The following is a 41,847-nucleotide window of genomic DNA, read 5'->3' as shown; positions in this document are numbered from 1 at the left end:
CGCAAAGGCACGCTCGCCTTCAACCCCGCCATGATGGACGTCCTCTTCGAAGCCTTCGACCTGATGAAACAACTCCTCCAACAGGTCGTCGACCGCAAGCTGCAACCGCTGCCGCTCTCCACTATTATTGAGAAACTGCAAGCCGTTGCCGAAGGCAAATCAACCGCTGCCGCAGAAACGGCTCAGCCTGCACCCCCTGCTGCCCAACCGGCTCCCGCTGCCGCGTCGCCCACCACTTCCTCACCAGCCTCTACAGCAGCGCGCCCGGCCGGCAATGGGCAAACCGCTCGCCGAGATAAAGGCACCGAAACGATCCGCGTCGAAGTTCGCCGCCTTGACAACCTCATGGATCTGGTAGGCGAACTGGTTCTGGGACGCAACCGGCTGCTACAGCTTCTCAGCGAGCTCGGGGAAGGGGACAACGCCGAGCTGCTCCGAGAACTTGCCGACACCACAACGCAGATCGACTTCATTACCACCGAGTTGCAGTCGGCCGTTATGCACACCCGCATGGTGCAGATCGGCCGCGTTTTCAACAAGTTCCCACGCCTGGTCCGAGATCTGGCCCGTGAATTCAACAAGCAGATCGAACTGATCATCGAAGGCGAAGACACCGAACTGGACAAATCGCTTATCGAAGAGATCAGCGATCCGCTGGTTCACCTGGTTCGCAACGCTGCCGACCACGGCATCGAAGACCCGGAAACGCGTCGCGCACGCGGCAAGCCCCCAACCGGTCGCATTCGCCTGGCCGCCGCCCAGGAAGGCAACCACATTGTCATCGAAGTTGAAGACGACGGCGCCGGAATCGATCCGAAGAAACTCAAAGCAAAAGCCGTAGAGAAAGGGATGATCACTGAAAAGGAGGCGGCGGAAATGAGCGACCGGGAAGCGTTGGAGCTGATCTTTCGAGCGGGCTTTAGCACAGCGCAACGCGTCAGCAAGGTATCGGGTCGCGGCGTAGGCATGGACGTAGTCAAGACCAACATCACGAAGCTGAACGGAACCATCAGCGTACATTCTGTTCCCGGGCAAGGAACCCGCTTCACGCTCAAACTACCCCTCACGCTCGCGATCATTCAGAGCTTGCTCGTCCGCGTAAGCGACGAAGCCTTCGCCATTCCGCTGCACACGGTGATCGAAGTGGTCGGACTTGAGCCAGACACCGTTTCCACCATTAACGGTCGCGAAGTTATCCGCCTGCGCGACGCCGTTATTCCCCTGCTACGCGTAGGTGAAATGCTCCAGGTTCCCCACTGGGAATACCATCCAGAACGCGCCTATGCGGTTATCGTCGGCATCGCCCATCATCGGCTAGGCCTGATCGTGGACGACCTGATCGGTCAGAAAGAAATTGTGATCAAACCGCTGGGCAACTACCTCAAGAAAGTGCCTGGCGTAGCCGGCTCCACGATCCTTGGCGATGGCCGGGTAGTCATGATTCTGGACGTGGGCGAGCTCGTGCGCATGGAAGCGCAGCGCCTCCGTGGCAATGATACCTTCCATTCGGCGGTAGTTACAGCGTAACCTTTCGCCTGCCAGGAACTTCCATGATCCGCGTACTCATCGTCGACGACTCGGCCTTTATGCGTAAGGCGCTCTCCATCATGCTGGAGGGCGATCCAGAAATCCAGGTAGTGGGCACAGCCCGCGATGGAATAGAAGCTATTGAAAAAGTACACGCTCTCAATCCCGATATCGTTACGCTTGACATAGAAATGCCCCGCATGGATGGTCTGACGGCGCTGCGCCGCATCATGCGGGAGCATCCTGTGCCCGTCATCATGGTCAGTTCGCTGACCCAGGAAGGCGCACAGGCCACCATCGAAGCACTGGAAGCCGGGGCCGTCGATTTCATTCCCAAACAGCACTCGTACGTATCCATTGAGATCTCCCGAATTCGGGCTGAACTGCTGGAAAAAATCAAAACCATCGCTCGGACACGCCCCCTGCTAACGCGACGGCGTGCCGCCGCTGCGCCTCCAGAAGCATTGCCTACCCTGCGTTTTCGAGAGGCTCGGGCTATTGCGATTGGCGTCTCCACCGGCGGCCCGCGTGCCCTCCAGCAGGTCATTCCGACCCTACCCGCCGACCTGCCTGTACCGGTACTCATTGTCCAACATATGCCGCCCCATTTTACCCGTTCGCTTGCCGAACGGCTGAACAGCCTCAGCGCCCTGACCGTCGTCGAAGCAGAAGAAGGGATGCCCCTTCAGGCCGGCCACGTTTTCCTGGCCCCGGGCGGACGTCACCTGGTGCTGACAGGCCGCAACGGCCAGACGCCACTGATCCGAACGCCCGTCGAACCCGTAACGCTACACCGTCCATCTGTCGATGTCATGTTTCAGAGCGTCTGCCAGACCTTCGACGGGAAAGTACTGGCTGTCGTAATGACCGGCATGGGACGAGATGGGCTGGAAGGCGCCCGCCTGATCAAACAACGCGGCGGTAAAGTCATTACGCAGGACGAGGCAAGTTGCGTCGTGTATGGCATGCCCCGTGCCGTGAACGAAGCCGGTCTGAGCGACGCTGTGTTACCTCTGGAGCAGATCGGTCCAATGCTGGCGCGTAGCCTGGGCTGCACACCCGTTGCCCAGCCCGTTACGTCTTAAGCCCCATCCCAAACAGCCGATACTCGTTTCGGGCGTCTGCACTTTCTAAAGCAGCCAGACGCCCCAGATTCCCGGCCACCGGAAGTACGGGACCGTTGTCGTCATGGAAAAATCCACGCCCATCGGCTTAGTACTGGGCTTTGCACTGATCTTTGCCGCCATCTTTCTGGGGGGAGACTGGCTGACCTTTGTAGATATTCCCTCCATCCTGATCGTTGTTGGCGGCACGCTCGCCGCATTGCTGGTGGCCTACTCGATCGACGAACTCAAGGTCATCGTTCCCGGCCTGCAGGAGTTGCTGCGGTTTAATCCTCCGGATCTGAGCGAATATGTCAACCTGTTTACCGACCTGTCCCGCACCGCCCGCCGGGAAGGGCTGCTGGCACTGGATCGTCGCCTCGGCGAACTGGAGGACGAATTCATCCGCTTCGGCCTGGAAATGGCCGTGGACGGCATCGAAGAACAGGAAATTGCCGAGATGCTTCAGGTGCGCATCACCGAGGAGCTACGTCCCAAGCAACTCTTTGCCAAAATCATGAACTCCGCAGGTACGTTTGCGCCTTCCTTTGGCATGATCGGGACGCTCATCGGACTGGTGCAGATGATGCAAAACCTCACCGACCCCACGCAAATCGGGGCCGGAATGGCCGTAGCCATGCTCACCACCCTCTACGGGGCTATCCTGGCGAACCTGGTTTTCCTCCCGCTCGCCAACAAGACCAAGGTACAATTAGCCCAGTTGCAAAAAGCCCGCGAAATGACGCGTGTTGGCATTCTGTCGATTGTCCGGGGCGACAGCCCCAGCATGATCGAAAAGCGCTTGCAAATGCTGGCAGGCGACCAGAGCGCCAGCACCCAAGAAGAAGAACCGCACCTGGCGAAGGCTGCCTGACCGCTAACCTGACCTCCTTACGCCATGCCGGAAGAAGTACAACAACCCCAGGAAGAAGACGACGAGGAGCCTTCCGCTCCTTTCTGGATGACTACGTTCAGCGATATGGCCACCCTGCTGCTGACCTTCTTCGTGATGATCGTGGCCATGTCGGAAGTTGAAGTCAAAAAGTTCAAAGAAGCGCTCAGCTTCTTCCAAGGACGAACAGGCATGTTGCAGAGCGAAACTATCGTTCCTTCCGTCAAAACCCAGGTAGTGACCCGACGCCTTAGCCGAGAGCAGTTGCAGAAATATGAAGAGCTGATTCAGTACCTGCAGGAGCACAATCTCCAGGGCAAGGTGCAGGTAAACCTGACCGATCGAGGCCTGCACTTGATTATCACCGACTCAATCATGTTTCGTTCAGGCGAAGCCGAAATTATCGAACCTTCCCGCACCATCCTGCGCATTCTGGCCGGCATTATTGACGACCGCATCGAGTCGGTCGTGGTCGAGGGCCATACCGACAACCGCCCCATCCACACAGCCCGCTTCCCCTCAAACTGGGAGCTGTCGGCAGCACGGGCCGCGGCCGTTGTGCGCTTTTTGCTGGAACATACCGACGCCCTTCCCCCCTCCCGCTACGTGGCGGTGGGGTACGGCGAATTCCATCCGCGAGATACCAACGAGACGCCAGAAGGACGGGCCCGTAACCGCCGTGTTGAAATTCTATTCAACTGGGAGCCATGGCAGAACGAGCACAACAATCCGTACCTGAAACGCCTGATACCCCCGACGAAGAAGTAACCCAGGAAGAACAGGAAGCCCAGAACACTGGAGGCCGTCGCCTCCTGGGCCGCCTGCTGCTGGTGGCATTGACGCTCGGTCCTACCGCCGCCGGCGCATGGCTGGCCTATTTCTACTATCCTACGCTGGTGCAAGCTGCTGAGCAATTTTCTGGCACGGATGATGATACAGAAGAGGAAGCGCGCCCCGTCGAATACGGCCAGTTTATGGAGCTGCAAGGCTTCATCATCAACCCGGCCGGCACAGACGGAACGCGCTACCTGATGGTTAACCTCGGTTTAGAAAGCGCCGAAGGGAGCGTCCTGGAGGAACTGAAAGAAAAAGAAGTGGTGGTGCGCGATACGGTGCTCAAACTGCTGAGCCAGCGCACCGTCGAAGAACTGGCCGACATTAGCCTGCGCGCGCAGCTCAAACAGGAGCTGCGCGATGCGGTCAACGGTGTCCTCCGCAAAGGAAAAATTGACCGCGTCTACTTTACCCAGTACGTCCTGCAGTAACGAGGGCCATGGCAAAGCCCCTTAGCCAGGAAGAAATCGACATACTCCTTGAGGTCCGTAGTCAGATCGGCGAACAGGGCGACTACGACCTTGAGGCCCTCGAGTCGATGATGACGGCCGAGGCGGAGAAGAAAATTCTCCCCTACAACTTTAAGCGGCCTCGGCTGTTTTCGCAGGACCAGATGCGCGTCCTGCACTACGTGCATGAAGCCTTTGCACGTGACCTTTCTGTCTACCTCTCGGCCCAGCTCCGCACCCTGGTTGACATCACTCTGTCGGCTATCGACCAGGTCCTGTACTCCGAATTTGTGATGTCCAGCGCTCCTCCATCGGCGCTGTATGTCGTCGATGTGCAGCCACTGCACCAGAAAATTGTCTTTGAAATGGACCCCCGCCTGGCTATCTACACCGTCGAAAAGCTTTTCGGGGGGCCGGGGGTCTTTCTGCGAAAGCCACGCGAGCTCTCTCAGATTGAGCGCCGCATCATGGACAAAGTCATGATGCGGGCCTTTCGGGAATTAGAAAAAGCCTGGCTGCAAATTCACGAAATTCACCTGAAAGAATCCGGTTTTGAATCAAACGCTGAGTTTGTGCAAATCTTGCCCGGCGTCGAACCAGCCCTGGTAGCCACCTTCGAAGTCGCGATCTACGAGCAACGTTCCTTCATCAACATCTGCTATCCTTACATCCTGCTGGAGCGGATGCTGGGGCATAGCGCCATGAAACAATGGCGCTCCAGCTCTACCACCGAAGTTCCTCCAGCTATCCGCCAGCGCTACGAAGAGCAGCTAAAGAAAATTGAAGTCGAGCTGCGCGCTGAAATTGGACGCACCCGCATTCCGCTCAGCGAGCTGATGACCCTGGAAGTGGGCGATGTCATTGTGCTGGAGCGCCGGGTGAACCAGCCCATCCAGGTGTATATCGGGCAGCACGAAAAGTTCAAGGCTATTCCCGGTCGATCCGGAAAACACCGCGCCCTGCGTATTCTGGAAGTCGTCCCTCCGGAATTACCCGTTGACGAAGATGAGCTCGAATCCAACGCTTCCGCAGCTTGAAGCCTCGCAGGAGGCGCTGCAACAGTTTCTGCAGACGCTGCTGAACCAGGAAGTCTCCCTTCAACCGGGAACGCTCGCCTCGGTCCAGCGCGACCAACTGAACGAACTGGCCAGCGATCGGGTGCTGATCTGGGCCAGCAGCGAACCGTTTGCCATCGGGCTGGCTCCAGACTGGATCCCGATGCTCTCCCAGGCCATGCTGGGCGAAACGCTCAATCCCGGAGATGAAGGGACAACCGACTTGCTGAGCGAGGTAGCTGCTCAGGGCTATGGGGCGCTGCGCAACGCACTGGCCGCCCAGGGCTTACGGCTTCCCGAAGTAACGTTCGTAGTACAGCAGCCTGACGCAGGCGCCGCGCAGCCACCAGTCGAGCTGCCTGCCTCGCTGCTGCACCTTCCTTTTACCCTTCAGGTGGGCGACACGCAACACGAGGGCTTTATCCTGCTACCCCCAGAGGCTGCGCAACAGCAGGACAGCCCGGCCGATCCTTCTGCCTCGTCTTCCACAGAAGCCGCAGCGCAGTCGCCGGTCGAAGTGCGCCCTGCTGCCTTCAGTGAGCTTGGACCAGAGCGCATCGGGGATGGAGGTGTTAAAGGCAATCTGGAACTGCTGGCTGACGTCGAGCTGGAAGTGGTTGTAGAACTGGGACGACGTCGTCTTCCGCTGGCCGATGTGCTTCGCCTGACGACGGGCAGTATTATCGAGCTGGAAAAACTGGTCGGTGAACCCCTGGAAATTTATGCCAACGGCCGGCTGATTGCTGAAGGTGAAGCCGTTGTAATCGACGAGCAATTTGGCGTGCGGATCACCAGTCTGGTAACCGGTAATCGACAACGGGAGAAAACGCTGTTCTGAGCACTGGCACGGTGTTCGCTGGCCGCCAGGGGTAGTGCAACACGCCCCCATCCACACCGTGCCATGGCCTTCCGACTGCGTGCCGTTTGCTACGGGTCTGTAGCCCGCCGCCTGCTTCTGCTGGGCGGGGGACTTCTATTGCTCTGGCTGGCCCTCCAATGGGCTGCCGCTCCTTCCTCCATATCACCAGCCTCCTCAGCCCCTGCCGCCGATTCTGCGCGCGTGCCGCTCGCTCGGTCGGATCCTGCTCCTTCTCTGCTGAGCCTGCGCTACCTGCTGGTCCTGCTCGTACTGGCTGCCGGTGCCCTTGTGGCGCTGTATCTGCATCGGCGCACCCGCACGTTGCCCGGCCCTGCCTTGCTGCGCCCCCTCGGCCAGCTATCACTGGGGCCCGGTCAGCAAATTCGCCTGGTCGCCTGCGGCGACGAACTGCTGATCCTGGGAGTCACCACCCACCAGATCACGCTGCTCAAAAGCCTGCCCCTACCACCAGAACTACAGGTTGAGTCTGCCGAAATGTCCCCGGCGGCTACCTTCACCCAATTACTCACCACCCTTTCCGCGCGACCTTCACCCACTGACCATGCGTCGTAAGCTGTCGTTCTGGGGCCTGGTGCTGTGTATCACGTTGCTGGGGATGGGTCCGGCTGCTGACGCTGCACGCGCTCAGCAAACCCCAACCCAGCAGACCACCCCCCCGGCTTCCTCCAACTCAGGCGGGAATACCCTGCTGGGTCCCCTGCCCCGCATCCAACTGGGCGAAAACGAAGACTTTGCGCTTCCCCTGCAGCTTCTGCTGCTGCTTACCATTCTGTCGCTGGCTCCCGCCATTATTATCCTGACCACCAGCTTCACCCGACTGGTCGTCATTTTTAGCATTCTGCGCACCGCACTCGGACTCCAGCAGTCTCCCCCCACACAGGTACTGATCGGACTGGCCCTCTTTTTAACGCTGTTCATCATGTACCCCGTCTTTGATCAGATTCATGACGAAGCATTGCGCCCTTATCTGGACGGCGAAATCACCCAGCAAGTAGCATTGGAACGCGCTGCCGCACCGCTGCGCACTTTTATGCTCCGTCAGACGCGCGAAAAGGACTTAATGCTGTTCATGGACCTGGCGCGCGTCGAAGTCTTTGATCGGCCCGAAGACGTCCCCTTCTACATTCTGGTCCCGGCCTTTGTCATCAGTGAACTGCGCATTGCTTTCCAGATTGGCTTCATGATCTTTTTGCCCTTCCTGCTGGTCGACTTGATCGTTGCCAGCGTGCTAATGAGCATGGGAATGATGATGCTGCCGCCTGTCATGATCTCGCTCCCCCTCAAGCTGCTCCTGTTTGTGCTGGCCGACGGCTGGTATCTCGTTGTCGAATCGGTCGTTCGCGGTTATCTCGGAACCTGAACCCTCTGAGCCTATGACCAGCGAAGTTGCCCTCTACTGGATCCAGGAAGCCCTCAAGACTGCCCTCCTGCTGGTAGGCCCCCTCCTAGGCATCGCCCTGATTGTGGGCCTGATCGTCAGCCTGCTGCAGGCCATTACGTCGGTGCAAGAAATGACGCTCAGCTATATTCCCAAAATTCTGGCTGTAGGACTCGTGCTGCTGCTACTGGCTCCATGGATGCTTCAGATGCTGACCGACTTTGCCGTGCAGGTGTTGCAGTTCATCCCGAACGTATCGCACTGAGGGTATGCCCCTGCTGAATCCGGAGTACCTGCTGCGCGTGTTGCTGGTGTTTGTGCGGATCAGTGGGGTGCTGCTGGCAGCCCCGTTCTTCGGCCAGCTTTCCATTCCAGTACGCGTGCGCGTGCTGCTGGCCGTACTCCTGGCCTACAGTCTTTCGGGACTGGTACCCGGACCGCTGCCTCCCCATGCAGAACATGCCCTTGGATTCATCGTGGCCGTTGCACTGGAAGCGCTGACCGGTCTTCTGCTGGGATTTGCAGCCCATATGGTTTTCTGGGCTGTCGAAATGGCCGGCGACCTCATCGGTTTCCAGGTTGGCCTTCATATGGCCCAGGTTTTCAATCCCCTGGAAGGACAGGCTACCAATCCAATGGGGCGCCTCCTCTCGCTGGCCGCGCTGATGGTTTTTGTGTTGCTCGACGGCCATCACGTAGTGCTTCGCGCCCTGGTCGAGTCGTTCCGCGTTGTTCCGCTTGCAGGCGCCCATTTAGCTGCCAGCCACCCCCTCCTGGTGCAATGGGTCTGGGATTTCTTAATCCTCGCTCTTCGGCTGGCAGCCCCCTTCATGGTTACTATCTTACTCATTGACGTGGCCCTCGGTATCTTCGCCCGCATTGTACCTCAGGCCGACCTGTTCTCTATTGCCCTGCCGCTCAAGCTGCTTGTCGGACTGGCTCTGGCGCTGTTCTACATGCGGGCCTTTTTCCCGCTAATGGCCACGCTGATCAGCAATATCGACGATGAGTTGCTGCGGCTGCTGGGCGCGCTCCTACCTCCCTGACGGAAAGGATTTCCGCTCACCCCGCTTTGAGCTTTGCCTGTCTTCTCATTTAGCTATCCGGCACGCTTTTTCGGCAAACACGAACAGCACTCTGCAAAAGCCGTATGCCGGATCGCGATCAGAAGCAGTTCGATCCCACGCCCCGCCGCATTCAGAAGGCGCGGGAAGAAGGAAATGTCTTTCGCTCGCAGGAGACGAGCGCTGTCCTGCTCCTGCTGGGCGCCCTCCTTACGCTGGCGCTGAGCCTGCCGTATGCCTTCGGCCTCATGCGTCAGTTTACAGCCCGTCATCTGATGAGCGCTCCTTTCTACGCCCTGAATGCCGCCTCCATCATCAGCGCTCTGCAGGAAGCGCTCATGGTGACGGGCCGTCTGCTGCTTCCCTTCTTCGCCCTGCTCCTGGTGCTCGCCTTCGGCGTCAACGTGTGGCAGACCGGATGGCATCCCACCCTCAAACCGCTGATTCCCAAACCCGAACGCATCAGTCCGCTGCGCGGCCTGCGCCGCCTGTTTTCGTCACGCGGACTGTTCAACGTGCTTAAAGCCCTGCTGAAAATTGTTATTGTCGGTCCCATAGCCTTTCTGGTTATCTATCGGCACCTGTCAGAAATCCTTGAACTGCATACCCACTCGCTCGAAACCATTCTGCAGACAACCGGGCTATGGATGCTTCAGCTAGCAGCCTATACGCTCGGCGCCCTCTTGCTGCTGTCTATTGCCGACTTTGCCTATGAAAAATGGAAGTACAGGCAGGATCTGAAGATGACCGCGCAGGAGGTAAAGGATGAGCATCGAGAGACCGAAGGAGATCCCATGGTTAAGAGCCGCCGGCTGAAAAAGGCCCGGGAGCTTCTCCGCCGGCGGCGGCTTGACCATGCCGTGCTGCGCTCCGATGTGGTGGTCACCAACCCAACGCATTATGCGGTCGCGCTGCGCTATGATCCCTCTGAAGCTCCTGCCCCCCGCGTGATGGCCAAAGGCATCCGCAAGCGCGCCCTGCGCATTCGAGCGCTTGCGCTAGAGCATGGCATTCCGGTCGTTGAAGACCCGCCTCTGGCAAGGGCACTGTACCACAACGTACCCGAAGAGCACGAAATCCCGGAAGAGCTCTACCTGGCCGTTGCGACCATCCTGGCTGAAATTTATCGCCAGCGCGGCCAGCAGCCTCCAGGTGCCACTCCGCGCTAAAACTGCCTGAAGTACCCCGATGGCCGAAGCTGTCCCGGCAACCGCTACGTCAAAAGCCCCTGGCAACCTGCTGCGGCGCTTCAACACAGAAGCGCTGCTGGCCAGCAGTATTGTGCTCATTCTGTTTGTTATGCTGGTGCCCCTCCCTCCCTTTCTACTGGACGTGCTGCTGGCCACCAACATTACCATCAGCCTGGCTGTGCTGCTGACCGCCTTCTACGCTTCCCGACCCCTCGAATTTGCCATCTTTCCCGGGCTGCTCCTGCTCACCACGTTGTTTCGTCTCTCGCTCAACGTAGCCTCTACCCGACTGATTCTGAGCGAGGGCAAAGCAGGGGCTCTTATCAGCGCCTTTGGCCAGTTCGTAGTAGCCGGCAACTACGTGGTAGGCGCAATCATTTTCATCGTGCTGGTGATCATCAACTTTGTCGTGATTACCAAGGGCTCGGGCCGCATCGCTGAAGTTGCCGCCCGCTTCACGCTGGACGCCCTGCCTGGCAAGCAAATGGCCATCGACGCCGACCTGAATGCAGGGCTAATCGACGAGGATGAAGCACGCAGGCGACGCGAAGAAATTGCCCGCGAAGCCGACTTCTACGGCGCTATGGACGGCGCCAGCAAGTTCGTGCGCGGGGATGCTATTGCCGGTCTGGTCATCACAGCCGTTAACATCATCGGCGGGTTTCTTATCGGCGTGTTTCAACATGGGATGTCGGCCGCCGAAGCCGCCCAGAATTTCGTGCTTCTCTCGATCGGCGATGGCCTGGTCTCGCAGATTCCCGCTCTGCTCATTTCAACGGCTGCCGGTATTATCGTCTCGCGCGCCAGCGGCGAGGCCAACCTGGCTGAAGAGTTTAAAGGCCAGCTTTTTGGCCGCTCCTATCCGCTCCTGATTACTGGCAGCTTTCTGGCGCTGCTGGGGCTGGTGCCGGGTCTTCCCCTGGTCCCGTTCTGGCTGCTGGCCGGCACGACGCTGCTGCTGGGCTACCAGCGACGTCAGTTTGAACGCCGCGCCCAGGAAAAACCTGCCCAGCCCGAACCCTCCGAACCTTCCCCACAGCCAAGCGAAGACCCCAGTCAGCTCCTCATGGTGGATCCGCTGGAGTTGGAAATTGGCTACGGCTTGATCCCGCTGGTCGACCCAAACCAGCACGGCGATCTGCTCGACCGCATCAAGGTGCTCCGCCAGCAACTCGCGCTGGAACTGGGCATTGTGATTCCGCCCGTGCGCATCCGCGACAACATGGCCCTGGGCGCTAACCGGTACGTCATCAAGATTCGAGGCAATCCCGTCGCCGAAGGAGAGGTGCTTCCCGGCTACTACCTGGCGCTGCTACCCGAAGGACTGGAAGAGACCCCGCCAGGCCTGCGCACCAAAGACCCCACCTTTGGCCTACCCGCCCTCTGGGTTGCCGAGCGCAACCTGCCCGATGCCGAACGAATGGGGCTGACCGTGGTCGAAGCCCCGGCTGTTATCACGACCCACCTGCTCGAAGTGCTGCGCAAGCACGCGCACCAGCTCCTCGACCGCCAGGAAGTCAAAAAACTGCTGGACAAAGTCAAAGAAACCCATCCGGCACTGATCGAGGAGCTTACGCCCAATTTGCTCAGCATCGGTGCTATTCAGAAGGTTCTCAAGCGGCTGCTGCGTGAGCGTATTCCGATCCGAGACCTGGTCTCTATTCTGGAAGCGCTGGCCGACCACGCCCCGAACACCAAAAACATCGACGTGCTGACCGAATACGTGCGTCACGCGCTGGCTCCAACGATCACCCGTCAGTTTATGTCGTCTGACGGCGCCATCTATGCCTTTGTACTGGATCCTGTATTGGAACGCCACTTGCTGCAACAAGCAGAGGCCGGGGAGTTGCATCCCAGCACGCTGGGACTGGAGCCGCAGCAAAGCGAACGCTTTCTGAAGGAAGCAGAGCGGCTCACCAAACGGCTACTGAGCGAAGGACATCCACCGGTGCTGCTTACTTCGCCGGTGCTTCGTCCGGTGCTCTACAACTTCCTGGCACCTTCTATACCGGACTTGAACGTGCTTTCCTACAACGACCTCCTTCCAGACGCCCGAGTGGAGGTTGTCGATCAGTTGCGGCTTCCGTGAGCCTAGCTCACCTGTGTCATGAAACTACACACGCTTACCGCTCCCAGTATTCAGGCAGCCCTCCTGGAAGCGCGACGCCGCTTCGGCGATGACGTCGTGCTGCTGGAGTCCGTGCCAGCGCAAGGCGACCAGCCGGCACGCATCACCATCATGGTCGATGAGCCGCAGCAGCCCGAACGACTACCCTTTGGCTATGCTGGAGCCCAACAGCTCGCTCGCAAGACGGCCCATGCCGCAGTCCACTCCTCTGCAACAGCAGCGTCCGATACGACGGTGCTTACCACCGAGCAGGGCAACGGCAGCACACCTCCTGTCCGCACAGGCCCGACCTCCGCGAGCCGACGCGGGCAACTCTTTCCGACCGCCCCCGCCAAATCTTCCCCTGCACCGCCAACCATTCCCGCCCACCTGACTGACCAAATTGAACGTCTACACCGTCGCCTGGCGCGGCTGGAGCAGCAATTAGGCGGCGCGCTGGTAGGCGCCTCCCACCGCTGGCTGGGTCATCCACTGGCAAGCGAACTGCTACGCCAGGGGCTGCGCCCTTCCACCGTTATCCGGTTGTTCGACCGCCTGGTCGCCCAGGGTTTTGATCCAGAACAACCGGACGAACAGTTGCGCTGGGCACTGGCTCGCGAAATGCGCCGGCAGCTAGCCCCCACCGCCCCGCGCCCCCTGCAGGGCACCCAGGTTGTTATCGGTCCGGCGGGTGCGGGAAAAACCACCCTGCTGCTCAAGCTGGCCCGACATGCCAGCTTTTTCGGGCGGCGCACCACAGCGGTGCTTGTGCTCCTGCCTGAAGAGGCTGATTCCCAACCCTACTTGAGCCCGGTCGAGCTGTACCGGCGCTTTGAGCTACCGGTGCAAACGGTCGCGACCCCCCGGGAGATGACAGCAGCGCTTCGCCGCGTGCAGAGCTTCGATCAGATTCTCATCGATACGCCTCCGCTTCCCCTTCAGGAAGCTCCTGCCCGCCGGTTGCTCCTGCACCTGCGCCAGTTGCTTGGGGCAGTCCTTCCGCTCCAGGTGCTGTTCTGCCTGAATGCCACGTGCAACCTGGAAGACATTCCCCCCCAATGGGTTCGGCGGTTGCCCTTAGCACCCGACGCCCTGGTGCTAACCCATCTGGATGAGGTGCGCCGACCTGGACGGCTCTACGACTGGCTGGTCGCCCTTGCCTGTCCAGTCGTCTGCGTGTCACGCGGCGTTCGCGTACCTGACAGCCTTGAGGGATTCTCTCCGGCTGCGTTTATCGAATACTTGCTCCGGCTTTGACGTAAAGACCTATGAAACGTCGTTCCACCGTTGTTGCCATCGTCAGCGGCAAAGGCGGCGTGGGAAAAAGCATTACAGCCGTCAACCTGGCCGAAACATTAGCCGTTCTAGGCGAGCGCGTCGCCCTGATTGACGCCGACTTTGGCCAGGGTGCCTGTGGCATTCTGCTGAACGAAACGCCGCCCGCCAGCGCACTCGACCTGGCACGGGGACGGGTCGAACTGGACGAAGTGCTGCATCCAACCCGATCAGGCTTTACGCTTGTTCAGGCCGTCGCCGAACCCGGCCAGGCCGACGGCCACCACGAAGCCCTGTATCAAACGCTCGACTGGCTGCTCAAAGAGCTGCAACACTCGCATACGTTTGTGCTCATCGACGCACCGGCCGGCACCGAAGGCCCGGTACGCTGGGCGCTCGACCGCGCCCACCTGGGCCTGCTGATCATTGTGGGTGAACCCACTGCTATCGCCGACGCCTATCGCCTCTGCAAACTGCTCTGGCAACGAGCCCCGCACTATCCACTGGGCTGCCTGGTGAACTTCGCGGACACTGAGGCCGAAGCGCGAAGCGTAGCGGGTCGTTTTGCTCAGCTTACGCAGCATTTTCTACACCACCAACCCATGTACCTGGGATGGGTACCTTTTTCCGCACAGGTGCGGCAAAGCGTGCATCGACAGCAACCGGCCGTCCAGACCCCCGGACCGGTACGCAACGCCTTTCAACGCCTGGCAGAAGCACTTGTGCGTGGCGCTATCGCCCAGCCAGCCTCTTGCCACGCCTCGTAGCTCCCATCATGGCATGCATCTTGTTTAACAGGGCAGGGAGTCGCTGAAAGAAGAGCTTCAATCGTTAAGGGCCATGCAGAGCCTGCTTACCTACATTAGCGGTCTTCTGAGCGTGTTTGTGCTTTTCCTCCAACTCTGGCAATTTGCACCCCTGGATCGCGCCCTGCTGACGGCCGTGCTAACGGGACTGGGCGCTTTCTTTGTGCTGCACCTCGGATATGTAGCCATCCGATGGATCCTGACGCTGGCCCCGCCCCGGCAAAAGTCCGATGCCTCCGAGCCGCCCCAGGAAACCACTGCCCATAAATCGGACACCGACCAGCGCGAACACTCCCCCCAGATGACCGCACCGGCTGCGGCCTGAAGTCTGTCCCGCCTTCTGATCGGGGCTGAGCCATGGGTTACGACCTGCAACGACTTGTCGAGCAGTATGCAGCCGACCCCTCACCGGCCAACCGAGAGGCCGTGGTGCTAGCGGCCGTCCCACTGGTCCGCTCGCTGGTCGGACGCCTGAGCGTACCCGACCATCCGCTGGTCACCCGGGAGGATCTGGAAAATGTGGGCCTTATGGGCCTACTCCAGGCGCTCGACAGCTATGATCCCCAGCGTGGCACCCCCTTCGTTTCGTACGCCTACGGCCGCATCCGAGGCGCGCTGGTCGATTACCTCCGCTCTATCGATGCCCTGCCCCGCGAGCGTCGGCGTAAACTTGCCGAACTGCAACAGGCCATCGACACGCTCCGCCAGACGCTCGGCGGAGAACCCGACGACCAGGACGTAGCCGACTACCTGGGCATCTCACTACAAGAATATCATACCCTGCTTACCGACGCCCAGCGACGCTTTGCCCTCTCCCTCCAAGACACCATCGGCGAGGATGGCGACCAGAGCGTCCTCGAAACCATCCCCAACGAAGACGCCGAAAAACAATTCGAGGCTATCGACCGGGCCTCTCTCATTGAGTACATCTCCAAACTGATCCAACGACTCCCGGAACGCGAGCAAAACATTCTGGCGCTCTACTACTACGAAAATCTGACGCTTCGCGAAATCGCCCAACTACTGGGCCTTACCGAAGCCCGCATCTCTCAAATCCTGGGGAAAACGCTGCTGACGCTGCGCACCGAACTGCAACGCGCTCGCTCCCGCGTAGCCTGAAAGGCCGAACAAATCTGCACAGGGACCGTTTTACACAACACCGGCGTAGCCACATTTTTATACTTGGGCTGCGCCCTTATTTTTGTTAATTTCCACTTGTTTTTTGTGTGGAAGCCAACCAAACAGCGTTGCGCGCATGGGTGTCATGAATAAACTCCGGGAGAACACCGGAGTCATTCTGTGGATTCTGGTGATCTCCTTTGGCATTATCTGGGTGCTGCAGGATTCGGGCGCCTTCGATGTCGTCGGACGCACCGGCGACACCATCGCCGAAGTGAACGGGGACCCCATTTCGTACCAGGAATACGTCCGGGCAATCGAAGCCCAGATGCAGGCTTATCAGCAACAGACGGGCGAATCGCCTACCCCGCAGATGAGCGACCTGATTCGCGAACAGGTCTTCAATGCGCTCGTCGAAGACCGCCTGCGCCAGCAGGCTATGGAACGTCTGGGCATTACGGTGACCGATGACGAAGTCGTACAGATGGTCCTGGGCGATAACCCCCATCCCATTATTAAAGCCTACTTCGGCGACGAAAACGGTAACGTCAACCGGGCGCTCCTGCAAAACTTTATCGACAACCCGGCAGCCCGTGAAGACTGGATTCGACTCGAAGAATTCCTGCGCGCCGAGCGCGCTCGGCAGAAACTGGAGCAGCTCCTGCTCGCTACCGTACGCGTCTCTGATCAGGAAGTGGAAGAAACGTACCGCCGACGCACGCTGCGGGCGGACGCACGCTACGTCGCACTCCGCTACGCAGAAGTGCCAGACGATTCCGTCTCGGTTACCGAAAGCGACCTGCGCCGCTACTACAACCAGCATCGGGAGGACTTCAAACGCAACCGCACCTATCGGGTCGCCTACGTTACCCTGCCCAAGAATCCCACCGCTGAAGACACCCTGCAGGTGCTCGAAGAACTAACTCACCTCAAAGAACGCTTTGCCCAGGCCGAAAACGACTCGCTCTTCCTGGCCCGCTATGCTTCAGAACGGCCCTTCACCGATGCTTTCTTCCGCCGGGACGAACTAGACCCAGCGCTGGGCGACGTAATCTTTGACGACCCCCAACCGGGCAAGGTTGTAGGACCGGTGATCGCCGGCGGCCTGGCGCACCTGATTAAAATTCGGGCCGTACGCCCCGCCTCGGAAACCGTCATCCGCGCCCGGCACATCCTGATCCGCGCCCCCGAAGATGACCCGGAAGCTCGCCGCCAGGCCCGCCAGGAAGCCCTGGCACTGAAACGCCAACTCGAACAAGGAGCCGACTTTGCCACCCTGGCCCGTGAGCACTCCGACGACCCTGGAAGCGCTCGCCGCGGAGGCGATCTCGGCTGGTTCGGACGCGGCCGCATGGTCGAACCCTTCGAAAAAGCGGCTTTCTCAGCGCCGATCGGCCGCGTCGTCGGACCTGTTGCCACGCGCTTCGGCTACCACCTGATTGAAGTAACCGGCCGCTCTAACCTGGAGGTGCAGATCGCTGACCTGGCCATGCGCCTGACCCCCTCCCTGGCTACGCTGAACCGTATCCAGGAACGCATGGAAGACCTGGCATACTTTGCAGAAGACTCCGGCGACTTTGAGGGCGAAGCCCAACGCATGGGATTGCAGGTGCAGGAAATGCGCATTGAGGAAGGACAGCAATTTCTGCCCGGAATTGGTCAGAGCCGAGCCATCCTGAACTTCCTCGCCGACGCAGACGAAGGCGACATCAGCCAGGTCATCGAACTGGACGACCGGTTTATCGTCCTGCAGCTCGTCGAAGTAACGCCCGAAGGATACCGCTCTTTTGAAGAAGTCCGCAATGAAATCCGCCCCCGTGTGCTGCTGGAAAAGAAAAAAGAAGTGCAGGTAGCCCGCCTGCGGCAAGCGCTGCAGCAACACGGCTTTGAGGGCCTGGCCGAAGCGCTGGGCACCACCGTGCAAACTGTCACTCAGCTTAGCTATAATCAAACGCTGATTCCTGGACTGGGCCGTGAGCCGCGCTTCATCGGCACCGTGTTCGGGCTGCAGGAAGGCGAGACGTCCGATGTCGTTGCAGGGGAAAACGCTGCCTTCGTGGTGCAGCTAACCAGGCTGTATGAACCGCCTCCCCTGAGCGCACAGATGCGCGAACAGATTCGGCAGCAATTGCTCAGTCAGCGACGCCAACAAGTCCTGGCTCAGTGGCTGGCTGCGCTGCGTGAGCAAGCGGACATCAAAGATTACCGCCGTCGATTTGAGCTGTAACACCACCCGCTGAACCACCTCCCGAAACGAAAGGCGCCTCATTGAGCAAAGGCGCCTTTCGTTTCGGACTTCAGCCCTGCTACCTCGCTCTGCTTACGGACACATTACCTCTGCAGCACAAGACGTAGCTGAACGTTTCGTCCTGGCTCCAACACGCCATAAGGACGCAGCCGACTTAAATGGCTAACATAAGCCCGATTTAGGAGATTCTGAACGGTCAGATCGGTCACCAATCGCCAGGCGCCCAGTGGCCAAGAAGCCGAAAACGCCAGGTGCCAGACCACATAGCCATCGGTAGGGGCCTCGTCTGGAGCAACCCGCTGCTGGGAGGCGACAACAGTAGGCCCCAGACGCAGCATCACCTCATCGGCAGCCCCCCAGCGCTCCCGATGCACTTCAATTCCAGCAAGCAACCGGGGCGGTGGCGAAAATGGAAGCGGCGTGCGCGTTGCTCGGTTCTCGGTATAGGTAACGTCGCCTCCCAGGTGCAAATGCAGCCAATCGGTTATGCTCAGATTTAAAAGCAACTCTCCACCCCAGAGTAACGCCTGCGCTTGATCGAAACGATAAATAAAAAAGCCAGAATCCCTATCCCGCTGGCCGGTAGGCCGGGGAAAGATAAAGTGGGTAATCCAATGCACAAAGGCATTAACCTCCAGATGCAGGCGGCGTTGCAACCAGCGAAGCGTGCCGTCAACACTGAAGCTCTGCTCGGGGCGCAGCGTTGGGGTGCCAACTTCGAACCGGCTGGCTCCTTCATGCACCCCACGGGAAAAAAGCTCATTGAGCGTCGGCGCACGCCAGGCGCGTCCAATATGGAACGCCAGCGCCAGATTCGGCCGCACGCGCCAGGACAGACCTACAGCGCCGCTCAAGGCGCTATAGGTGCGCCGCTGTGCACTTACCCCCAGTGCTTCGTTCTCCTCCACGAAAAGCCACCGGCCGTCCCACCGCACTCCCCCGCTAAGGGTCAACCGGGGTAGCATTAGTTCTTCAAATACGTATACAGCTCCATTCCAGACACGTGCCCCGGGAATTAACGCTTCCGCGGCCAGCGTCTCATTACGCTGAAAAAGACCGCTGAAACCGATTGTGCCAAATAGAGGCCCGATTGGCCGATGGTGAATGCGCAGATCGGTCGTTACCGTACGCAGCCGCAAATAAAGCGAAGGACCTTCCCGAGCAGCTGCAAGCGCTTCCGACTCCTCATGCTCAAATTCCTGCCGTCGGTTTTGCTGCCAGGCCACGTGCAGCTCCAGACGGTCAGCCCCTGGCCGCCATTGGATCCGAAGCTGGGCTAGATCATGATGCACCCGCTGGTATGGCTCCCCAATATGGTAGCGCCTGTCCGGCCCAGAGGTCGCTTCCTCTGCTTCCGGTTCGAAAAATCCCAGGCGAGCGCGGTATCCCTTATAAGCCAGGTGCACCTGCGCCGTATGATCTTGATAGCCCACCTGAAGCATACCATTGCGCTCGGCGAGACCGGTGTTGGGGACCAGTCCTCGGGGCGTGTCGTAAGCGCCGGCCCGACGAAGCGTCAGCTTGGTACCATAGAACCATCTGCCCTGACGCCCTCCTATCTCCAGATGCGCGCTGCCCATTCGGGTATTACTAGCTCCTTCCAGCGTAAGGGACCCGGTAACCGGCTGCCTGTACGCGAAAGGCCCTGCTGTAGCCAGTTGCACCACACCGCCCAGTGCATCCGATCCGTAAAGCAAACTGGCAGGCCCCTTGACGACCTCAATACGCTCGGGAGCGTACGCATCCACTTCCACCCCGTGCTCTTCTCCCCATTGCTGGCCTTCCTGTCGAACTCCATCCTGCACCACCAGCACGCGCTGCGCCGTGAGCCCTCGAATCATCGGTTTGGCTATGCCGGTGCCTGTGTGCAGTAGATGTACCCCGGGCGTCTGGGCCAGCGCATCCACAGCCGTCATCCCACGAGCCAGACGCAGCCCCCTGCCTTCCAGCACCGTTACCGCCTGCGGAGTCGAAAGCAGATCAGTAGCCTGTGCCTTGGCAGTAATCGTTACGCCCGGAGCTTCAATAGCCGTAGGAGTTAAGCTCACCGCTAAATACGTGGTGTCCGTGAGCGTTACCTCACGCGCCTCAGGCTGGTAACCTACGTAGCTAAAAAGCACGCGGTAGCGACCCGTCCGAGTAAACCTCAGGCAATAACGCCCTTCGGCATCGGTTGTTGTTCCAATCTGAAGGGCAGGCACAAAGACCGTAGCGCCAATCAGGGGAGTCCCTGTAGCGGCATCAGTAACTCGTCCTTTTAGAATCTGTCCATATCCTTCGAGCCCTCGGCTAACGAGAAAACTCAGCAATAAAAGCCCTACCTGTACAGGATGCTTCATGGCTTGCCATCCGGTTTTGTGCTGAGCTATTGGTGAGCAGCGATGATGCGTGGTCTGCTTCAGCACAAAACCGGTGGGGCCCGCGTAAAGGGCGCCCACGGTAAGAAGGGGACAACTGCCTGAATGGTCAAGAAAGGAATCGTCTCTTCAGGGCCTTTAAAGGCGGATAAGGCTACTCCGGCTGCCGGAAGGGAACGCAGACTGGCAAACAAACGGCAAGGATCGGGCAGGTGTTTGCAGTTTGTCGCCTGCTGGAGCCCTTTGCCCACCACGCACCCGAAAGCCCCCGCCTCTAGCACATGTACCAGTTGGTGGCCGGCCGGTAGGCCAACGGCACTGACCAGAAAAAGCAGGAGCAGCCCTGCTGCCCGTTTACGCCACATCGCCTGCATGCCCGGGTGCATTTACGCTCCTGGGAAGATAGCAGCGACGCGTTCCTCAGAGCAAGCAGTGCCAATTAGCCCGTTTGTTATACCCGGCTGAGCGCTAACGGATACTCGGCCGACACGTGCCCCCGCGCAATCTCCCGAAGACGTCGCTTCAACAACTGTCGTCGAAAGGCACTGATGCGGTCGATAAAGAGAATGCCTTCCAGATGGTCATATTCGTGTTGAATGACCCGGGCCAACATGCCATGGGCTTCCAATTCTTGCGGCCTGAACTGACGGTCCAGATAGCGAACCCGAACGGCCTCAGGCCGCTCCACCACTTCCCGCACCTCCGGAATAGAGAGACAGCCCTCTTCAAGGCTGCATTGCGCCGCACTCGTCCAGATAATTTCTGGATTGATAAAAAACATCGGCATGGAGGGAAGCGACTCCCCTTCAGCTTCCAGCTCTTCTTTCAGCGGCGTCAGATCGACCACAAAAACACGCTCCCGACGCCCTACCTGAGGCGCCGCCAGTCCAATGCCCGAAGCCGCATGCATGGTTTCGACCATGTCGTCAAGCAACTGCTGCAGCTCGGGCGAATTGGCCTGCACGGGCTGCGCTCGCTCCCGCAAAATGGGATCCCCGTATACATGAATAGGCAGTACCATCCGCGTCCGATCGTAACGTTTGGACCTGTGCTTTATTGGGGAAAGCTTTGCTTCGGTTCCTGATATTCCAGATACTCCTGCAGGATTATCGCGGCAGCCATCTGATCTACACGTCCCCGCTCCCTTCGCTTTTTGCGCGATCCTCCTACTTCGCGCAAACGTTCTCGGGCAAGCTCCGACGTGTAGCGTTCGTCCCAGCGCACAATTTTTACGCCAGGCAGCAGCCGTTCTAATCGACGGATAAAGCGCGCTACCTGACGTGTAGCTGCGCCCTCCGTTCCTGCTTCCGTCAGCGGCCAGCCCACCACCAGCGTTTCAATTCCTTCCTCGGCATGCAGTCGCTGAAGCACGCGCAGCGCTTCCTCTGGCGGGTAGGTACCATAGGGCTGAGCAATTATGCGCAGCGGGTCAGCCAGCGCCAGCCCAACCCGTCGCCTTCCGTAATCTATGCCCACTACACGCGGCCGCGTAGCCCCAGACAACAACATTGCTTCAGCAGCACCATGAAAAAAGCGGACGGGTTCGGGATTAACCCGTCCGCCACCTCATGGTTCATCTCCGCAGGGTATTTTCAGCGAGCGCCGTTCTTCCCGGAAGCTTGCGCTTCCAGATACTTGTCGGCGCTCCCTTCAGGAATTTCATAGTTCAATTCAATGAGCGGACGCTGCAACACCTGCTTCAGCCGCTTGCTGGGCTTAAAGTGCGTCTTTCGGCGACTGGGAATAAAAACGGTCTCGTTTGTCTTCGGATTGCGTGCTTTGGGCTTTGCACGCGTGCGCTTGACCTCAAAGACCCCGAAATCGCGCAGCTCAATGCGCACTTCAGGATCCGCCTCTTCAAGGAGCTGCGCCAATGCTTCAATCACCGCACTTACCCAGGGCTCGCTTTTGTAAATGGGTTCACCCATAAGCTGGGCAACCCGACGCGCCACGTCCTTCTTCGTCAAAGTGGGTATGCGTTGCGCCATGATCAGCCACTCCGTTTAAATTTGCACATGCAACCAACGCGATTGCCTGCCCGCATGGATGGGGCGCTACCTCCCACATTGCAACGATGCGGCAGGACGCAGCATTTTATTAAATTACGTGAGCTTTTGCAAAACAAAACGACAGCTCATCATTGAATTTTTAAGGACTTGTCGTTACTCCTCAAAACGGTATACCCCGTAGATGCCGTCAATGCGTTTGATTCGCTCAATGACGCGGCGCAAGTGCTCCAGGTCGCTCACGTAAAGCACAATGGTCCCTTCAAACACGCCATCTTCTGAATCGACCGTTATGGAGCGAATATTTGTCTTGAGGCTCTTAGAAATGACCGTTGTAATATCACTGACAATTCCTACCCGATCTTCGCCAATTACCCGCAGTGCAGCCAGAAACTGCACGTCCTTTTGCCGGCTCCATTCAACCGGCACAATGCGATCTGGATGATTGATCAGCAGATAGGGAGCATTTTTACAGTTAACCCGATGGATCTTTATGGCTCCACTTCGACTCACATAGCCAAACACCTCATCCCCGGGAATAGGATTGCAGCAGGACGCATAGGTGGTAACAATATCCGTATGAAGCTCTCCATCTATTTTCAGCGCAGGCTGCCCGGTCTCCTTAGCCGTATCCAGAAAGCTTTCGTACTTCAGACGCAACGCCTGCGATTGCGACTCCTGTTGCCCATCTCCGGCCTGCAGCGCCTTAATCAACTCATCTACTTCAAACAACCCGCTCCCCAGTTCATAAAACATCTGCTGGAGGTTAGGGAATTTCAACCGGTGGGCCACGCGCTGCAACTGACGCTCATCCACTTCCAACCCCAGACGCTGCGCCCGCTTTTCCCAGAGCTCTTTTCCTAGCTCAATGGTTTTCCGACGCTGCTCGTTGATCCAGTGCCGGATATGACTTCTTGCCTTTTGGGTAACGACAAATTTCATCCAATCAGGATTGGGCGTCTGCTTCTTGGAGGTGATAATCTCTACCTGGTCCCCACTTTTCAGCTTGTAGGAAAGCGGCACCAGCCTACCATTGACTTTGGCCCCGATGCAGTGCAAGCCCACTTCTGTATGTACCCGAAAGGCAAAATCAACTGGCGTCGCACCTTGCGGCAGACTGATGACGTCGCCCTTAGGGGTAAAGACGTAAATCTCGTCATCATAAAGATTCAGCCGAAATTCCTTGACAAACTCCGTGGCCTGGTCGGGCTTCGGATTTTCCAGAATCTCATGAACCCACCGCAGCCACTGGTCCATTTTGGGATCAGGCTTCTCTATGCCCTCCTTATAACGCCAGTGCGCCGCTACGCCCCGTTCGGCCACTTCATGCATTTCCTGCGTGCGAATCTGCACTTCTACCTTGCGGCCGCCCGGCCCCAGCACAGTGGTGTGAAGACTCTGGTAGCCGTTGGATTTAGGCACGGAGATGAAATCCCGAAACCGCTCCGGCAAAGGCCGATACAGATCGGTTACAATGGAATAGGCCCGCCAGCAGTCCTCCTTTCCCTTTCGACCTGAACTTTTGAGCACAATGCGGATGGCAAACAGGTCATAGATTTCTTCAAGCGGCTTGTTTTGCCGCTTCATTTTTCGATAGATTGAGTAAATGTTCTTGGGACGGCCGTAGATATCAAATTCGAGTCCTGCCTCCTCCAACCGCTGCTTCAGGGGTTCGATAAAGCGCTGGATATAAGCCTCCCGCTCCTTTTTTGATTCGTTCAGTCCCCGCACAATTGCGTAGTACTCATCGGGTTGCAGCACTTTGAGCGACAGGTCCTCCAGCTCACTTTTGATCTTGAACAGACCAAAGCGGTGCGCCAGCGGCGCAAACAGCTCAAGCGTCTCGGTTGCAATTTTCAGTCGCTTCTGCGGGGACAGCGCCTCAATGGTGCGCATATTGTGCAGCCGGTCTGCAAACTTAACCAGAATAACGCGAATGTCTTCGGCCATAGAGAGCATCAGCTTGCGCACGTTTTCGGCCTGTCCCAGCTCACGCGATGCGAAGACGCCTTGAATTTTCGTCAGCCCGTCGATAATAATGCCCATGGTCTCGCCGAACTCCTCCCGAATAAAGTCCAGCGAGATGTCGGAGTCTTCCACCACGTCGTGAAGCAGCGCAGCCGCTACGCTGACATCATCAAAACTGATATCCTGGGCCACAATAAAGGCCACTTCCAGAGGATGCAGGATGTAGGGCTCACCTGTCACGCGCCGGTGATCTCGATGGGCCCAGTAGCTTACCCGAAATGCTCGGCGTATAAGGTCTTCATCAACGCGAGGCAGGTGCTTATGACACACCCGCAGCAGCTCCTCCAGACGTTGCTGGTATTCTTCTGGAATATTCAGACTCCCCGCTTTCAGGAGCGTGGATACCTGGACCATGGGCCTCCGGGCTTCGCTTCCCCTTTGCAGCTTTTCCTCTCAGGGTTAAAGTGTCGGGGCTTTCACCTGTTCCGCCAACAAAAAAAGCGCCATCTCCAGAAGATGGCGCTTGGGCGTCCGGTTCGGATACGTCAGCGGAAAGTTTGGTTCAGGCGTCGTCCGTTTTCTTTTTATCCTGCGCCGTCTCTTCCTCTGTAGAGGGCGACGCATGGGATGTTGTCTCGGCAGATGCAGCCGTTTCGGTGGCACTTTCGGCCGCAGCAGGCGCCGTCGCTTCTGCTGGTTCAGCGTCGGCAGTTTCGCTTGCTCCTGCTTCTTCTGGGGACGGCGGCTGCTCTGCCGCAGTAGGCGCTGTTGCCGCTGGCGCAGCCTGGCGCCGTCCCCGCCCGCGGCCTCGCCGCGTCCGTTTCCTTGTCTTTCGGCTATCGACCGGCTTGATATCGTTGTAATCGACCAGTTCAATAATGGCCATCTCGGCCCCATCACCGGGACGCCGGCCGATGCGCACCACCCGCGTGTAGCCGCCGGGCCGTCCGTTTACCTTTTCAGCGATCTCGCCAAAAAGCTCTTTGACCGCCTCTTTACTTTGCAGGTAGCGGAAGACCTGACGGCGATTATGGGTAGTGTCTTCCTTGGCCCGCGTAATCAGCGGCTCGATGAACATGCGCAGTGCCTTGGCCTTAGCCAGCGTCGTGCGAATACGCTTATGACGAATAAGCGCGCACGAAAGCGCCGCCAGCGTAGCCCGGCGATGTCCATAGGTGCGGCCTAATTTAAATCCTTTCTTTCGATGTCTCATGGCTCCTTTCAGCTTACTCCGGCAACGCCGGCTCAGCTCTCGGCTCCCTCAAGATACTTGTCGACGTCCATGCCAAAATGCAGCCCGCGTTCCTCCAGCACAGCAATCAGTTCCTGCAGCGACTTGCGGCCGAAGTTACGGAACTTGAGCATTTCCGACTCCTGCCGCCGCACCAGATCACCAATTGTGCGAATGTTGGCTGCCTTGAGGCAGTTTTGCGCGCGCACCGACAGGTCGAGCTCATCGACCGGTTGCGAAAGCAATTCGCGGATGCGCTGCACTTCGGCGTCGACTTCCTTCTTCTGCACCTCGGGCTGCGGCTCGCTCTCCATCGTAATGAACAGGTTAATATGGTCGCGCAGGATGGTAGCGGCCTGCACGAGCGCATCTTCTGGAGAGACAGAGCCGTCGGTAGTGATCTCCAGCTCCAGGCGTTCGTACTCAATTTTCTGCCCCACGCGCGTGGGTTTGATCGTGTACCGCACGTTCTTGATGGGCGTAAAGATCGCGTCGATAGCGATCACGCCAATGGGGTCATCCGGCAGTTTGTTTTCTTCGGCGGGCACGTAGCCGCGGCCACGCCCCATGCGCAGCTCCAGGTTAACTTCCGCGCCTTCGGCCAGCGTGGCAATGTAATGGTCCGGGTTCAGCACCTCATAGTGGCTGGTGGCCTCCCCGATATCCCGGGCTGTCCACACATGGGGCCCTTTCAGCGAAAGCCGGATGTTTGCGTCCGTCGTATCCTTGGCCTTGAAGCGCACGCCTTTCAGATTCAGAATAATCTCGGCGACGTCTTCAGTAACGCCTGGAATCGTTGAGAATTCGTGCTGCACGCCATCAATCTTCACAGCCGTGATGGCAACGCCCGGCAGCGAAGAGAGCAGCACGCGCCGCAACGCGTTGCCAATCGTAACCCCATAGCCACGTTCCAGCGGCTGAATCACAAAACGCCCGAACGTTTCCGTCGCCTCTTCCACACGAACGCCTTCGGGCAGTTGTACCATGTAGTTGCTCATGGTCAGTCTTGGGTTTTATCGATCGCAAAACCCGGAAAGTCGTTCTCCGGCCTTTCCATCCGCGCTGCCTGCCGCCGGACTACTTGGAGTAAAGCTCGACGATCAGGTGCTCACGGATGTTTTCGGGAATGTCTTCCCGGTTCGGATAGTCCAGGAACTTCCCCTGCATCTCCTTACGATCGACTTCCAGCCAGGGAAAGTTCCGGCGTAGCCGTTTGATGTTCTCCTGGATAACAGTCAACTGGCGACTCTTTGGACGCACCGCCACCACGTCGCCAGGCCGAAGCTGGTAGGAGGGAATGTTGACGATCTGGCCGTTCACCATGATGTGACGATGGACGACCAACTGGCGAGCCTGCCGGCGCGTGCGGGCAAACCCCATGCGATAGACCGTATTGTCCAGCCGCGCCTCCAGCATCTTCAGCAGATTCTCGCCGGTGATGCCTTTCTTGCGCGACGCCTTTTCGAACAGGTTGCGAAATTGCCGCTCCAGCAGCCCGTAAATGTACTTGACCTTCTGCTTCTCTTTTAGCTGAATAGCGTATTCGCTCTCCTTAGCCCGGCGGGTCCGTCCATGCTGGCCAGGAGGATACGGCTTGCGCTCCAGCGCCTTACTCGGACCAAAAATGGGCTCCCCAAAGCGCCGGGCAATCTTCTGTTTGGGGCCTCGATAGCGGGCCATAGTCGTTCTGGTCTCGTTTGTCAGATGAAAGTTTGCAACGTATAAGACAAACGCACGACAGCACCACCCCTTGCTGCCGTGACCGGGCTTATACCGAACGGCGGTTCAGACGCGACGCCGTTTCGGCGGCCGGCAGCCGTTATGCGGCACCGGGGTAACGTCCCGAATGGTCAGCAGCTCCAGTCCCGCTGCTGCCAGCGCCCGGATGGCCGACTCGCGGCCCGATCCAGGCCCTTTCACAAAGACGTCCACCCGGCGCAATCCCAGTTCATAGGCCTCCTTCGCAGCCGACGTAGCAGCCATCTGTGCCGCATAGGGCGTCCCCTTACGGCTGCCCCGAAAGCCTTCTTTACCGCCACTGGACCAGGCAATCGTATTGCCGTACTGGTCCGTGATGGTGACAATCGTATTGTTGAAAGTGGACTGAATATGCGCCTGCCCGTTCTGTTCGACAATAACGTTCTTCTTGCGCGTTGTCCGCTGCTTCCTTGCCATGGCTGCAATGCAGAATTACTTCTTCGGAGCCTTCTTCTTCCCGGCCACCGTCTTGCGGGGCCCCTTACGCGTACGGGCATTGGTGCGCGTGCGCTGACCTCGCACAGGCAACCCCAACCGATGCCGAATGCCCCGATAGCAGCCGATGTCCATCAACCGCTTGATGTTCATCTGGACCTCGGCCCGGAGCTGCCCTTCGACAACGTATTCCTGCTCAATAATCCGCCGAATCTCCCGCGTCTGCTCGTCGGTCCAGTCTTTGGGACGCGTATTGGGATCAACACCAACCCGGTTGAGGATCTCCTTTGCCCGCGACCTTCCAATTCCATAAATCGCGGTCAGCGCAATCTCTCCACGCTTATGCTGCGGAATGTCAACACCTGCAATTCGTGGCATAGCCTCTACCGGTTTAACCCGCCATTAGCCCTGACGCTGCTTATGGCGGGGGTTCTTCTTATTGATTACATAAATCCGCCCTTTGCGCCGCACAATCTTGTCATCGGCGCTCCGCTTTTTTACACTGGCACGTACCTTCATGACCCTGCTTACTTTAGGTGAATCCCCAGCGTTATCAGGCAAGGGTGCGTAAACGCTTTAGACGCCGCCGGGTTCGTGAACGTTTATTTATAACGATACACTATGCGCCCCCGCGTCAGATCGTAGGGCGACAGCTCTACTTTGACGCGGTCGCCCGGTAGAATTTTAATGTAGTGCATGCGCATCTTGCCCGACAGAATGCCCAGAATTTCATGCCCATTATCCAGGCGCACGCGAAACTGGGCATTGGGCAGCGCCTCGATCACTTCACCGTCCTGCGTAATGGGTTTCTGTTTCGCCATGGGGGGATGGTACCGTCTGGTTGTAAGGCGCTTCGACCACGTCTTCAATGTAGGCAAACGTCGTCAGCACTTCCGGCCGTCCGGCTCGCACCACGACCATATGTTCGTAGTGGGCCGAGGGCAATCCGTCGGCTGTATAGACGGTCCACCCGTCCTCGCCGACGCGCACCTCATACGTTCCCCGATTAACCATAGGTTCCACGCAGAACGTCATCCCCACCCGAAGCCGCCGTCCCGTTCCGGGCCGCCCCACATTAGGCACCTGGGGCTCTTCATGAAGCCGGCGACCGATTCCGTGTCCTACCAGCGCACGCACTACCCCGTATCCTGCGGCCTCACAATGCCGCTGAATCGCATGGCTGATGTCGCCAATGCGCTTGCCGGCAACTGCCTGCGCAATCCCCTTTTGCAAGGCTTCGTAGGTTACCCGGCAGAGCCGCACGTTTTCCGGATCTAGCTCCCCTACGCCAAATGTGTACGCACTATCCCCATAAAAGCCGCGATAGCGCACCCCACAGTCCACCGACACCAGATCCCCTTCCTGCAGCCGGTAATCCCCCGGAATGCCATGCACGACCTGATCGTTTACGGAAACGCACAGCGTCGCCGGATACACCAACCGTCCTACGCGATACCCTTTAAAAGCCGGCTCGCCCCCATGCGTCCGAATAAAATCCTCCGCGATAGCATCCAGTTCGGCTGTGGCCACGCCCGGCCGGATATAGCGCGCCACCTCGCCCAGCGTGCGGCCTACTAGATCGGCGCACCGTCGTAAGATATCGATTTCTTTTTCCGTTTTGATGTGAATCATACACAGACCGCTAAAAACGTCGTCCCCGCACCCGCGTCCCTTTCATAAAGCCCTCATAATGCCGCATAAGCAGATGGCTTTCGATCTGCTGCAGCGTATCCAGCATCACGCCCACAATGATGAGGAGACTGGTCCCGCCAAAAAAGTGCGCAAAACCGGCCGTTACCCCTGCCCGCATGGCAAACGCCGGAATTATCGCCACAATTCCCAGAAAGATAGCTCCTGGCAGCGTGATCCGAGTCAGGATCGTATCAATGAAATCACTGGTCTGTTTGCCCGGCCGCACGCCCGGTATAAAGCCGCCCTGTCGCTTGAGCGTATCAGCCATTTCGCGGGGATTCACGGCAATAGCCGTGTAGAAGTAGGTAAAGAAGACTACCAGCACAAAAAACAGCGACGAATAGCCCCAGCCCGAAATATCCGAGAAAAAGGTGCCAAACTGCTGCATGAAGTCGCTGCCCGGAAAGAACGTCGCTATGGTGGCAGGGACAAACATGATGGACTGCGCAAAGATGATCGGCATTACCCCGGCCGCATTAACGCGCAGTGGCAAGTACTGGGTTACTCCCCCGTACACCCGGCGTCCGACAACCCGCTTGGCATACTGCACAGGGATGCGGCGCGTCCCCTGGGTTACCAGCACCACCCCGGCCGTAATGACCACAAAAACAGCCAGCTCCAACAGCACAATAAACAGGTTGTCTTTCAGCGTAAACTCGTTATAGACAGCCTGGGGCAGGAAGGCAATAATGCTCACCATAATAATGAGCGAAATGCCATTGCCGATGCCGTTCTCCGTAATGCGCTCGCCTAACCACATTACGAAAACGGTACCGGCTGTCAGCACAATGACGGCAATCAACATGAAAAAGCCCGGACTGACCACAATGGCCTGTCCGGTAGCGCCATAGCGCAGGTTAATGGCATACCCAATGGCTTGCAGCGCGGTAATGCCAACCGTCAAATAACGCGTAAGCTGGGTAATTTTGCGCCGTCCCTCTTCTCCTTCACGCTGCAGCTTCTGAAAGTACGGGACCACCGCCCCCATTAACTGAATGATAATGGAGGCAGTGATGTAGGGCATGATCCCCAGCGCAAAAATGCCCGCTTGCGAAAAGGCACCTCCCACAAACAGGTCGATAAGGCCAAACAGGTTGTTGGTACCGGCCTGGCGGTTCACTTCGGCCAGAATGTGGGCGTCTACGCCTGGCAGCGTCACGTAGGTGCCAATCCGGTAAACGACCAGCAACCCGAGCGTATACAGCACGCGCTGCCGAAGCTCTTCAATCTTCCAGATATTGCGAATGCTTTCTGTAAAACCCGCCATGGTCTGCTATCGGCTTGGCATCCCCTGAGGGGACGCATCTGCGCTGGAAGGTCAGGCGATCACGGTGGCTGTCCCGCCAGCCGCTTCAATTTTTTGACGGGCCGAGGCGCTGAAAGCATGCGCCGAAATTTGCAGCGCCACCGACAGCTCGCCATCACCTAGAATTTTTATGCGATCCCGCTTTCGGGCCAGCCCGGCGGCCACCAGCGTCTCCGGCGTGATCGGTGCCTCTGTCGAAAGACGCCCCGCCTCAATCCAACGGCTCAAATCCGCCAGATTGATCACTCGGTATTCCTTGCGGAAAGGATTCCGAAAGCCTCGTTTGGGCACGCGCCGCACCAACGGCATTTGCCCGCCCTCAAAATAGGCTGGAATTTTCTGCCCACTCCGCGACTTCTGCCCTTTCGTACCGCGGGTTGAGCTGTGCCCTCCATAGCCCGATCCAACGCCGCGTCCCAGACGCTTACGCTCGCGAACCGCTCCTTTTGCTGGTTTCAATCGACTCAGATCCATTGCTGCCAGACTGTTTTGCGCACAGGTGAACGTGCTTACGCCTCAATTTCTTCAACGCGCACCAGGTGTTCCACTTTCTTAATCATACCCCGAATCTGGGGCGTATCATTGTGGACCACCGTCCGGCCAATGCGCCGCAGGCCCAGCGCTTCCAGCGTGCGGCGCTGCCGCTCTGGATAGTCAATGACGCTACGGACCTGCGTAATCTTCAGCTTTTTCTGCTTTTTTGCTGCCATACGTCCGTTGCCTTCCGTGGTCCGATGCGTTTACCCTTCAAACACCTTCTGCAGCGAGACGCCCCGGCGCTGCGCTACCTCCAGCGGGTCTTCAAGTTGCTCCAGGGCGTTGATCGTCGCCGCCACCAGGTTATAGGGATTCGTCGATCCCAACGCCTTGCAGAGCACGTCGGTGATGCCCGCACACTCCAACACCGCCCGCGCCCCACTTCCAGCAATCACGCCCGTACCCGGCGCAGCCGGCTTGAGCAACACGCGGGCTGCATCCTGCCGTCCAATCACTGGATGCGGAATCGTACCCCGCCGAATCGGCACCCGAATTACATTCTTCTTGGCATTCTCGGTGGCCTTAGCTATGGCATCTGCCACTTCACGGGCCTTCCCCACTCCTGATCCCACCAACCCATTGCCATCACCTACTACAACAACGGCGCTAAAGGAAAAACGCCGTCCTCCCTGCACCACCTTGGCCACCCGCTTTACCGACACCAGACGCTCAATCCACTGCTGCTCCTCCGCAGCACGCTGACGCTGCCGGCGACGATTCCGATTACGATTTTTCCGTTGTGCCATAATCGTCTACTTTCGCTTTATCGATGGCCTGGAAAGACTCAGAACTGAAGGCCCCCTTCACGGGCCCCTTCAGCCAGTGCCTTTACCCGACCGTGATATTTGTAGGCGTTCCGGTCAAATACCACTTTGGTTACGTTGGCAGCCAGCGCCCGCTGGGCAACACGCCGCCCAACCTCCCGGCTAATCTCCATCTTGGTTCCTGCCGGTATGTCTTTCTCCAGGCTGGAAGCGGCTGCCAGCGTGTGCCCTCGCGTGTCATCAATTACCTGCGCGTAAATATGCTTGTTCGACCGATACACGCATAGACGCGGGCGCTCCGGCGTCCCGCGAATCTTTTTCTTTAGCCCCCGCTTGACGCGGGCCCGACGTTCTTTCTTGCGTTTTAGTTCGTTAATCATCGCCTGTCCCTCAGGTTTACCGGAAGATTGCCGACCTTCCGGGTTTACGTAACAGAACAACCCTCACTACCTTAGCGGCCTGCCGTCTTGCCCGCCTTGCGCCGCACGTACTCGCCCACATAGCGGATGCCTTTGCCCTTGTACGGCTCCGGCGGCCGCAGCGAGCGGATCTTGGCCGCTACCTGCCCCACAAGCTGCTTGTCAATGCCCTCGACAATTACAATCGGATTGCTCCCACGCTCACTCCGCACCGAAATTTTAATTCCTTCCGGCGGGACAAAGTAGATCGGGTGCGAGTAGCCCAGGGCAAGCTCCAGCAAGTTGCCGGACATCGACGCCCGAAAGCCGATGCCAATAATTTCCAGCTCTTTACGGTATCCCTGGGTAACCCCCGTTACCATATTTTGAATTAACGCGCGGTAAAGCCCGTGCAATGCCCGATGCCGCTTCTGATCGGTCGGCCGCAGCACACGGACCGTCTTGTCCTGGACTTCTACGGTAATGTCCGGATCCACCTGCAGCGTGAGCGTCCCTTTAGGGCCCGTCACGGTAACGACATTGTTCGGTGCCACTTCGACGCGCACGCCGTCGGGCAGATGGATCGGCTGTTTCCCTATCCGCGACATGGTTTATCTGGTTTTGCTGTCAAGCTGATCCATGGCTTTAATGGCTCAGAACACGTAAGCCAGGACCTCGCCCCCAATGTGCAGCTTACGCGCCTCCTTGTCGGTCATAACCCCCTGGGAAGTTGAAATAATGGCAATACCCAGCCCATTACGTACCCGGGGCAACGCGTCCGCTCCTACGTACTGACGCCGCCCCGGCTTGGAGACGCGCTTCAGCTCCCGAATCGCCGGATTACCATTGCGGTCGTATTTCAGGTAGATACGCAGCAGTCCCTGCTTACCATCATCAATGTCCAGGTACCGCTGCACATATCCTTTATCCACGAGAATCTGCGTAATCGCCCGCTTCAGCTTGGAAGCGGGAATGTCCACATAGACCTTCCGCGCCATCTGCGCATTGCGCAGACGGGTCAGGTAGTCAGCAATCGGATCCGTAATCCCACTCATGGTCGTTGCAGTTAACTGAAATCGGGGTTACCAGCTTGCCTTGCGAACCCCGGGAATCTTCCCTTCCAAGGCCATTTCACGAAAGACAATGCGCGAGACCCCGAACTTCCGCAGGTAGCCCCGCGCCCGTCCGGTCAGGGGACACCGGTTACGCAACCGGACCGGACTGGAATTCCGCGGAAGTTTCTGGAGTCCAATCCAATCACCCGCCTCTTTAAGTTGCCGCCGCTTTTCCGCGTACTTTGCAACCAGCTCGCGTCGCTTCTTCTCGCGTGCCATCCAGCACTTCTTTGCCATGGCGCTTTTATGCTGCTTTTGCCTGTGGTTCTTCTCGACGAACGAACGGCATGCCCAGCAACTTTAGCAGGGCATAGGCCTCTTCGTCTGTTTTCGCCGTGGTTACAAATGTGATGTCAAACCCACTGATGCGTTCAACTTTGTCCACGTCGATTTCAGGGAAAATAATCTGCTCTGGAATTCCTAGCGTATAGTTGCCGCGCCCATCGAAGCTGCGGTCCGACACGCCTCGGAAGTCACGCATCCGAGGCAACGCCAGGGTAACGAGGCGGTCAAAGAACTCATACATTCGGTCGCCCCGCAGCGTGACCGACACGCCGACGGGCATCCCCTTGCGAATTTTGAAATTGGAAATACTCTTCTTGGCACGACGCACGACCGGATGCTGCCCTGTAATGAGCCGAATCTCCTCAATCGCGTCGTCCAGTATCTTTTTGTTCTGGGCTGCCTCGCCCACCCCTTTGTTGACGCAGATCTTAACCAGACGCGGCACCTCCATCACATTGCGGTACCCGAATTGCTTCATGAGCGCGGGTACCACCTCTTCCCGATACTTTTTTTTCAGTCGCGGAATGTAGGTCATGGCTCCCTTTTATTCTGGGCTTTGGCGCGTAGCCGGCTTCAACGATCCAGCTCTTCGCCCGTAGTTTTTGCGTAGCGCACCCAGCGCCCTCGGCCTGTAGCCGGATCCTCCACCCACTTTCGCCCTACGCGGGTGGGCCGCCCGTTGCTATCAAGCGGCATTACGTTTGAAACATGGATGGGCATCTCCTGCTGGATACGCCCCCCCTGCGGATACTTCGGGCTGGGCCGCACGTGGCGGATGCGCAGGTTCACCCCTTCCACAATCACGCGCTGCTTCTTAGGAAAGACGCGCAAAATGCGCCCCTCTTTGCCTTTATCATTGCCGGCGATCACGCGCACAAGATCGCCCCGTTTTACGTGGAGTTTAGGCTGTTTATTCTTTTTCCGCGGCATGGCCTTCTGCAGCTCTTAGGTTTACGCGGCGGCTCAGACCACCTCGGGCGCGAGCGACACAATGCGCATAAACTGTTTATCGCGCAGCTCACGCGCCACAGGACCGAAAATACGCGTCCCAATAGGCTCGTCCTGGTTGTTAATCAGCACCGCCGCGTTATCGTCAAAGCGAATATAGGTTCCGTCAGGCCGGCGGTATTCCTTTCGAGTCCGGACGACAACCGCCTTGACTACGTCGCCCTTTTTCACACTACCGCCAGGAATCGCCGATTTGACCGAAACGACAATCTTGTCGCCGACGCGGGCGTAGCGCTTGTGACTTCCGCCCAGCACGCGGATGCAGAGCACTTCCTTGGCTCCGCTGTTGTCGGCGACCACCAGCCTGCTCTCCTGCTGAATCATGGTTGGCTCTCGGCTTTACTTGGCCCGTTCGATAATTTCAACGAGGCGCCAACGTTTACGCTTTGAAAGCGGGCGCGTCTCCATGATGCGGACAACGTCGCCCTCATTGGCCTCGTTGTTCTCGTCATGGGCCATCAACTTCGTGGTACGCTTGATATACTTTCCGTAGAGCGGATGTTTAACCAGTCGCTCAACGGCGACAGTAATGGTCTTATCCATTTTATTGCTGACAACGACGCCGATCCGCTCTTTCCGGCGTCCACGCTGAGGTTTCTGCGTCTGCTGTTCGTTCGCCATAGCTGCTTTTGACGGCTTGGTGAGCCTCGACCTCACCAACTACCGAAAAAGTTTAATTTTACTCGGAGGAGGAAGCCGCCTGCTGGGCTTCCCGGAGCTTCTCATTATAAATCGTCTTCAGCCGTGCAATAAGCCGACGCTTGTTGCGCAGCAACATAGGATTTTCAAGCTGCGCGACTGCATGCTGAAAACGTAACTGACGCAACTCCTCCTCCTCGGCACGGATGCGCTGAGCAATTTCTTCCAGGCTCATTGCACGGATTTCTTTCGGCTTCATAACCCCATGCCAGGTTTGGGTTAGCGTCCCTGCGAGGCGGCCACATAATCGGGCCGCATGACAAACTTGGTTTTAATAGGCAGCTTATGGGAGGCTAACCGAAGCGCTTCACGCGCCAGCTCCTCAGACACTCCTCCCACTTCAAAGAGAATGCGCCCCGGTTGCACCACCGCAACCCAGTACTCGACCGAACCCTTCCCTTTCCCCATGCGCACTTCAGCCGGTTTTTTGGTTACGGGTTTATCGGGGAAAATGCGAATGTAGACCTTACCCGTGCGCTTCAGCTTGCGGGTAATGGCCACGCGGGCCGCCTCGATTTGCCGGGACGTTATACGCGCCGGTTCCAGGGCTTTGATCCCGAAATCTCCAAATTCTATTTGCGTACCGCGCGACGCCAGGCCGCGAATCCGGCCTTTCTGTTGCTTGCGGTACTTGGTGCGTCGAGGCATTAACATGGCTCGTACCTCCGCTTCGCTTACGTCAAGGGCTTACGCCCTTTCGGTTTTGAGTTAACGCTCTTCTTCGGCAGCCGCGCGTCGGCCAGCGCGGCGCGCCCGACGCCGACGCCGCCGCTCCGGCTGTTCAAGGGCCTGCTGCTGCCGCTGAATCAGGGCATTCGGACTCAAATCCGGCTTGCCGATAATCTCACCCAGAAAGATCCAGACCTTTACCCCGATCGTGCCATAGATCGTGTAGGCCGTGGCCTGGGCATAGTCAATGTTGGCCCGGAGCGTGTGCAGCGGCACGCGGCCTTCTAGGTATTGTTCGGTGCGGCTCATTTCCGCACCGCCGAGCCGCCCGGACACCTTGATGCGGATTCCCTGGGCGCCCATGCGCATGGCCGCCGTAATGGCCTGTTTCATTGCGCGACGGAATGAAACGCGACCCTCCAACTGCTGCGCAATGTTCTGGGCTACCAGGCTGGCATCCAGCTCTGGCCGCTTGATTTCACTGATATTAATCTGAATCTCTTTACCCGTCAGCTTCTGCAACTCCTCCCGGAGCTTCTCCACTTCCTGACCACCGCGGCCAATCACCACGCCCGGTCGGCTGGTGTGCAGCGTCAGAATCACGCGCTTCGGAGTACGCTCAATCACGACCCGGCTTAACCCTGCCCGCTTCAACCGCGCGTGCAGGTAACGCCGAATTTCTTCATCTTCAATCAGCTTTTCTGGCAGGTCCTTCTCGGCGTACCAACTGGAAAACCAGCCGCGAATGACGCCCAGGCGAAATCCTATTGGGTGTGTCTTCTGCCCCATGATCGCTTTATGCTGCAGTTAGAACGTCTTGCTCGCCGCGTTATGCTTCGCCCTCAGGCTCCGTTGTGGCCACGACAACCGTCAGGTGGCTCATCCGTCGCCGAATCGGCACGGCACGCCCGCGAGGCGCTGCCCGCCAGCGTTTGAGCCGCGGCCCTTCATCTACGCGGATATCGCGGATGACCAGGTTGGCCTCATCGATCCGCTCCTCCGGATTTTTTTCGATCAGATTATAGACGGCCGAGCGGATCGTTTTTTCAATAGGGCGCGCCGCCCGATGGGGCAGGTGGCGCAAAATAGCCAGCGCTTCGGCCACCCGCTTGCCCCGAACGGCATTGACCACCACGCGCATTTTACGCGGCGAACTCCGGATATATTTATTGATCGCTCTGGCTTCCATTGCTCTCTGATAGCTTATCGACGGCCACGCTTATCCTTTTTCTCGCCCGCATGTCCCCGGAAAGTCCGCGTCGGTGCAAACTCCCCCAACCGGTGCCCGACCATGTTTTCGGTGATATAAACCGGTATAAACTGTCGGCCATTATGCACCGCAAACGTATGGCCGACAAACTCAGGAATAATCATCGAAGCCCGGCTCCAGGTCTTGATGACCTTCTTCTGGCCGGTCCGGTTGAGTTCTTCAACCTTCTTGAGCAGCTTATAGTGGACATACGGTCCTTTCTTTAACGAACGCGCCATATCCGCTTCTCTGCGTTTTGCTTAAGCGTCGTCCTTTACTTTGCCGCGTTGCGACGACGCAAGATGTATTTGTCCGAAGGTTTGTTGCGCTTCCGGGTCTTATACCCTTTGGCCGGCTGCCCCCAAGGCGAACGGGGATGCCCTCCTGAGTGCCGTCCTTCTCCGCCGCCCATGGGGTGGTCAATGGGGTTCATGGCAACTCCCCGCACCTTGGGCCGAATGCCCAGCCAGCGACTGCGCCCTGCCTTCCCCAGATCAATGTTCATGTGGTCGGGATTGCTTGTCGTCCCGATTGTTGCCCGACACTTCACATGGATCAAGCGAATTTCACCGGACGGCAGGCGCAGCGTGGCATAGTTGCCCTCGCGCGCCATCACCTGCGCATAAGTGCCGGCCGCCCGCGCAATCTGCGCCCCCTTGCCCGGCTTCATTTCAATGCAGTGCACATAAGAACCTACCGGAATGTTTTCCAGGGGCAGGCAGTTGCCTGGCTCGGGAGGCGCCTCCGGTCCATTCATCACAGTCTGCCCGACCTTGAGCTCATTCGGCGCGATGATGTAGCGTTTTTCTCCATCGGCATAGGCCAGCAATGCAATGCGCGCCGAACGGTTAGGATCGTACTCAATACTTACTACGCGCGCCGGGATGCCATCTTTATCGCGCTTAAAGTCAATAATCCGATAGCGCCGCTTATGGCCACCGCCTTGATGGCGCGTGGTAATGCGCCCCTGGTTATTACGGCCGGCCCGTTTTTTCAAGGGGGCCAGCAGACTTTTTTCCGGCGTATCCTTGGTGATTTCCTCAAACGTAGAAACCGAATACTGGCGCTGGCCAGGAGTAACCGGTTTCCGTTTGCGAATCGGCATGATGGTCTATCGGGTCTGCGGCAGGCCTACCGGTCCCGAAGGACTTTGCGCCTGCCAGGTTCATGCGCTCACACGTTCTCGAAGAAGTCGATGCGAGGACTGTCGGGCGTCAGCGTCACGATCGCCTTCTTGTAAGCGCTGGTGCGCCCTTCGGCCACGCCCCGGCGCGTAAATTGCCGGCGACGCTTACCTGGCATGATCATCGTGCGCACCTTCTTGACTTTGACGCCCGGATACATCTCCTCGACGGCTTTCCGTATCTCTATCTTGTTGGCGTCCTTGGCAACGATAAAGGCATATCGCCCCTCTTCCATCTGCTGCGAAAGCTTCTCCGTCACCAGCGGGCGAATTAGAATCGGATGCTTGCTCATGGTTGTGCCCTGGTCGGTTGGTTTAGGCCGCCACGGGTGCCGTAGTCAACTGTCGGTTCAGCACCTCAACAGCGCTTTCCTGCATCAACAGCACCTGGGCATCCAGCAGGTCGCGCGTCGATGCATTGCGCGCCTCCAGCACGCGCACTTTAGGCAGATTGCGGCTGGAAAGGTACACTGTGGGGTTGTGCGTACCTGTAAGAATCAACACCTTACGTCCTGCCAACCCCTGCGCAGTCAGCACCTCCACCAGTTGCCGGGTACTGGGCCGTTCAAAGGTAAAGTCTTCAATCACGCGAATAGCTTCCGCCTTCGCCTTATAGCTTAAGGCAGAGCGGCGGGCCAGCCGCCGGGTTTTGCGGTTAACTTTAAGCGCATAGGATCGCGGCTGCGGCCCGTGTGCGGTTCCTCCACCGCGCCGGATGGGCGACTTAGCATCGCCCGCACGAGCATAGCCCGTACCCTTCTGACGATACAGCTTGCGCGTGCTGTGGGCGTTTTCCGCGCGATTTTTCACCTTATGCGTCCCTTGCCGCCGGTTCGCTTCGATCCGTTTGACGTCGAGCCAGAGCACGTGATCGTTGGGCTCGATTTCGAAAACCGTTGGATCGAGCGTTACCGTACGGCCAGTCTCACTCCCATCCAGCCGATATACCTGCAGTTCCATAACGCGTCTATTTCGCTTCAAACTCGGTCCGATGCCTACTGGACCTTCTTGTGCAACTCAACGATGCCGTTGCGCGGGCCCGGAACAGCTCCCTTGACCAGAATCAGATGGTGCTCCGGAAAAATCCGAATCACCTCCAGGTTTTTCACCTTGACCCGCTGGTTGCCCATGCGCCCGGCCATACGCATTCCTTTGAACACGTGCGACGGGAACGAAGAGGCTCCGATCGATCCAGGCGCCCGTTCCCGGTTGTGCTGGCCGTGCGTGCGGGTCCCTACTCCGGCAAAGCCGTGCCGTTTGACTACGCCCTGAAATCCCCGGCCTTTCGAGATGCCCACGACATCAATCAGCTCGCCTTCCTCAAAGAGCTGCTCGAGGCGCACCTCGTCGCCGGGCTTTACGTCCAGCACAAAGTTTTTAAACTCGCGGAGCACCCGTTTGGGCGAAACGCCGGCCTTCTGAAAATGGCCGAGCATCGCCTTTGTGGTGCGCTTGAGCTTACGCTCGCCGTAGCCCAACTGCACGGCATCGTACCCGTCTTTGCCTTCGGCCGTTTTCACCTGCACCACGGCATTGGGTTCTGCTTGAATAATGGTGCAGGGAATGCAATTCCCGGCCTCGTCAAAGACCTGGGTCATCCCAATTTTTCTTCCAAGCATTCCACTCATGGTGCCCTTGCACGCAGCTTATGGCAGCTTGCCTGCCTTTACACTTTAATTTCTACGTCGACGCCACTGGGCAACTCCAGCTTCATCAGGGCGTCGACCGTCTTGCTGCTGGTCGACAGGATGTCGATGAGCCGCTTATGCCGCCGAATTTCAAACTGCTCGCGGCTCTCTTTGTCAATGTGCGGGCTCCGCAGCACCGTGATGACCGTGCGTTCTGTAGGCAGCGGTATCGGACCGCTGACCACCGCACCGGTCGCCTTTACCGTGCGGATGATCTTCTCCGCACTCCTGTCGATCAGCGTGTGATCGTACGATTTCAGCTTGATGCGAATTTTCTGGCTGGCCATCGCCTCTCTTGCTCGGCAAGTCAAAGGGTAGGGGCACGTTAACGCGTGCCCCCACCGGATGGTTTATTCAAAATCGACGGATTTTCAGTCGAGGATTTTCGTGACGACGCCGGCACCGACCGTCCGCCCCCCCTCGCGAATCGCAAAACGCAACCCCTCCTCCATCGCCACCGGATAAATCAACTTCACCCGAAACCGCGCATTGTCCCCCGGCATCACCATCTCCACCCCCTCCGGCAAACTAATATCCCCCGTCACATCCGTCGTCCGAAAATAAAACTGCGGCCGATACCCGTTGAAAAACGGCGTGTGACGACCCCCCTCCTCCTTCGACAACACGTACACCTCACACTCAAACTCCCGATGCGGCGTCACACTACCCGGCGCACACACCACCATCCCTCGCTCCACATCATCCTTCCCAATACCCCGCAACAACAACCCCACATTGTCACCCGCCTCCCCCTGATCCAACTGCTTCCGAAACATCTCCACCCCCGTCACCACCGACGTCAACTTGTCCTCCCGCAACCCAATAATCTCCACCGAATCCCCCACCTTCACCACACCCCGCTCAATCCGACCCGTCACCACCGTCCCACGACCCGTAATCGAAAACACATCCTCTATCGGCATCAAAAACGGCTTGTCCTTCTCCCGTACCGGCGTCGGAATGTACTCATCCACCGCCTCCATCAACTCCATAATCCGATCCTCCCACTCCGGCTCCCCCTGCAACGCCAACAACGCACTCCCCCGAATCACCGGCACCTCATCCCCAGGAAACTCATACTGACTCAACAACTCCCGTACCTCCATCTCCACCAACTCCAACAACTCCTCATCATCCACCAAATCCACCTTGTTCAAAAACACCACAATGTACGGAACCCCAACCTGACGCGCCAACAAAATGTGCTCCCGCGTCTGAGGCATCGGACCATCCGTCGCCGCCACCACCAAAATCGCCCCGTCCATCTGGGCCGCTCCCGTAATCATGTTCTTCACATAATCCGCATGACCCGGACAATCCACATGCGCATAGTGCCGCTTCTCCGTCGCATACTCCACATGCGCCGTCGCTATCGTAATCCCTCGCTCCCGCTCCTCCGGCGCATTGTCTATCGAATCAAACGTCCGCGGCTGATTCACCGGATCCGACACCCGCTTCGACAACACCTGCGTAATGGCCGCCGTCAACGTCGTCTTCCCATGATCCACATGACCTATCGTCCCTATGTTCACATGCGGCTTCGTCCGCTGAAATACCTCCTTCGCCATGGCT

Annotated in this window: 55 protein-coding genes; 18 read left to right on the top strand and 37 right to left on the bottom strand. The window is 58.3% G+C overall.

Going from position 1 to position 41,847, the window contains the following annotated elements; all coding sequences use genetic code 11:
- The 18 genes from BUA15_RS12415 to BUA15_RS14065 form a co-directional block, all read left to right on the top strand.
- A partial coding sequence (locus BUA15_RS12415) for a chemotaxis protein CheA (protein ID WP_072716315.1) occupies nt 1-1,527 on the top strand: 1,527 nt, incomplete at its 5' end.
- Nucleotides 1,528-1,550: 23 nt separating this feature from the next.
- On the top strand, nt 1,551-2,612 hold the full coding sequence (locus tag BUA15_RS12410) for a protein-glutamate methylesterase/protein-glutamine glutaminase (protein ID WP_072716314.1): 1,062 nt from the start codon (nt 1,551-1,553) through the stop codon (nt 2,610-2,612).
- A gap of 103 nt (nt 2,613-2,715) precedes the next feature.
- Nucleotides 2,716-3,504, top strand: coding sequence for a motility protein A (locus tag BUA15_RS12405; RefSeq protein WP_072716313.1), 789 nt, complete (start codon nt 2,716-2,718; stop codon nt 3,502-3,504).
- 24 nt (nt 3,505-3,528) lie between these two features.
- On the top strand, nt 3,529-4,290 hold the full coding sequence (locus BUA15_RS12400) for an OmpA/MotB family protein (RefSeq protein ID WP_072716312.1): 762 nt from the start codon (nt 3,529-3,531) through the stop codon (nt 4,288-4,290).
- Nucleotides 4,230-4,787, top strand: coding sequence for a flagellar basal body-associated FliL family protein (locus tag BUA15_RS12395; RefSeq protein WP_072716311.1), 558 nt, complete (start codon nt 4,230-4,232; stop codon nt 4,785-4,787). The genes BUA15_RS12400 and BUA15_RS12395 overlap by 61 nt, the downstream gene beginning before the upstream one ends.
- 8 nt (nt 4,788-4,795) lie before the next feature.
- The gene (fliM, locus tag BUA15_RS12390; RefSeq protein WP_072716310.1) at nt 4,796-5,842 is read left to right on the top strand and encodes a flagellar motor switch protein FliM; all 1,047 of its coding nucleotides are present in this window, start codon (nt 4,796-4,798) and stop codon (nt 5,840-5,842) included.
- Nucleotides 5,811-6,698 (top strand): flagellar motor switch protein FliN, encoded by an 888-nt coding sequence (gene fliN, locus BUA15_RS12385; protein ID WP_072716309.1) that lies wholly within the window; start codon nt 5,811-5,813, stop codon nt 6,696-6,698. Before fliM ends, fliN begins: the two co-directional genes overlap by 32 nt.
- Nucleotides 6,699-6,761: 63 nt before the next feature.
- The gene (locus BUA15_RS12380) at nt 6,762-7,292 is read left to right on the top strand and encodes a FliO/MopB family protein (protein WP_072716308.1); all 531 of its coding nucleotides are present in this window, start codon (nt 6,762-6,764) and stop codon (nt 7,290-7,292) included.
- On the top strand, nt 7,282-8,100 hold the full coding sequence (gene fliP, locus BUA15_RS12375) for a flagellar type III secretion system pore protein FliP (protein ID WP_072716307.1): 819 nt from the start codon (nt 7,282-7,284) through the stop codon (nt 8,098-8,100). The genes BUA15_RS12380 and fliP overlap by 11 nt, the downstream gene beginning before the upstream one ends.
- A 13-nt stretch (nt 8,101-8,113) precedes the next feature.
- Entirely contained in the window at nt 8,114-8,383 is a 270-nt protein-coding gene (fliQ, locus tag BUA15_RS12370; RefSeq protein ID WP_072716306.1) for a flagellar biosynthesis protein FliQ, read from the top strand.
- Nucleotides 8,384-8,387: 4 nt separating this feature from the next.
- Nucleotides 8,388-9,164: a flagellar biosynthetic protein FliR gene (gene fliR, locus BUA15_RS12365; protein WP_072716305.1), complete on the top strand. Its 777-nt coding sequence runs from the start codon at nt 8,388-8,390 to the stop codon at nt 9,162-9,164.
- Between the two features lie 104 nt (nt 9,165-9,268).
- Nucleotides 9,269-10,351, top strand: coding sequence for an EscU/YscU/HrcU family type III secretion system export apparatus switch protein (locus tag BUA15_RS12360; protein ID WP_072716304.1), 1,083 nt, complete (start codon nt 9,269-9,271; stop codon nt 10,349-10,351).
- Nucleotides 10,352-10,370: 19 nt separating this feature from the next.
- On the top strand, nt 10,371-12,461 hold the full coding sequence (gene flhA / locus BUA15_RS12355; RefSeq protein ID WP_072716303.1) for a flagellar biosynthesis protein FlhA: 2,091 nt from the start codon (nt 10,371-10,373) through the stop codon (nt 12,459-12,461).
- Between the two features lie 18 nt (nt 12,462-12,479).
- A complete protein-coding gene (locus BUA15_RS12350; RefSeq protein ID WP_072716302.1) occupies nt 12,480-13,736 on the top strand; it encodes a flagellar biosynthesis protein FlhF in 1,257 nt (418 codons plus the stop codon).
- A gap of 11 nt (nt 13,737-13,747) precedes the next feature.
- Nucleotides 13,748-14,521, top strand: coding sequence for a MinD/ParA family ATP-binding protein (locus tag BUA15_RS12345; RefSeq protein WP_072716301.1), 774 nt, complete (start codon nt 13,748-13,750; stop codon nt 14,519-14,521).
- Nucleotides 14,522-14,594: 73 nt separating this feature from the next.
- Nucleotides 14,595-14,885, top strand: a complete 291-nt coding sequence (locus BUA15_RS12340; RefSeq protein ID WP_072716300.1) for a hypothetical protein — start codon at nt 14,595-14,597, stop codon at nt 14,883-14,885.
- A gap of 32 nt (nt 14,886-14,917) precedes the next feature.
- Nucleotides 14,918-15,679, top strand: a complete 762-nt coding sequence (locus BUA15_RS12335; protein WP_072716299.1) for a sigma-70 family RNA polymerase sigma factor — start codon at nt 14,918-14,920, stop codon at nt 15,677-15,679.
- Nucleotides 15,680-15,824: 145 nt separating this feature from the next.
- A complete protein-coding gene (locus BUA15_RS14065) occupies nt 15,825-17,906 on the top strand; it encodes a peptidyl-prolyl cis-trans isomerase (protein WP_245772040.1) in 2,082 nt (693 codons plus the stop codon).
- 104 nt (nt 17,907-18,010) lie between these two features.
- Here BUA15_RS14065 and BUA15_RS12325 read toward each other — a convergent pair whose 3' ends face one another.
- From BUA15_RS12325 to tuf, 37 genes are all read right to left on the bottom strand, one after another.
- Nucleotides 18,011-20,266, bottom strand: coding sequence for a TonB-dependent receptor (locus tag BUA15_RS12325; RefSeq protein ID WP_072716297.1), 2,256 nt, complete (start codon nt 20,264-20,266; stop codon nt 18,011-18,013).
- Between the two features lie 59 nt (nt 20,267-20,325).
- Nucleotides 20,326-20,649 (bottom strand): hypothetical protein, encoded by a 324-nt coding sequence (locus BUA15_RS12320; protein WP_245772039.1) that lies wholly within the window; start codon nt 20,647-20,649, stop codon nt 20,326-20,328.
- Nucleotides 20,650-20,735: 86 nt separating this feature from the next.
- Nucleotides 20,736-21,305 (bottom strand): peptide deformylase, encoded by a 570-nt coding sequence (def, locus tag BUA15_RS12315; protein ID WP_072716296.1) that lies wholly within the window; start codon nt 21,303-21,305, stop codon nt 20,736-20,738.
- A 32-nt stretch (nt 21,306-21,337) separates the two neighbouring features.
- The gene (gene ruvX, locus BUA15_RS12310; protein ID WP_084660600.1) at nt 21,338-21,793 is read right to left on the bottom strand and encodes a Holliday junction resolvase RuvX; all 456 of its coding nucleotides are present in this window, start codon (nt 21,791-21,793) and stop codon (nt 21,338-21,340) included.
- 83 nt (nt 21,794-21,876) lie between these two features.
- Entirely contained in the window at nt 21,877-22,272 is a 396-nt protein-coding gene (locus tag BUA15_RS12305) for an HU family DNA-binding protein (protein WP_072716295.1), read from the bottom strand.
- Nucleotides 22,273-22,446: 174 nt separating this feature from the next.
- Nucleotides 22,447-24,672, bottom strand: coding sequence for a RelA/SpoT family protein (locus BUA15_RS12300; protein WP_072716294.1), 2,226 nt, complete (start codon nt 24,670-24,672; stop codon nt 22,447-22,449).
- A gap of 148 nt (nt 24,673-24,820) precedes the next feature.
- Nucleotides 24,821-25,471 carry a 50S ribosomal protein L17 gene (gene rplQ, locus BUA15_RS14060; RefSeq protein ID WP_072716293.1) on the bottom strand — a complete coding sequence of 217 codons (651 nt, stop codon included), beginning with the start codon at nt 25,469-25,471 and terminating at the stop codon, nt 24,821-24,823.
- A 32-nt stretch (nt 25,472-25,503) separates the two neighbouring features.
- Nucleotides 25,504-26,487 carry a DNA-directed RNA polymerase subunit alpha gene (locus tag BUA15_RS12290; RefSeq protein ID WP_072716292.1) on the bottom strand — a complete coding sequence of 328 codons (984 nt, stop codon included), beginning with the start codon at nt 26,485-26,487 and terminating at the stop codon, nt 25,504-25,506.
- Between the two features lie 79 nt (nt 26,488-26,566).
- The gene (gene rpsD, locus BUA15_RS12285) at nt 26,567-27,169 is read right to left on the bottom strand and encodes a 30S ribosomal protein S4 (RefSeq protein WP_072716291.1); all 603 of its coding nucleotides are present in this window, start codon (nt 27,167-27,169) and stop codon (nt 26,567-26,569) included.
- Nucleotides 27,170-27,274: 105 nt separating this feature from the next.
- Complete coding sequence (gene rpsK, locus BUA15_RS12280) at nt 27,275-27,664, bottom strand: 30S ribosomal protein S11 (protein ID WP_072716290.1); 390 nt, start codon at nt 27,662-27,664, stop codon at nt 27,275-27,277.
- A gap of 15 nt (nt 27,665-27,679) precedes the next feature.
- Nucleotides 27,680-28,060, bottom strand: a complete 381-nt coding sequence (gene rpsM, locus BUA15_RS12275; protein WP_072716289.1) for a 30S ribosomal protein S13 — start codon at nt 28,058-28,060, stop codon at nt 27,680-27,682.
- 24 nt (nt 28,061-28,084) lie between these two features.
- On the bottom strand, nt 28,085-28,201 hold the full coding sequence (gene ykgO, locus BUA15_RS12270) for a type B 50S ribosomal protein L36 (RefSeq protein WP_072716288.1): 117 nt from the start codon (nt 28,199-28,201) through the stop codon (nt 28,085-28,087).
- 83 nt (nt 28,202-28,284) lie between these two features.
- Nucleotides 28,285-28,503 carry a translation initiation factor IF-1 gene (gene infA, locus BUA15_RS12265; RefSeq protein WP_072716287.1) on the bottom strand — a complete coding sequence of 73 codons (219 nt, stop codon included), beginning with the start codon at nt 28,501-28,503 and terminating at the stop codon, nt 28,285-28,287.
- Nucleotides 28,469-29,314 carry a type I methionyl aminopeptidase gene (gene map, locus BUA15_RS12260; RefSeq protein WP_072716286.1) on the bottom strand — a complete coding sequence of 282 codons (846 nt, stop codon included), beginning with the start codon at nt 29,312-29,314 and terminating at the stop codon, nt 28,469-28,471. The genes infA and map overlap by 35 nt, the downstream gene beginning before the upstream one ends.
- A gap of 10 nt (nt 29,315-29,324) precedes the next feature.
- On the bottom strand, nt 29,325-30,641 hold the full coding sequence (secY, locus tag BUA15_RS12255; protein ID WP_072716285.1) for a preprotein translocase subunit SecY: 1,317 nt from the start codon (nt 30,639-30,641) through the stop codon (nt 29,325-29,327).
- Between the two features lie 51 nt (nt 30,642-30,692).
- On the bottom strand, nt 30,693-31,154 hold the full coding sequence (rplO, locus tag BUA15_RS12250) for a 50S ribosomal protein L15 (RefSeq protein ID WP_072716284.1): 462 nt from the start codon (nt 31,152-31,154) through the stop codon (nt 30,693-30,695).
- A gap of 35 nt (nt 31,155-31,189) precedes the next feature.
- On the bottom strand, nt 31,190-31,390 hold the full coding sequence (rpmD, locus tag BUA15_RS12245) for a 50S ribosomal protein L30 (RefSeq protein ID WP_072716283.1): 201 nt from the start codon (nt 31,388-31,390) through the stop codon (nt 31,190-31,192).
- 30 nt (nt 31,391-31,420) lie between these two features.
- Entirely contained in the window at nt 31,421-31,963 is a 543-nt protein-coding gene (gene rpsE / locus BUA15_RS12240; protein ID WP_072716282.1) for a 30S ribosomal protein S5, read from the bottom strand.
- 38 nt (nt 31,964-32,001) lie between these two features.
- On the bottom strand, nt 32,002-32,361 hold the full coding sequence (gene rplR / locus BUA15_RS12235) for a 50S ribosomal protein L18 (RefSeq protein WP_072716281.1): 360 nt from the start codon (nt 32,359-32,361) through the stop codon (nt 32,002-32,004).
- 71 nt (nt 32,362-32,432) lie between these two features.
- The gene (rplF, locus tag BUA15_RS12230) at nt 32,433-32,987 is read right to left on the bottom strand and encodes a 50S ribosomal protein L6 (RefSeq protein WP_072716280.1); all 555 of its coding nucleotides are present in this window, start codon (nt 32,985-32,987) and stop codon (nt 32,433-32,435) included.
- Nucleotides 32,988-33,032: 45 nt separating this feature from the next.
- Entirely contained in the window at nt 33,033-33,434 is a 402-nt protein-coding gene (gene rpsH / locus BUA15_RS12225; protein ID WP_072716279.1) for a 30S ribosomal protein S8, read from the bottom strand.
- A gap of 27 nt (nt 33,435-33,461) precedes the next feature.
- Nucleotides 33,462-33,731 carry a 30S ribosomal protein S14 gene (rpsN, locus tag BUA15_RS12220; protein WP_072716278.1) on the bottom strand — a complete coding sequence of 90 codons (270 nt, stop codon included), beginning with the start codon at nt 33,729-33,731 and terminating at the stop codon, nt 33,462-33,464.
- A 7-nt stretch (nt 33,732-33,738) separates the two neighbouring features.
- Complete coding sequence (gene rplE / locus BUA15_RS12215; protein ID WP_072716277.1) at nt 33,739-34,314, bottom strand: 50S ribosomal protein L5; 576 nt, start codon at nt 34,312-34,314, stop codon at nt 33,739-33,741.
- A gap of 38 nt (nt 34,315-34,352) precedes the next feature.
- On the bottom strand, nt 34,353-34,709 hold the full coding sequence (gene rplX, locus BUA15_RS12210) for a 50S ribosomal protein L24 (protein ID WP_072716276.1): 357 nt from the start codon (nt 34,707-34,709) through the stop codon (nt 34,353-34,355).
- Between the two features lie 33 nt (nt 34,710-34,742).
- Nucleotides 34,743-35,111 carry a 50S ribosomal protein L14 gene (gene rplN / locus BUA15_RS12205; protein ID WP_072716275.1) on the bottom strand — a complete coding sequence of 123 codons (369 nt, stop codon included), beginning with the start codon at nt 35,109-35,111 and terminating at the stop codon, nt 34,743-34,745.
- A gap of 15 nt (nt 35,112-35,126) precedes the next feature.
- Nucleotides 35,127-35,408 carry a 30S ribosomal protein S17 gene (rpsQ, locus tag BUA15_RS12200; protein ID WP_072716274.1) on the bottom strand — a complete coding sequence of 94 codons (282 nt, stop codon included), beginning with the start codon at nt 35,406-35,408 and terminating at the stop codon, nt 35,127-35,129.
- A gap of 58 nt (nt 35,409-35,466) precedes the next feature.
- Nucleotides 35,467-35,685: a 50S ribosomal protein L29 gene (gene rpmC, locus BUA15_RS12195; RefSeq protein WP_072716273.1), complete on the bottom strand. Its 219-nt coding sequence runs from the start codon at nt 35,683-35,685 to the stop codon at nt 35,467-35,469.
- A 20-nt stretch (nt 35,686-35,705) separates the two neighbouring features.
- Nucleotides 35,706-36,140 (bottom strand): 50S ribosomal protein L16, encoded by a 435-nt coding sequence (gene rplP, locus BUA15_RS12190; RefSeq protein ID WP_072716272.1) that lies wholly within the window; start codon nt 36,138-36,140, stop codon nt 35,706-35,708.
- Nucleotides 36,141-36,194: 54 nt separating this feature from the next.
- The gene (rpsC, locus tag BUA15_RS12185; RefSeq protein ID WP_072716271.1) at nt 36,195-36,944 is read right to left on the bottom strand and encodes a 30S ribosomal protein S3; all 750 of its coding nucleotides are present in this window, start codon (nt 36,942-36,944) and stop codon (nt 36,195-36,197) included.
- A 40-nt stretch (nt 36,945-36,984) separates the two neighbouring features.
- Nucleotides 36,985-37,344 carry a 50S ribosomal protein L22 gene (gene rplV, locus BUA15_RS12180; protein ID WP_072716270.1) on the bottom strand — a complete coding sequence of 120 codons (360 nt, stop codon included), beginning with the start codon at nt 37,342-37,344 and terminating at the stop codon, nt 36,985-36,987.
- A gap of 14 nt (nt 37,345-37,358) precedes the next feature.
- Complete coding sequence (gene rpsS / locus BUA15_RS12175; RefSeq protein WP_072716269.1) at nt 37,359-37,643, bottom strand: 30S ribosomal protein S19; 285 nt, start codon at nt 37,641-37,643, stop codon at nt 37,359-37,361.
- Nucleotides 37,644-37,678: 35 nt separating this feature from the next.
- Nucleotides 37,679-38,509, bottom strand: a complete 831-nt coding sequence (gene rplB / locus BUA15_RS12170) for a 50S ribosomal protein L2 (protein WP_072716268.1) — start codon at nt 38,507-38,509, stop codon at nt 37,679-37,681.
- 68 nt (nt 38,510-38,577) lie between these two features.
- A complete protein-coding gene (gene rplW / locus BUA15_RS12165; protein ID WP_072716267.1) occupies nt 38,578-38,880 on the bottom strand; it encodes a 50S ribosomal protein L23 in 303 nt (100 codons plus the stop codon).
- 22 nt (nt 38,881-38,902) lie between these two features.
- Nucleotides 38,903-39,547, bottom strand: coding sequence for a 50S ribosomal protein L4 (gene rplD, locus BUA15_RS12160; protein WP_072716266.1), 645 nt, complete (start codon nt 39,545-39,547; stop codon nt 38,903-38,905).
- 35 nt (nt 39,548-39,582) lie between these two features.
- Entirely contained in the window at nt 39,583-40,215 is a 633-nt protein-coding gene (gene rplC, locus BUA15_RS12155) for a 50S ribosomal protein L3 (protein ID WP_072716265.1), read from the bottom strand.
- Nucleotides 40,216-40,253: 38 nt separating this feature from the next.
- The gene (gene rpsJ / locus BUA15_RS12150) at nt 40,254-40,562 is read right to left on the bottom strand and encodes a 30S ribosomal protein S10 (RefSeq protein ID WP_012843350.1); all 309 of its coding nucleotides are present in this window, start codon (nt 40,560-40,562) and stop codon (nt 40,254-40,256) included.
- An 84-nt stretch (nt 40,563-40,646) separates the two neighbouring features.
- A complete protein-coding gene (gene tuf, locus BUA15_RS12145) occupies nt 40,647-41,843 on the bottom strand; it encodes an elongation factor Tu (protein WP_072715193.1) in 1,197 nt (398 codons plus the stop codon).
- Nucleotides 41,844-41,847 lie beyond the last annotated feature (4 nt).

Origin of the sequence: Rhodothermus profundi, from assembly GCF_900142415.1 — a bacterium.
Classification (GTDB): domain Bacteria; phylum Bacteroidota; class Rhodothermia; order Rhodothermales; family Rhodothermaceae; genus Rhodothermus; species Rhodothermus profundi.
Note: the sequence above shows the minus strand (reverse complement) of the source record. Positions and strands in the feature narration are given on the sequence as shown.

What these genes read in the sequence shown, in the direction of transcription:
- rplF (WP_072716280.1), bottom strand. Translation starts at nt 32,987, where the DNA reads ATGTCGCGGATAGGGAAACAGCCGATCCATCTGCCCGACGGCGTGCGC.
- BUA15_RS12335 (WP_072716299.1), top strand. Translation starts at nt 14,918, where the DNA reads ATGGGTTACGACCTGCAACGACTTGTCGAGCAGTATGCAGCCGACCCC.
- rplD (WP_072716266.1), bottom strand. Translation starts at nt 39,547, where the DNA reads ATGGAACTGCAGGTATATCGGCTGGATGGGAGTGAGACTGGCCGTACG.
- map (WP_072716286.1), bottom strand. Translation starts at nt 29,314, where the DNA reads ATGATTCACATCAAAACGGAAAAAGAAATCGATATCTTACGACGGTGC.
- rpsN (WP_072716278.1), bottom strand. Translation starts at nt 33,731, where the DNA reads ATGGCAAAGAAGTGCTGGATGGCACGCGAGAAGAAGCGACGCGAGCTG.
- rplW (WP_072716267.1), bottom strand. Translation starts at nt 38,880, where the DNA reads ATGAGCAAGCATCCGATTCTAATTCGCCCGCTGGTGACGGAGAAGCTT.
- rpsC (WP_072716271.1), bottom strand. Translation starts at nt 36,944, where the DNA reads ATGGGGCAGAAGACACACCCAATAGGATTTCGCCTGGGCGTCATTCGC.
- secY (WP_072716285.1), bottom strand. Translation starts at nt 30,641, where the DNA reads ATGGCGGGTTTTACAGAAAGCATTCGCAATATCTGGAAGATTGAAGAG.
- fliP (WP_072716307.1), top strand. Translation starts at nt 7,282, where the DNA reads ATGCGTCGTAAGCTGTCGTTCTGGGGCCTGGTGCTGTGTATCACGTTG.
- fliM (WP_072716310.1), top strand. Translation starts at nt 4,796, where the DNA reads ATGGCAAAGCCCCTTAGCCAGGAAGAAATCGACATACTCCTTGAGGTC.
- rplQ (WP_072716293.1), bottom strand. Translation starts at nt 25,471, where the DNA reads ATGAGACATCGAAAGAAAGGATTTAAATTAGGCCGCACCTATGGACAT.
- rplN (WP_072716275.1), bottom strand. Translation starts at nt 35,111, where the DNA reads ATGATTCAGCAGGAGAGCAGGCTGGTGGTCGCCGACAACAGCGGAGCC.
- rplC (WP_072716265.1), bottom strand. Translation starts at nt 40,215, where the DNA reads ATGAGTGGAATGCTTGGAAGAAAAATTGGGATGACCCAGGTCTTTGAC.
- BUA15_RS14065 (WP_245772040.1), top strand. Translation starts at nt 15,825, where the DNA reads ATGAATAAACTCCGGGAGAACACCGGAGTCATTCTGTGGATTCTGGTG.
- rpmC (WP_072716273.1), bottom strand. Translation starts at nt 35,685, where the DNA reads ATGAAGCCGAAAGAAATCCGTGCAATGAGCCTGGAAGAAATTGCTCAG.
- rplB (WP_072716268.1), bottom strand. Translation starts at nt 38,509, where the DNA reads ATGCCGATTCGCAAACGGAAACCGGTTACTCCTGGCCAGCGCCAGTAT.
- fliR (WP_072716305.1), top strand. Translation starts at nt 8,388, where the DNA reads ATGCCCCTGCTGAATCCGGAGTACCTGCTGCGCGTGTTGCTGGTGTTT.
- BUA15_RS12305 (WP_072716295.1), bottom strand. Translation starts at nt 22,272, where the DNA reads ATGGCGCAACGCATACCCACTTTGACGAAGAAGGACGTGGCGCGTCGG.
- BUA15_RS12300 (WP_072716294.1), bottom strand. Translation starts at nt 24,672, where the DNA reads ATGGTCCAGGTATCCACGCTCCTGAAAGCGGGGAGTCTGAATATTCCA.
- rpsE (WP_072716282.1), bottom strand. Translation starts at nt 31,963, where the DNA reads ATGGCACAACGGAAAAATCGTAATCGGAATCGTCGCCGGCAGCGTCAG.
- rpsD (WP_072716291.1), bottom strand. Translation starts at nt 27,169, where the DNA reads ATGGCCCGCTATCGAGGCCCCAAACAGAAGATTGCCCGGCGCTTTGGG.
- rplV (WP_072716270.1), bottom strand. Translation starts at nt 37,344, where the DNA reads ATGGAAGCCAGAGCGATCAATAAATATATCCGGAGTTCGCCGCGTAAA.
- BUA15_RS12325 (WP_072716297.1), bottom strand. Translation starts at nt 20,266, where the DNA reads ATGAAGCATCCTGTACAGGTAGGGCTTTTATTGCTGAGTTTTCTCGTT.
- rpsM (WP_072716289.1), bottom strand. Translation starts at nt 28,060, where the DNA reads ATGCCACGAATTGCAGGTGTTGACATTCCGCAGCATAAGCGTGGAGAG.
- BUA15_RS12410 (WP_072716314.1), top strand. Translation starts at nt 1,551, where the DNA reads ATGATCCGCGTACTCATCGTCGACGACTCGGCCTTTATGCGTAAGGCG.
- rplE (WP_072716277.1), bottom strand. Translation starts at nt 34,314, where the DNA reads ATGACCTACATTCCGCGACTGAAAAAAAAGTATCGGGAAGAGGTGGTA.
- rplP (WP_072716272.1), bottom strand. Translation starts at nt 36,140, where the DNA reads ATGTTAATGCCTCGACGCACCAAGTACCGCAAGCAACAGAAAGGCCGG.
- rpsS (WP_072716269.1), bottom strand. Translation starts at nt 37,643, where the DNA reads ATGGCGCGTTCGTTAAAGAAAGGACCGTATGTCCACTATAAGCTGCTC.
- fliQ (WP_072716306.1), top strand. Translation starts at nt 8,114, where the DNA reads ATGACCAGCGAAGTTGCCCTCTACTGGATCCAGGAAGCCCTCAAGACT.
- BUA15_RS12340 (WP_072716300.1), top strand. Translation starts at nt 14,595, where the DNA reads ATGCAGAGCCTGCTTACCTACATTAGCGGTCTTCTGAGCGTGTTTGTG.
- BUA15_RS12320 (WP_245772039.1), bottom strand. Translation starts at nt 20,649, where the DNA reads ATGTGGCGTAAACGGGCAGCAGGGCTGCTCCTGCTTTTTCTGGTCAGT.
- rpmD (WP_072716283.1), bottom strand. Translation starts at nt 31,390, where the DNA reads ATGGCAGCAAAAAAGCAGAAAAAGCTGAAGATTACGCAGGTCCGTAGC.
- infA (WP_072716287.1), bottom strand. Translation starts at nt 28,503, where the DNA reads ATGGCGAAACAGAAACCCATTACGCAGGACGGTGAAGTGATCGAGGCG.
- flhA (WP_072716303.1), top strand. Translation starts at nt 10,371, where the DNA reads ATGGCCGAAGCTGTCCCGGCAACCGCTACGTCAAAAGCCCCTGGCAAC.
- rpsK (WP_072716290.1), bottom strand. Translation starts at nt 27,664, where the DNA reads ATGGCAAGGAAGCAGCGGACAACGCGCAAGAAGAACGTTATTGTCGAA.
- BUA15_RS12400 (WP_072716312.1), top strand. Translation starts at nt 3,529, where the DNA reads ATGCCGGAAGAAGTACAACAACCCCAGGAAGAAGACGACGAGGAGCCT.
- BUA15_RS12395 (WP_072716311.1), top strand. Translation starts at nt 4,230, where the DNA reads ATGGCAGAACGAGCACAACAATCCGTACCTGAAACGCCTGATACCCCC.
- rpsQ (WP_072716274.1), bottom strand. Translation starts at nt 35,408, where the DNA reads ATGGCGAACGAACAGCAGACGCAGAAACCTCAGCGTGGACGCCGGAAA.
- BUA15_RS12360 (WP_072716304.1), top strand. Translation starts at nt 9,269, where the DNA reads ATGCCGGATCGCGATCAGAAGCAGTTCGATCCCACGCCCCGCCGCATT.
- rplO (WP_072716284.1), bottom strand. Translation starts at nt 31,154, where the DNA reads ATGGATCTGAGTCGATTGAAACCAGCAAAAGGAGCGGTTCGCGAGCGT.
- BUA15_RS12405 (WP_072716313.1), top strand. Translation starts at nt 2,716, where the DNA reads ATGGAAAAATCCACGCCCATCGGCTTAGTACTGGGCTTTGCACTGATC.
- rpsH (WP_072716279.1), bottom strand. Translation starts at nt 33,434, where the DNA reads ATGAGTGGGATTACGGATCCGATTGCTGACTACCTGACCCGTCTGCGC.
- BUA15_RS12345 (WP_072716301.1), top strand. Translation starts at nt 13,748, where the DNA reads ATGAAACGTCGTTCCACCGTTGTTGCCATCGTCAGCGGCAAAGGCGGC.
- rpsJ (WP_012843350.1), bottom strand. Translation starts at nt 40,562, where the DNA reads ATGGCCAGCCAGAAAATTCGCATCAAGCTGAAATCGTACGATCACACG.
- BUA15_RS12350 (WP_072716302.1), top strand. Translation starts at nt 12,480, where the DNA reads ATGAAACTACACACGCTTACCGCTCCCAGTATTCAGGCAGCCCTCCTG.
- BUA15_RS12290 (WP_072716292.1), bottom strand. Translation starts at nt 26,487, where the DNA reads ATGAGCAACTACATGGTACAACTGCCCGAAGGCGTTCGTGTGGAAGAG.
- fliN (WP_072716309.1), top strand. Translation starts at nt 5,811, where the DNA reads ATGAGCTCGAATCCAACGCTTCCGCAGCTTGAAGCCTCGCAGGAGGCG.
- def (WP_072716296.1), bottom strand. Translation starts at nt 21,305, where the DNA reads ATGGTACTGCCTATTCATGTATACGGGGATCCCATTTTGCGGGAGCGA.
- tuf (WP_072715193.1), bottom strand. Translation starts at nt 41,843, where the DNA reads ATGGCGAAGGAGGTATTTCAGCGGACGAAGCCGCATGTGAACATAGGG.
- ykgO (WP_072716288.1), bottom strand. Translation starts at nt 28,201, where the DNA reads ATGAAGGTACGTGCCAGTGTAAAAAAGCGGAGCGCCGATGACAAGATT.
- rplR (WP_072716281.1), bottom strand. Translation starts at nt 32,361, where the DNA reads ATGATTAACGAACTAAAACGCAAGAAAGAACGTCGGGCCCGCGTCAAG.
- rplX (WP_072716276.1), bottom strand. Translation starts at nt 34,709, where the DNA reads ATGCCGCGGAAAAAGAATAAACAGCCTAAACTCCACGTAAAACGGGGC.
- ruvX (WP_084660600.1), bottom strand. Translation starts at nt 21,793, where the DNA reads ATGTTGTTGTCTGGGGCTACGCGGCCGCGTGTAGTGGGCATAGATTAC.
- BUA15_RS12380 (WP_072716308.1), top strand. Translation starts at nt 6,762, where the DNA reads ATGGCCTTCCGACTGCGTGCCGTTTGCTACGGGTCTGTAGCCCGCCGC.